The organism is Arthrobacter sp. AG258, from assembly GCF_004364695.1.
Lineage (GTDB): Bacteria > Actinomycetota > Actinomycetes > Actinomycetales > Micrococcaceae > Arthrobacter.
On sequence record NZ_SOBI01000012.1, the window covers coordinates 57,672 to 114,526 of the forward strand.

General features: G+C 60.8%; 55 protein-coding genes and 2 pseudogenes (2 of these 57 cut by a window edge). 22 read left to right on the plus strand and 35 right to left on the minus strand.

Features of this window, described 5'->3' with window-relative positions; all coding sequences use genetic code 11:
* On the minus strand, positions 1–450 hold the 5' portion of the coding sequence (locus DFO47_RS19985) for a hypothetical protein (protein ID WP_133832768.1). It extends 324 nt beyond the left edge of the window; 450 of the gene's 774 nt are visible here — the first part of the coding sequence; it begins with the start codon at positions 448–450; the stop codon falls past the left edge of the window.
* Positions 451–1,258: 808 nt separating this feature from the next.
* Between DFO47_RS19985 and DFO47_RS19990 the strand changes: the two genes are divergently transcribed.
* Both DFO47_RS19990 and DFO47_RS19995 read left to right on the plus strand, forming a co-directional pair.
* Complete coding sequence (locus DFO47_RS19990; protein WP_243835563.1) at positions 1,259–2,383, plus strand: tyrosine-type recombinase/integrase; 1,125 nt, start codon at positions 1,259–1,261, stop codon at positions 2,381–2,383.
* Positions 2,376–2,729: a helix-turn-helix transcriptional regulator gene (locus tag DFO47_RS19995; RefSeq protein WP_133832769.1), complete on the plus strand. Its 354-nt coding sequence runs from the start codon at positions 2,376–2,378 to the stop codon at positions 2,727–2,729. The genes DFO47_RS19990 and DFO47_RS19995 overlap by 8 nt, the downstream gene beginning before the upstream one ends.
* A gap of 496 nt (positions 2,730–3,225) precedes the next feature.
* On the opposite strand, the gene DFO47_RS21380 is transcribed toward DFO47_RS19995, so the two are convergent.
* On the minus strand, positions 3,226–3,780 hold the full coding sequence (locus DFO47_RS21380) for a hypothetical protein (RefSeq protein WP_243835564.1): 555 nt from the start codon (positions 3,778–3,780) through the stop codon (positions 3,226–3,228).
* A gap of 22 nt (positions 3,781–3,802) precedes the next feature.
* Between DFO47_RS21380 and DFO47_RS21385 the strand changes: the two genes are divergently transcribed.
* Together DFO47_RS21385 and DFO47_RS20005 are read left to right on the plus strand one after the other, a co-directional pair.
* Entirely contained in the window at positions 3,803–4,216 is a 414-nt protein-coding gene (locus DFO47_RS21385) for a hypothetical protein (RefSeq protein WP_243835565.1), read from the plus strand.
* A 4-nt stretch (positions 4,217–4,220) separates the two neighbouring features.
* Entirely contained in the window at positions 4,221–4,631 is a 411-nt protein-coding gene (locus DFO47_RS20005) for a DUF6228 family protein (protein WP_133832770.1), read from the plus strand.
* Between the two features lie 244 nt (positions 4,632–4,875).
* Here DFO47_RS20005 and DFO47_RS20010 read toward each other — a convergent pair whose 3' ends face one another.
* From DFO47_RS20010 to DFO47_RS20060, 11 genes are all read right to left on the minus strand, one after another.
* On the minus strand, positions 4,876–5,370 hold the full coding sequence (locus tag DFO47_RS20010) for a ribose-5-phosphate isomerase (RefSeq protein WP_133832771.1): 495 nt from the start codon (positions 5,368–5,370) through the stop codon (positions 4,876–4,878).
* 98 nt (positions 5,371–5,468) lie between these two features.
* Positions 5,469–6,482: a LacI family DNA-binding transcriptional regulator gene (locus DFO47_RS20015; RefSeq protein WP_133832772.1), complete on the minus strand. Its 1,014-nt coding sequence runs from the start codon at positions 6,480–6,482 to the stop codon at positions 5,469–5,471.
* Positions 6,483–6,488: 6 nt separating this feature from the next.
* The gene (gene araA / locus DFO47_RS20020; protein ID WP_133832773.1) at positions 6,489–8,009 is read right to left on the minus strand and encodes an L-arabinose isomerase; all 1,521 of its coding nucleotides are present in this window, start codon (positions 8,007–8,009) and stop codon (positions 6,489–6,491) included.
* A gap of 30 nt (positions 8,010–8,039) precedes the next feature.
* Positions 8,040–8,753, minus strand: a complete 714-nt coding sequence (locus DFO47_RS20025; RefSeq protein ID WP_133832774.1) for an L-ribulose-5-phosphate 4-epimerase — start codon at positions 8,751–8,753, stop codon at positions 8,040–8,042.
* Positions 8,750–10,489: a ribulokinase gene (gene araB, locus DFO47_RS20030; RefSeq protein ID WP_133832775.1), complete on the minus strand. Its 1,740-nt coding sequence runs from the start codon at positions 10,487–10,489 to the stop codon at positions 8,750–8,752. The genes DFO47_RS20025 and araB overlap by 4 nt, the downstream gene beginning before the upstream one ends.
* Before the next feature lie 109 nt (positions 10,490–10,598).
* The gene (locus DFO47_RS20035; protein WP_133832776.1) at positions 10,599–10,946 is read right to left on the minus strand and encodes a DUF202 domain-containing protein; all 348 of its coding nucleotides are present in this window, start codon (positions 10,944–10,946) and stop codon (positions 10,599–10,601) included.
* A gap of 3 nt (positions 10,947–10,949) precedes the next feature.
* Entirely contained in the window at positions 10,950–11,459 is a 510-nt protein-coding gene (locus tag DFO47_RS20040) for a DUF202 domain-containing protein (RefSeq protein ID WP_347876412.1), read from the minus strand.
* Positions 11,386–12,366, minus strand: coding sequence for a formylglycine-generating enzyme family protein (locus tag DFO47_RS20045; protein WP_133832778.1), 981 nt, complete (start codon positions 12,364–12,366; stop codon positions 11,386–11,388). The genes DFO47_RS20040 and DFO47_RS20045 overlap by 74 nt, the downstream gene beginning before the upstream one ends.
* 216 nt (positions 12,367–12,582) lie before the next feature.
* Positions 12,583–13,854: a hypothetical protein gene (locus tag DFO47_RS20050; RefSeq protein WP_133832779.1), complete on the minus strand. Its 1,272-nt coding sequence runs from the start codon at positions 13,852–13,854 to the stop codon at positions 12,583–12,585.
* A 17-nt stretch (positions 13,855–13,871) separates the two neighbouring features.
* The gene (locus tag DFO47_RS20055; RefSeq protein ID WP_133832780.1) at positions 13,872–15,179 is read right to left on the minus strand and encodes a hypothetical protein; all 1,308 of its coding nucleotides are present in this window, start codon (positions 15,177–15,179) and stop codon (positions 13,872–13,874) included.
* Positions 15,180–15,226: 47 nt separating this feature from the next.
* Positions 15,227–16,237 (minus strand): LacI family DNA-binding transcriptional regulator, encoded by a 1,011-nt coding sequence (locus tag DFO47_RS20060; protein WP_133832781.1) that lies wholly within the window; start codon positions 16,235–16,237, stop codon positions 15,227–15,229.
* Between the two features lie 213 nt (positions 16,238–16,450).
* Between DFO47_RS20060 and DFO47_RS20065 the strand changes: the two genes are divergently transcribed.
* The 6 genes from DFO47_RS20065 (at position 16,451) to DFO47_RS20090 (ending at position 24,008) form a co-directional block, all read left to right on the plus strand.
* Positions 16,451–17,743, plus strand: a complete 1,293-nt coding sequence (locus tag DFO47_RS20065) for a sugar ABC transporter substrate-binding protein (RefSeq protein WP_133832782.1) — start codon at positions 16,451–16,453, stop codon at positions 17,741–17,743.
* Positions 17,744–17,749: 6 nt separating this feature from the next.
* Positions 17,750–18,676 carry a sugar ABC transporter permease gene (locus DFO47_RS20070; RefSeq protein WP_133832783.1) on the plus strand — a complete coding sequence of 309 codons (927 nt, stop codon included), beginning with the start codon at positions 17,750–17,752 and terminating at the stop codon, positions 18,674–18,676.
* Entirely contained in the window at positions 18,666–19,550 is an 885-nt protein-coding gene (locus tag DFO47_RS20075; protein WP_243835566.1) for a carbohydrate ABC transporter permease, read from the plus strand. The genes DFO47_RS20070 and DFO47_RS20075 overlap by 11 nt, the downstream gene beginning before the upstream one ends.
* Before the next feature lie 31 nt (positions 19,551–19,581).
* Positions 19,582–21,126 carry a sulfatase-like hydrolase/transferase gene (locus DFO47_RS20080; protein ID WP_133832784.1) on the plus strand — a complete coding sequence of 515 codons (1,545 nt, stop codon included), beginning with the start codon at positions 19,582–19,584 and terminating at the stop codon, positions 21,124–21,126.
* Between the two features lie 37 nt (positions 21,127–21,163).
* A complete protein-coding gene (locus DFO47_RS20085) occupies positions 21,164–22,423 on the plus strand; it encodes a glycoside hydrolase family 27 protein (RefSeq protein ID WP_133832785.1) in 1,260 nt (419 codons plus the stop codon).
* A gap of 937 nt (positions 22,424–23,360) precedes the next feature.
* A complete protein-coding gene (locus DFO47_RS20090) occupies positions 23,361–24,008 on the plus strand; it encodes a GntR family transcriptional regulator (RefSeq protein ID WP_133832786.1) in 648 nt (215 codons plus the stop codon).
* A 55-nt stretch (positions 24,009–24,063) separates the two neighbouring features.
* Here the strand turns inward: DFO47_RS20090 and DFO47_RS20095 are convergent, their stop codons facing one another.
* From DFO47_RS20095 to DFO47_RS20110, 4 genes are all read right to left on the minus strand, one after another.
* Positions 24,064–25,143: an NAD/NADP-dependent octopine/nopaline dehydrogenase family protein gene (locus DFO47_RS20095; RefSeq protein ID WP_133832787.1), complete on the minus strand. Its 1,080-nt coding sequence runs from the start codon at positions 25,141–25,143 to the stop codon at positions 24,064–24,066.
* Positions 25,144–25,162: 19 nt separating this feature from the next.
* Positions 25,163–26,608, minus strand: a complete 1,446-nt coding sequence (locus tag DFO47_RS20100) for an AbgT family transporter (RefSeq protein ID WP_133832788.1) — start codon at positions 26,606–26,608, stop codon at positions 25,163–25,165.
* Positions 26,609–28,095: 1,487 nt separating this feature from the next.
* The gene (locus DFO47_RS20105) at positions 28,096–28,521 is read right to left on the minus strand and encodes a hypothetical protein (protein WP_133832789.1); all 426 of its coding nucleotides are present in this window, start codon (positions 28,519–28,521) and stop codon (positions 28,096–28,098) included.
* Positions 28,522–28,586: 65 nt separating this feature from the next.
* Positions 28,587–28,934, minus strand: coding sequence for a hypothetical protein (locus tag DFO47_RS20110; RefSeq protein WP_133832790.1), 348 nt, complete (start codon positions 28,932–28,934; stop codon positions 28,587–28,589).
* Between the two features lie 223 nt (positions 28,935–29,157).
* On the opposite strand from DFO47_RS20110, the gene DFO47_RS20115 reads away from it, so the two are divergent.
* Entirely contained in the window at positions 29,158–29,421 is a 264-nt protein-coding gene (locus DFO47_RS20115) for a histone-like nucleoid-structuring protein Lsr2 (protein WP_279586716.1), read from the plus strand.
* A gap of 139 nt (positions 29,422–29,560) precedes the next feature.
* On the opposite strand, the gene DFO47_RS20120 is transcribed toward DFO47_RS20115, so the two are convergent.
* The 11 genes from DFO47_RS20120 to DFO47_RS20170 are packed head-to-tail and all read right to left on the minus strand — an operon-like array spanning position 29,561 to position 40,864.
* Positions 29,561–30,001, minus strand: a complete 441-nt coding sequence (locus DFO47_RS20120; protein WP_133832791.1) for a DUF4913 domain-containing protein — start codon at positions 29,999–30,001, stop codon at positions 29,561–29,563.
* 11 nt (positions 30,002–30,012) lie between these two features.
* On the minus strand, positions 30,013–31,782 hold the full coding sequence (locus DFO47_RS20125; RefSeq protein ID WP_133832792.1) for a type IV secretory system conjugative DNA transfer family protein: 1,770 nt from the start codon (positions 31,780–31,782) through the stop codon (positions 30,013–30,015).
* Entirely contained in the window at positions 31,779–33,353 is a 1,575-nt protein-coding gene (locus DFO47_RS20130) for a DUF87 domain-containing protein (protein WP_133832793.1), read from the minus strand. The genes DFO47_RS20125 and DFO47_RS20130 overlap by 4 nt, the downstream gene beginning before the upstream one ends.
* Entirely contained in the window at positions 33,353–34,861 is a 1,509-nt protein-coding gene (locus tag DFO47_RS20135; protein WP_133832794.1) for an SCO6880 family protein, read from the minus strand. Before DFO47_RS20135 ends, DFO47_RS20130 begins: the two co-directional genes overlap by 1 nt.
* Entirely contained in the window at positions 34,848–36,101 is a 1,254-nt protein-coding gene (locus DFO47_RS20140; protein ID WP_133832795.1) for a hypothetical protein, read from the minus strand. The genes DFO47_RS20135 and DFO47_RS20140 overlap by 14 nt, the downstream gene beginning before the upstream one ends.
* Entirely contained in the window at positions 36,098–36,835 is a 738-nt protein-coding gene (locus DFO47_RS20145; protein ID WP_133832796.1) for a hypothetical protein, read from the minus strand. Before DFO47_RS20145 ends, DFO47_RS20140 begins: the two co-directional genes overlap by 4 nt.
* A 27-nt stretch (positions 36,836–36,862) precedes the next feature.
* Positions 36,863–37,132: a hypothetical protein gene (locus DFO47_RS20150; protein ID WP_133832797.1), complete on the minus strand. Its 270-nt coding sequence runs from the start codon at positions 37,130–37,132 to the stop codon at positions 36,863–36,865.
* A gap of 11 nt (positions 37,133–37,143) precedes the next feature.
* Positions 37,144–37,743, minus strand: a complete 600-nt coding sequence (locus tag DFO47_RS20155) for a DUF6668 family protein (protein WP_133832798.1) — start codon at positions 37,741–37,743, stop codon at positions 37,144–37,146.
* Between the two features lie 38 nt (positions 37,744–37,781).
* Complete coding sequence (locus tag DFO47_RS20160; protein ID WP_133832799.1) at positions 37,782–39,236, minus strand: chromosome partitioning protein ParA; 1,455 nt, start codon at positions 39,234–39,236, stop codon at positions 37,782–37,784.
* 45 nt (positions 39,237–39,281) lie between these two features.
* The gene (locus tag DFO47_RS20165) at positions 39,282–39,794 is read right to left on the minus strand and encodes a hypothetical protein (protein ID WP_133832800.1); all 513 of its coding nucleotides are present in this window, start codon (positions 39,792–39,794) and stop codon (positions 39,282–39,284) included.
* Positions 39,791–40,864, minus strand: a complete 1,074-nt coding sequence (locus DFO47_RS20170; protein WP_133832801.1) for a CHAP domain-containing protein — start codon at positions 40,862–40,864, stop codon at positions 39,791–39,793. The genes DFO47_RS20165 and DFO47_RS20170 overlap by 4 nt, the downstream gene beginning before the upstream one ends.
* Before the next feature lie 201 nt (positions 40,865–41,065).
* Between DFO47_RS20170 and DFO47_RS20175 the strand changes: the two genes are divergently transcribed.
* Entirely contained in the window at positions 41,066–42,178 is a 1,113-nt protein-coding gene (locus tag DFO47_RS20175) for an alpha/beta fold hydrolase (RefSeq protein WP_243835567.1), read from the plus strand.
* Between the two features lie 8 nt (positions 42,179–42,186).
* Here DFO47_RS20175 and DFO47_RS20180 read toward each other — a convergent pair whose 3' ends face one another.
* Genes DFO47_RS20180 through DFO47_RS20190 form a run of 3 tightly spaced genes read right to left on the minus strand, consistent with a single transcriptional unit; the run spans position 42,187 to position 44,001 of the window.
* The gene (locus DFO47_RS20180; RefSeq protein WP_133832803.1) at positions 42,187–43,098 is read right to left on the minus strand and encodes a hypothetical protein; all 912 of its coding nucleotides are present in this window, start codon (positions 43,096–43,098) and stop codon (positions 42,187–42,189) included.
* Positions 43,099–43,101: 3 nt separating this feature from the next.
* Positions 43,102–43,548 carry a hypothetical protein gene (locus DFO47_RS20185; protein WP_133832804.1) on the minus strand — a complete coding sequence of 149 codons (447 nt, stop codon included), beginning with the start codon at positions 43,546–43,548 and terminating at the stop codon, positions 43,102–43,104.
* On the minus strand, positions 43,549–44,001 hold the full coding sequence (locus DFO47_RS20190; protein ID WP_109864096.1) for a hypothetical protein: 453 nt from the start codon (positions 43,999–44,001) through the stop codon (positions 43,549–43,551).
* 635 nt (positions 44,002–44,636) lie between these two features.
* Here DFO47_RS20190 and DFO47_RS20195 point away from each other — a divergent pair.
* Positions 44,637–44,867 (plus strand): hypothetical protein, encoded by a 231-nt coding sequence (locus DFO47_RS20195; RefSeq protein WP_243835569.1) that lies wholly within the window; start codon positions 44,637–44,639, stop codon positions 44,865–44,867.
* A gap of 237 nt (positions 44,868–45,104) precedes the next feature.
* Positions 45,105–46,928 carry a MarR family transcriptional regulator gene (locus DFO47_RS20200; RefSeq protein ID WP_133832805.1) on the plus strand — a complete coding sequence of 608 codons (1,824 nt, stop codon included), beginning with the start codon at positions 45,105–45,107 and terminating at the stop codon, positions 46,926–46,928.
* An 80-nt stretch (positions 46,929–47,008) separates the two neighbouring features.
* On the opposite strand, the gene DFO47_RS20205 is transcribed toward DFO47_RS20200, so the two are convergent.
* Both DFO47_RS20205 and DFO47_RS20210 read right to left on the minus strand, forming a co-directional pair.
* A complete protein-coding gene (locus DFO47_RS20205) occupies positions 47,009–47,536 on the minus strand; it encodes a hypothetical protein (protein ID WP_133832806.1) in 528 nt (175 codons plus the stop codon).
* On the minus strand, positions 47,533–48,303 hold the full coding sequence (locus DFO47_RS20210) for a ParA family protein (protein ID WP_109864093.1): 771 nt from the start codon (positions 48,301–48,303) through the stop codon (positions 47,533–47,535). Before DFO47_RS20210 ends, DFO47_RS20205 begins: the two co-directional genes overlap by 4 nt.
* A gap of 1,444 nt (positions 48,304–49,747) precedes the next feature.
* On the opposite strand from DFO47_RS20210, the pseudogene DFO47_RS20215 reads away from it, so the two are divergent.
* The 5 genes and pseudogenes from DFO47_RS20215 to DFO47_RS21460 all read left to right on the plus strand — a co-directional run.
* Positions 49,748–50,296 (plus strand): annotated as a pseudogene (locus DFO47_RS20215) (recombinase family protein); the annotation flags it as partial.
* A 223-nt stretch (positions 50,297–50,519) separates the two neighbouring features.
* Entirely contained in the window at positions 50,520–52,442 is a 1,923-nt protein-coding gene (locus DFO47_RS20220; RefSeq protein WP_166651771.1) for an AAA family ATPase, read from the plus strand.
* Between the two features lie 219 nt (positions 52,443–52,661).
* Positions 52,662–53,171, plus strand: coding sequence for a hypothetical protein (locus DFO47_RS21170; RefSeq protein WP_166651759.1), 510 nt, complete (start codon positions 52,662–52,664; stop codon positions 53,169–53,171).
* 209 nt (positions 53,172–53,380) lie between these two features.
* Positions 53,381–53,602 (plus strand): annotated as a pseudogene (locus DFO47_RS20225) (undecaprenyl diphosphate synthase family protein); the annotation flags it as partial.
* 290 nt (positions 53,603–53,892) lie between these two features.
* The gene (locus tag DFO47_RS21460; protein WP_279586717.1) at positions 53,893–54,021 is read left to right on the plus strand and encodes a hypothetical protein; all 129 of its coding nucleotides are present in this window, start codon (positions 53,893–53,895) and stop codon (positions 54,019–54,021) included.
* A 236-nt stretch (positions 54,022–54,257) separates the two neighbouring features.
* On the opposite strand, the gene DFO47_RS20235 is transcribed toward DFO47_RS21460, so the two are convergent.
* Both DFO47_RS20235 and DFO47_RS20240 read right to left on the minus strand, forming a co-directional pair.
* Positions 54,258–54,584 (minus strand): hypothetical protein, encoded by a 327-nt coding sequence (locus DFO47_RS20235; RefSeq protein WP_243835570.1) that lies wholly within the window; start codon positions 54,582–54,584, stop codon positions 54,258–54,260.
* Positions 54,565–54,897, minus strand: a complete 333-nt coding sequence (locus tag DFO47_RS20240) for a hypothetical protein (RefSeq protein WP_133832808.1) — start codon at positions 54,895–54,897, stop codon at positions 54,565–54,567. Before DFO47_RS20240 ends, DFO47_RS20235 begins: the two co-directional genes overlap by 20 nt.
* Positions 54,898–55,373: 476 nt before the next feature.
* On the opposite strand from DFO47_RS20240, the gene DFO47_RS21175 reads away from it, so the two are divergent.
* From DFO47_RS21175 to DFO47_RS20250, 3 genes are all read left to right on the plus strand, one after another.
* Positions 55,374–55,523 (plus strand): hypothetical protein, encoded by a 150-nt coding sequence (locus tag DFO47_RS21175; protein ID WP_166651772.1) that lies wholly within the window; start codon positions 55,374–55,376, stop codon positions 55,521–55,523.
* Positions 55,524–56,213: 690 nt separating this feature from the next.
* Entirely contained in the window at positions 56,214–56,645 is a 432-nt protein-coding gene (locus DFO47_RS20245; protein WP_133832809.1) for a hypothetical protein, read from the plus strand.
* Positions 56,646–56,721: 76 nt separating this feature from the next.
* A protein-coding gene (locus DFO47_RS20250; protein ID WP_133832810.1) for a hypothetical protein crosses the window boundary here: on the plus strand, positions 56,722–56,855 show its 5' portion. The gene runs 217 nt beyond the window's last position; only the first 134 of its 351 coding nucleotides appear in the window; it begins with the start codon at positions 56,722–56,724; its stop codon lies beyond the right edge, outside the window.

Sequence of the window (56,855 nt, forward strand, 5' to 3'; positions counted from 1 at the left end):
AAGGTCTAGCAGATCGGTCTCCATCCAGTACCTCCTGAGAAATGTCTCTGCTCCGGGATATTCCATGCCTTGTGCCATGATTAGCGCGTGGCCGGCTTCTACTAGCAGCTGTAGTCTGGCCAATTCTCGGTCGGCAGGGACAGCTGTCCTGCCGTAGACATCGGCCACGGCACTCCACGTGTTGAGCAGTGCGTCGAGAAGATATTCGTCCTTCAGCGTTTGGCGCACCTTTGAGCTGCTGAGCTCCAGAATGTCCAGGACCAACCCGTTGGGCATCGTGGCGGAGTGCTCGCGGCTAAGTCTCAGGAAGGCGTCGACTCTTGCGGCTGTAATGCCATAAGCCCTCAGCCAGGTGAGAGTCGCTTGGGACTGCCCGGCACGCTGCCGACGCTCCTTGATGAAAGTCGCCGCGGTCCAGTTGATGAAGAGTGCATATGGGTGTGACTTCATGATTACCTCCAGTGTTTGAAGGCGTTTGCGACGCCTGGATGTTCGAAAAGCGCGAAAGAAAAAGGACCGTCCAGAGGACGGTCCTTCGAGGGGGGATTATTTTGATGCTGGCTTGGGGCGAAGAGGCCGCCTCCTTTCTGTACTTAAAAAGAAGAACCCCTGCGGTTGCAGAGGTTCAAAGGTTATTCAGGCAGTAGGCCGGTCCGCCCTTACATATTCAACGGCCGCGATGGCGCGGTCTGCAGCCTAGCTCCTTGGAATGCCGATAAGAATCACGATAGCTGGTCGTGTCAAAAGTTTCGGTTACGCGGAGCAGCGTACGTTCCTACCTTTTACCGAGGTTAGCAGTCGGTCCAAACCTAACCGACGACGCATGCCACCAGCAGTGCTGTTACCCGCACCCGAAAAGAAAAGACCCCTGCCGCAAGCAGAGGTCCCTCTTGAGCTATCTCCATATTCATACGACTTCCGTGACAGTCGCAAAAGGGAAGGCCTGTTCGTATCTCTCTAGATTACCAAGCACACCAAATTACGTGGTCACGCATACCCCAAGGGCCGGTTCATCACAACACACTCAAACGTCACCCACTCCCCCAGCTTTACGGAATATCCATTATCGGCTATTAAAGTACGGGAGTAGAAGTAGCTGCGACAACTCCCGTCCGTCAACGAATTCAACGTTTCCGCAGGTCAACCGGCCTTTGCTGGAGTCGCTTGTCCCTGGCGCCATTGCCGAGTTTGCCATCCGATCGCTTAGGGCTGTAGGTTTCCTGCATCTAATGCATGTTTCCATGGTTTAGGGGTCGTTGTGCGTGGTGCCGTTCCGGGTTTCGTCCCGCGGATGCTGGTGGATCCGGACATTGGGCTGTTCCGGGCTGATGAGCGGGTTTTCACGGCCATGCTTGATGGCTGGCGGGCGCAGATGCTGGCACGCGGCCTCACGACACAGACGATCGAGCAGCGCTGCCAGCTGCTGGAACGCTTTCAGCGGTTTACGGGTGACTTTCCGTGGCAATGGCGCCCGGCTGACATTGATGACTTCCTGGCCGATCTGCGCTCCGGCGAGAAACCGATCAGCCTGAAGACGTTGCGCTCGTACAGCAACGCCGTGGCAATGTTCTGCTCTTACCTGACGCATCCTGGCTACGGGTGGGGCGAGTTCTGCGAACGGACATTTGGCGATATTCCGAGCCAGATCTGCTTCGAGTGGAACATGCCCAGGCATACCACCGATGATGCCGTCCCGACGAAGAAACGGTCCTTCACCAAGGCGGAACTGCAGCGGCTGTTCGACTACATCGATGACCTTGTCGACAGGGAATATGCCGCCGGCAGCAAACGCTGGCTGCCACTGTTCCGGGACTCGGTGGCATTCAAGGTCTGTTATGCCTACGGGCTTCGCCGACGCGAAATGACCATGCTGGACTTGGAAGACTTCGGCCCGAACCCGCACGTTAGCGACTACGGCCGGTTCGGAGCAGTCCAGGTTCGATTCGCCAAAGGCACGGCAGGCTCAGGACCCAGACGACGCACCGTCTTGACCGTGCCGGAGTTCGACTGGGTCGTGGACCAGCTCAAGACTTGGACAATCGGCGGGATGCGCCAGCAGTTCCCGACGGCTGAACGGTCCTCGGCTCTTTGGCCGAGCGAGCGTGGGGCCCGAATGTCGCTGGGCTCCTTCGGGGATGCGTTCGCCGCTGCACGGGATGCCGTCGGCCTGCCACAGGAGCTGGGCCTGCATTGCCTCAGACATTCCTACGTGACCCACCTGATCGAAGCCGGTTACGACGCCGCCTTCGTGCAGACTCAGGTTGGCCACTCCTATGCTTCGACGACCGGGCTCTACACCTCGGTATCGTCGGACTTCAAGCAGAAAACCGTGCAGCAGATGATTGCACGTCGCATCGCGAACTTGGAGGACCCAGATGTCTGAACAGCGCCGGATCGGCTACCGCTGGAACTTGCGAGCCCTGATGGCAAAGCAGAACCTGTGGAAGACCACCGAACTGATGCCGCTCCTGAAATCCCGTGGCATCAACCTCTCCGAAAGCCAGGTTTATAGGTTGGTCACGTCCACGCCGGAGCGCATTCCGGCCAGGACCTTCGCGGCGCTCTGCGACATTCTGGACTGCACACCAAACGACCTGTTCGAACCATTCGTTGAGATGCGCGCCGCAGCGACAGCCAACGCCCCGAAACGCAGCGAAGACCTAGGCATTCAACCAGGCAACCCGATCGCTCGACGGGTCCGACTCGTCGCTTCCGAGGACGGTGAGTAGGCCGCGCAAAGCAGAGGACCCGATCCGGTGGCCGGTCCCCTGCGGCCGCTGCGGCCAGCACCACCAAACCGTCGCCCGGTGGCCGGACGGTGGAGTCTGCGGCTATTGCTATCAGCAGGCAAAACGCACCCGGGGAGTCTGCGAATGCGGACACGAAGGTGTCCTGCCGGGAATTATCGATGAGCAGCCGGCATGCCGCAGCTGCTCGGGCGTTCGGCTCAACGTCGACTGCGAGGGCTGCGGCGCCGAAGACGAACTCTATACCGGTGGACGCTGCTGGACCTGCGTCCTCGGCGACGTCGTAGACAACCTGCTTACCAACCCGGACACGGGGTCCATGGCCACGGAATTGATCCCACTGGCAGCTGCACTGAAGTCGATGAAGCGGGCCAACAGCGGCATGACCTGGATCCGACAAAAGCACGTCACGGCCTTCCTGCGAACCCTCGCGGCCGCACCCGCAATCAGCCACGAAATCTTCGACGAACTACCCGACTCACGCACCCGCGAATACGTCCGAGGACTCCTCATCGAACACGGGGTACTCCCCCAACGTGATGCTTTCCTGTTGCGATACGACAGCTGGGCCGCGCAAGCCTTGGAACGCGTCAGTGACCCGCAGAACCTTGACGTGGCCCGCCGCTACATCCGATGGCATCACCAACGACGCATGAATCTCATGGATGAAGTCACCCGCGGCACCTACCTTCGTGCCAAGCAGGAAGTCACCGTCGCCATCGACCTCCTGAACTGGCTCACCAGTCATGACGTCAAACTTTCGGAACTGCAGCAGTCCCACCTTGATGTTTGGCAAGCCGAGGGGCCGACGACCAGACGCATCGCTGGGCGCTTCCTCAAATGGGCCATCAATACCAAGGCCGCCCCACTTGGGCTCACCATCGTCCCGCACCGCCGCGGCACCAGCCCAAGACTCGCCAAGCCCGGACAAGACCAAGCGCTCAAACAAGTCATCCACGACAACGGTCTGGAGACGCGTGACAGGGCCGCCGCGATCCTCATCCTTTTCTTCGGACAACAGGCTGAAAAACATCGCACGGCTAACCTGGGACGACGTGACCATCACCGAAGAACTGGTCACCATCCAGCTCGGGACAATCCAGATCGGACTGCCGGATCCACTGGACAAGCCGTGGCGCGAACTCTCTGCGAACCCAGGTCACGACCTGACCGCCTCGCACCCCAACACCAGATGGGTGTTCCGCGGAGCCTCTCCCGGACGACACATCCATCCCGGACACCTCACGACCCGTCTCGGCAAGTTGTTCAGCACACGGGCGGCGAGGCTCGGTACTCTCCACGAACTCACCAAGCTCGCACCCGTGGCCATCATTGCCGAGACCTTGGGATATTCCCCCACGACCATCGAGCGCCACGCCATAGACTCGGCCGCCGCTTACGCCCAATACATGGCGGCGGCCCACCAACAGCGAACGAGTCAGACCGTTCGAGCTTCTGATGGAGAATGAGGTCATGAATGAGGTGGCAATCGGACATCAGGGCGCGCTCAACTTCCGCGTTGAAGGGACACTTCGCAGCCCGGACGGCACTATAGATAACCTGACGGTCACCGCGGAACTGCAAGGACTTCGAGCCAGCAAAAATGTCTACGATTTCGACGGCTGGTCGGGGCTGCTGTCCTTTTTCGAGGAGCTCGCACTCAATTGGCGAGGCTGGGACGGGAACAAAAACTTCGACTCTCTGGAGGGAGATTTTCGGCTGTCCGCGAAGCACGACGGACACGTCCGGCTCTCCCTCGAGCTCGGGGAGCTCGACCGCCCGACTCCATGGGCGGCCAAGGGAGAACTCACATTAGATCCCGGCGAAGAACTGACTGAAGCAGTGGAGGCACTCCGGGAATTGCTGGCCGCCCCAAAACCGTGAGCTTCTGGAATTACTCCTCAGCCCTGGGACAGATTCTCATCACCTTCTCGGACAGGGCAGGTACTCCCGGCTCACGAATACCCGCCTCTGCCAGTTTCCTATGACTGTCGTGTATATGAGCCAGAACGACGTCTTGTGGCACGCCTTGAAGAGTTGGTGGGGTGCGGTGACGTAGGCGTACGACGGGAAGGACTCTTGGCGTAGATCGCGAAACAAGGTGACTACGCGTGTCACGGTGTGCCATTTACTCGACGATCTCACCAGAGTTTTCGTAAGCGGCGATCTTGTTGATCCTGCGCTTGTGGCGTTCGTCGTTGCTGAATGGCTCTTCCAAGAAAGCCTCGACCAACGCGGTTGCCTCAGCTACCGAATGCTGTCGACCGCCGAGCGCTAAGACGTTAGCCTCGTTGTGCTGCCGGGCCAGGACTGCTGTTGAGTGATTCCATGCGAGTGCCGCTCGGATGCCCTTGACCTTGTTGGCAGCGATTTGCTCGCCATTGCCTGAGCCGCCAAGGACTATTCCCAGGGCATGTTTCCCGGACTCCTGGTCGGCAACTACGGCGAGGGCGGCACGGATGCAGAACGCCGGGTAGTCATCCTGAGGGTCATACTGCAGCGGGCCATGGTCAACAACGTCATGGCCTTTAGCCGTCAAATGATTTACGAGATGCGCGCTCAGCTGCATTCCCGCATGGTCAGTGGCTATATGGATACGAGGAAAGCTTGCTGTGGCTGCCACGCCGTACACTCCAATTGTCTGTTCGCGGTTAATTTCTGTTCTCTGGATAGCACCTTGGATCTGCCGCCAGAGTAAGTGGCGAAATCCATTTCCTACTTTCACGTGGACATGGGCAGCGCGGGGGTGGTAGTGCTGTTGCGCTGAATAATCTTTGGTTCCATCTCCAGCGTCCGCGGTCCTTCCGTACCGCCCAGTGCCCTGAGCATCATGTCCATGCACCGCCGGCCGAGTTCTTCGAAGTCCTGCCCGATGGTGGTCAGCGGGGGGCTGAAGTAGGCGGCTTCGGGCTGGTCGTCGAAGCCCACCACGGAAACGTCCCGTGGCACTTTGATCCGGGCCTCATTCAGGGCACGCAGCACCCCGAGGGCCATCTGGTCGTTGCCCACAAAAAGGGCCGTGGCCCGGCGGGTGACCGCCACCCGCCGGCCGATCTCATACCCGCTGCCGGCACTCCAGTCCCCCTCGATCATGAGATCGGCGTCCAGTCCGGCCGCAGCCAGGGCGCACCGCCAGCCGTCCGCGCGCGCGACCGCGTCAATCCAGTCCTGCGGCCCTGCCACATGTCCGATCCTGGTGTGCCCCAACTGGATCAGATGCTGCACGGCCAGCTCGGCTCCACGGCGCTGGTCCACCTTAACCCCGCAAACCGCATCGTTTCCGACAGGTCCCACTGCCACCACAGGCACCCCGACAGGCAGTGCGGCCAGCGCTGCCGGCGTCTCCAGGTGCGGAACAATCACCACGATCCCGTCCACCGACTGGTCCATGAAGTGCCGGACGGCAGCCAGGATCGCGTCCCGGTTGACCTCCCGAAGGGCAGCTACGCTGACGAAATAGCCGGCGTCCCTTGCAGCACGTTCCACCCCCAGCAGCGTGTTGGCTGGCCCATACTGCGAGAACTCGCTGGCCAGGACCCCGATGGTCTGCGAGCACCGGGTGACCAGGCTCCGGGCAGCTGTGTTGCGGCGGTACCCTAGCTGCGCAATCGCCGCCTCCACCCTCTCCCTGGTACCCGCACTAACATTCGGGTGTTTATTGACCACCCGTGACACCGTCTGGTGCGACACCCCGGCCAGCTCCGCTACATCCTCAAGCCTCGGCCGCCGCACCATCTCTGGTCAGATCCCCCCGGCCAGCTTGTAGTAGGCCGCGTTCCAGTTCAGGTCTTTCTTGAACTGGCGGATGGTGGTGCCTTCGTCGATGGTGAGCAGTTCGGTCTTAGCGATCTCCGCGAAGTCCTCGAACACATCCATCCCCACCTGGGTGGAGAGCACGGTGTGGTGCGCGGCGCCGGCGGTGAGCCAGGCGGCGGCGGACGTGGCGAAGTCCGGCTTCGGCTCCCACAAGGCGCGGGCCACGGGCAGGTTGGGCAGCGGCTGGTCCAGGGGAACCACGTCGACGGCGTTGGCCACCAGGCGGAAGCGGTCCCGCATGTCGGACAGGGCGACGACGACACCCGGGGAGGCATCGGCGTCGAACACCAGGCGGACCGGGTCTTCCTTGCCGCCGATGCCCAGCGGGTGGATTTCCAGGCGCGGCTTGGAGGCGGTGAGGGAGGGGCAGACCTCGAGCATGTGGGCGCCCAGGATCTTCTCGGACCCCGGTTCCAGGTGGTACGTGTAGTCCTCCATCAGGGAGGCGCCGCCGGGCAGGCCGGCACCCATCACCTTCGCGGCGCGCACCAGGATGGCGGTCTTCCAGTCGCCCTCAGCGCCGAAGCCGTACCCGGCGGCCATGAGCCGCTGCACGGCCAGGCCGGGAAGCTGGCGGAGCGCACCCAGGTCCTCGAAGGAGGTGGTGAAAGCGGCGGAGCCGTTGGCTTCGAGGAAGCTGCGCAGGCCCAGTTCGATCCGGGCGCCGTACCGCAGCGATTCATGCCTGGCCGCGCCTGCGCGGAGCTCCGGCACCACGTCGTACAGGTCCGTATATTCCGCCACCAGGGCGTCGACGTCGGCCTCCGCCGCGCCGTGCACGGCGTCCGCGAGCTCGTTGACGGACCACGTGTTGACCGCGACGCCGAAGCGCAGCTCAGCCTCGGTCTTGTCGCCTTCGGTCACGGCGACGTTGCGCATGTTGTCACCGAAGCGGGTCAGCTTCAGGGTGCGAACGGCGGCCCAGCCGGCGGCGGCGCGCTGCCAGGAACCCACCTGGCGTGCCACCTCGGGATTGGAGACATGCCCGACGACGGTCTTCCGGGCGATGCCCAGGCGGGACTGGATGTACCCGAACTCGCGGTCGCCGTGCGCGGCTTGGTTCAGGTTCATGAAGTCGAAGTCGATGTCCGCCCAGGGCAGGTCGCGGTTGGCCTGGGTGTGCAGGTGCAGCAGTGGCTTGCGCAGCAGGTCCAGGCCGGAGATCCACATCTTGGCAGGGCTGAAGGTGTGCATCCAGGCCGTCACGCCGATGACCGAGTCATCCGAGTTTGCCTCCAGGGCGGTGCGGCGGATGGCATCGGAATCGGTCAGGACCGGCTTCCACACGATCCGCACGGGGACTGTGGAGGAGGCGTTCAGCTGGTTCGCGATCTCCTGCGACTGGGCGGCCACCTGCTTGAGGACTTCCTCGCCGTAGAGGTGCTGGCTGCCGGTAAGGAACCATACCTCGTAGCCGTCAAGGGAGGTGTTTGCTGCGGTGCTCATGGATTCTCCTGGAAAAAGTTCTCGGGCCTGTTATTGGCCGTAGACGTTCTGGTAACGGGCGTAGAGGGAGTCGATGTGGTCCTGGTTGATGGGCAGGGGCTCACCGAGCTGCCGGGCGACGTGCACGGTGCGGGCCACTTCCTCGCACATCACGGCCGCCTTCACGGCGGACCGGGCATCTTTGCCGATGGTAAACGGGCCGTGGTTCTGCATCAGGACCGCCGGTGAGTTCGAGTTTTTCAGTGTCTCCACGATGCCGTGGCCGATCGAGTCATCCCCGATCAACGCGAACGGGCCCACCGGAATGGAACCGCCGAACTCGTCCCCCATCATGGTCAGCACGCACGGGATGGCCTCACCGCGGGCTGCCCAGGCGGTGGCGTAGGTGGAATGCGTGTGCACCACACCACCCACCTCGGGCATATGCCGGTACACGTAGGCATGCGCTGCAGTGTCCGAGGACGGCGACAGGGCCGGGTTGCCCCAGTCGCCGTGGTTGTTTCCCGACACCGGGACGCCGTGGAGGTCGGTGACAATCATCTGCTCCGGGGTCAGGTCCTGGTAGGAGACTCCGGAGGGCTTGATCACCATCAGGTCGGTACCTGGCACCCGCGCCGAAATGTTCCCTGCCGTCCACACCACCAGCCCGTACCGGGTCAGCTCGGCGTGCAGGGCGCACACTTCCTCACGGATCCGGGCAATGGTCTGCAGGATCGCCGGGGTTACACCGGTTCCGGCGGTCATGCGGACACCTCCACGCCACTTGCGGTCCGTGAACCGGACGTTTGGACAACCGTGCCGGCGGCCTTGCGCTGGATGGCCTTCAGCCGGTGCATCACGTCATTGCTGCCGCGGCCGAAGTAGTCGTGCAGCGTCTTGTACTCCTGGAACAGTTCGTCGTAAGCGGCCACGTTGTCCGGGATCGGGGTGTACACCTCGCCGGGTTCGGCCCCCATGGCGGCGGCGGCTTCGCGGATGTCCGCGTAGGCGCCCGAGGCTACGGCGGCGTGGATCGCCGAGCCCAGGGCCGGGCCCTGCTCGGAGCCGATGGTGGATAGCTGCAGGGCGGTAGCGTCCGCATAGATCTGCATGAGGAGCTTGTTCTTGAGCAGGCCGCCGGCGACGATGAATTCCTTAACCGGGACACCGGCGTCACGGAACGCATCCACGATGGTGCGGGTACCGAACGCTGTGGCTTCGAGCAGCGCCCGGTAGGTGTCCTCCGGCTTGGTGGCCAGTGTCTGGCCCACCACGATGCCGGAGAGCTCGTGGTCCACCAGGACCGAGCGGTTGCCCGAGTGCCAGTCCAGTGCAATGAGGCCGTGCTCCCCGATGGCCTGCCGCGAGGCCAGTTCGGTGAGGTACTCGTGGATTCCCAGGCCCGCATCCTTGGCGGCCTGGTGGTATTCGGGCGGGACGCCGTTCTTGGTGAACCAGCCGAAGATGTCGCCGACGCCGGACTGGCCGGCCTCGTAGCCCCACAGCCCGGGCACGATGCCTCCGTCTACTGCCCCACACATGCCGGGTACCTCGCGCAGTTCGGTACCGTTCATGACGTGGCAGGTGGAGGTTCCCATGATGGCAACCAGTTGGCCGGAGTCCACTGCCTTTGCTGCCGGGGCGGTGACGTGCGCGTCAACGTTTCCCACGGCGACGGCGATTCCCTCCGGCAGGCCGGTCCATGCAGCAGCCTCCGCGGTGAGAGTGCCCGCTGCGTCACCCAGCCGACCGATGGTGTGCTCCAGCTTGGAGCTGACGAAGTCCTTGAAGTCCGGATTCAGGGCCGCGAGGAAATCCTCCGACGGGTACCGGCCGTCCTGGTAAATGCCCTTATACCCGGCGGTGCAGGCGTTGCGGACGTAGCGGCCGCACAGCTGCCAGACGATCCAGTCGGCCGCCTCCACCCAATGGTCCATGGCGGCGTAGGCCTCCGGATCCTCTTCCAGCAGCTGCAGGCCCTTGGCGAACTCCCATTCCGAGGAGATCAGTCCTCCGTAGCGCGGCAGCCAGTCCTCACCCCGCTCGGCAGCGAGCCGGTTGATCCGGTCAGCCTGCCCCTGCGCAGCATGGTGGCGCCAGAGCTTTACATAGGCGTGCGGGCGGTTGGCGAAGGCGGGCAGTTCGTTCAAGGGAGTCCCGTCAGCCTTCACCGGCACCATGGTGCAGGCAGTGAAATCCGTGGCAATCCCGACGACGGCAGCGGGATCGATCCCCGCATCAACAACTGCCGCGGGGACAGCCTTGCGCAGGACATCCCGGTAATCGTTGGGCACCTGAAGTGCCCATTCGCCGGGAAGCCGGGCGCCGTCGTCGCCCGCTGTGTCCTGGGGCAGGGCATCGGTGACCACCGCGTGTGGATAGTCGTGGACCGCACTCCCAAGTTCCTTGCCATCGCGGACCCGCACCACCACGGCACGGCCCGAAAGGGTTCCATAGTCCACCCCGACAACGCAGTAGTCGGCGCTTTCGATTGCGTCCATAAGAAGTTTCTCCGTTCGATTAGAGGAAGTTATTTGTTATCGCTAACACCAAGTGTGGGAATCATCGAGCCCATGCGGCTGCTGTGGGCCGGGGAAGTTCGGGTGGGCGTCAGGTTCCGGGAGGCCGGAACACCACACAGAAAAGGGCGAGTGCGGAAAGGAGTGCAGTGCCAGCGGCCAACATTGAGGTCGCTTCCGTGTTTGGCGGCATCTCTTCCGTATTGATGCCTCGAACAGCGCTACGAAAACGGCCCTTTCGCGTCGCGCTGATTACTGCCGCCAGTGCAACTGCCGCTCCGGTGAGGATGCCAATGTACCAATAGTGGAGTGGAAGCCAGCGCAGAAAAGCACACGCGATGACGAATAGGGACAGCGCAGTGCGCCTCCAGGCGAGGTCTGTGCGTTCTGGCTGGAGACCGCTGTCCTGATGGGCGGGGTGATGTTTGACCGGGGCCATGATCTAGGTCCACCTGGCAAGGAAGACAGAAATTAGGGTTGCGGTCACAACGGCGGCTCCCCCGGCAAGGAGTGGGGCGATCCAAGGTAACGGTAGTGGTGTTCCCCGCCGCATTGCACGCTCTATGTTGAGCCATCGAAAGAATGAGCCGCCTCCAAGGAGCAGGGCCAGGGCGAAAAGAAGCAGGGCGATCGTCTTGTGGATTGCAGGACTAAGGAAGCCAGCCAAGAAGGCGTCGACTGCGACCCCTCCTGCGAGAAGGGCGAGTGAAGTGCGTATCCATGCAAGGAAGGTTCGTTCATTTGCCAAACTGAAACGCGGGTCCGGTTCGCTGCCACCGGACAGCAGCAGGGTTGAAAGCCTGCCTCGGGCTGGCCTTGGCAGGGTTGAGTTGTTGTTGGGCAAGGTGGAAAGGCTTTCTCGGGCAAGCGGCGGGCGGTCAATTACAAGCGACGGTGCGGAATCCGCAGTTTCCGGTCGATGAATCAGGTGTGTTCGCGGTCCTGGCAGCAACCCGGTACCGGTTGCAATAAGAGTCGTGGCAGAGGTATGAGCCGCCGCGCATGACGCGGCCAGCTCCTATTGTTGGTCCTTGCGGGTTAACCCGCGGCGAATTGCGGTAGTACTTGGGGAGAAACCAGTCGCTGCACCACTCCCACACGTTTCCGGCGACTTCGTATAGGCCAAAGCCGTTCGGCGGGAATGAGCGGACGGGGGCAGTACCAAGGTAGCCGTCGTCAAGGGTGTTGTTCGTAGGGAAGGTTCCCTGCCAAATATTGCAGCGGTGGTCGCCGTCGGGAGCAAGATCGTTTCCCCAGGCGTAGCGTTTGCCCGCGAGTCCACCCCTGGCAGCGTATTCCCATTCCGCTTCTGTGGGTAAGCGACGGCCCGCCCAGCCGCAGTAAGCCAGCGCATCGTTGTGTGAGATGTGGACTGCCGGGTGATCCGGAATTGTCTTCCAGCTTGAGCCTGGTCCTGTTGGTTGGGCCCAGTACGCCCCGCGAATATTCAGCCACCAGGGAGCCGCGGGAGCGGCCGCAAGGACGTCGTCTCTGCTGGCGGTTGACAGCGTGTGAAAGACGGCGGAGCACCCGAATTGTTCCGCCTCCGTTCGGTAACCGGTAGCTAGGACGAACACGGAGAACATCCGATTTGTCACTGTTGTGGCATCGATTCTGAAGTCGTTCAAACTCACTTCATGGACCGGGGTTTCACCGTCGGCCACATAGCCTTCTCCAAAGGCATCGCCCATCATAAATGTGCCGCCGGGGATCGCTAAGTCCACATGAGCCGGCAACTCTGGCTTGCTCTTGAGGCTAGGCAGTGCGAGCCTTTCCGACGTGCGGTCGGTGGATCTGGAAGGCGTGCAGCACCCTGAGTGCGATGGCGAACAGGCGCCGGCGTCGGCACTGATGTTCATTGACGTGCGCTGGACCCGAATGGGTTCGGGCATATGACTCAGCCTTTCAGGTCTCAACGTTTGGGCTACTTCCGGCAGGAAGGTCTTTGATGCCGGTCACCTACGCGGGAATTTACACACGCTTTAGACAGCGAATGCTTCGTAGGCGTCGCCGACGTGTAGGCCAGGTGAAGGGCAACTTGCCGCTTTCGCCTCCACCTGGCCTACAAGGGGGTGTTAGGGATTTGCGAGTGTGACTGTTGATGGAACGGTGAAGTACTGACCGTACGTTGGGCTTGTTGGTGTTACGGCGTCCTCCCCTGTTGCGGTCGTCTTGGTTACCGCCAGATGCACGGTCTGTTGTGCCACGCCGGTGGGCCGAATGAAGTCGAAGCTGTGAGTGGCGCCGGTGCCTGTGACATTGGTCAGCGACGTGTTCGAGGACAAGTCCATTCCAATTTGGACTGTAGGAACGGCGGAGGCGTCGGGGAACTGTAAGCGGACGATATTCGGGAACGTCTTTCCAGTGTCGGGGTGGACGTGGATTCCGGTCGCCGAGTAGTTGTCCGTGTTGCCGCCAATGACTCCGCTCACCACTGATTCACCGGCACCGGGGCGGTCATCCCCGGATGTCTGCCGTATGTAACCGTTGACGTTGATATTGCTGACAGTGACGTTGCCTTGTGATTGCCCAGGCGACCATCCAAATTGGACAGCGGCGCCGCTGTTTTGAAGATCGACGCGGATATTTGAGGCCGATGCTCCGCTTAGTTTGGGCTTGATGGCGTCGTCAGCGACCTTGAGGTAGGACTTGGTGAGGCTTCCATTCGCGCCAATTTCAAACGCCCCGCCCCCACTGCCTCCAGGGCGGCTGGAGGAGACGCCAAATCCCGGGTTGACCACGATCATGTTTGTCATGACACCGCTCATGTTGCCCTGCAGGGGGCGCACAGCATTTTGCCCATCGCCGAAGATCGTGAAGTTGTGAAGGTTGATGGTGGCGTTGTTCGCCGACGATGCCTGAATTACCGAGTCGGGGTTTGAGGGCTGGCTGGTGTTGGGGACAAAGACGCCGACCAGTGCACTGGTGGTGTATCCGGGGGCGTTAACCGTGCCGCTGGCTCCGACGCTTACGGTGCCGTTGTCTCCGCCGGCCCGATTGTTGAAAAATGCGGCTCGCTTCGTCTGGGTGTTGACGTCGAGGTCGTCGTAGTCCTTGTTGGTTCCGTAGATATTGACGGTGCCGGCACTCGCGCTCACTCGGATGTTGGCTGCGACGATACCGTCGATGCGGTAGTCGCCAGGCTTGGCCAGAACCAGCGTCCGGATGCTGCTTAGCCATTGGACGCCGTCGGCGTCGCCGGAAGCGTTGTCGTTGTTGAACGCAGAGAGGCCGCCGGCTTGGATGATGGTCGGGGTGAGCGCAGAAGCCGGTGTCGCAGCGCTGAGACCTGACGCTGCAAGGAGGACGAGTCCTGCTGTGATGCTGGCTGTTCGTTTATTTCCCATGAGTTCTGAATTCCTGTTCAGTTGGCTGCGACGGTCACGCGCGGAGAAACGGAGAAGTATGGTGCGTAAGTTGGGTCGGTCGGGGTGATTTGAACGGTTCCGGTTGGGGTCTGCTGGGTTGCATTCAGCTGAACGGTCTGTTGGGTGAGTCCGTCGGGGCGGATGAACACGAAGCTGTGGGTTGCCCCTTTTCCGTTGACATTGGTGAATGTCGTGTTGGCGGCCAAGTCGAGTTGAAGCTGGATGTTGGGGATTGCTGGGTCCTGGGGGAATTGCAGGCGCACGATATTCGGGAAGGTTTTTCCTTCGTCCGGTTGTACGTGAATCCCCGTAGCCGTGTAGTTGTCTTCATTTCCGCCGATGACTCCACCGATGACACTTTCGCCCGCGCCGGGGCGTGTGTCGCCGTTGGCGGTTTGTTTCAGCCAGCCGTTCACGGTGACGTCGGTGACGGTAGCGTTTCCTTCGGCTTGAATGGGTGACCATCCGAACTGCACGGCTGCTCCGCTTTCCTGGAGCTGTACCCTGATGGCTTTGGCCTGGGATCCTGTCATTTTGGGTTTGATGGCGTCGTCGCCGACTTTGAGGAAGCTGTTCTGCAGAAGCCCATTGGTTCCGATCTCGACTCCGCCGCCTCCACTTCCACGTGGACGGCTGCTGGAAACTCCAAACGGGGGTGTGATGACGACCAAGTCCGACATGACTCCGTCAACGTTTCCGTAGAGGGGGCGCACTGCGTTTTGGCCGTCGCCAAGAATGGTGAAATTGTGCAGATTGATCGTGGCCTGATTGGTTTGGGAGGCCTGGATTACTGAGTCGGGGTTGGTCGGGTCGATGGGATTGTTGATGAAGACGCCCGTTAAAACACTTGACCGGTAACCGGGAGCATCGACGTCCCCATCAGGTCCTACTGCGACGTTTCCTTGATCGCCGCCTTTGCGCATGTTGAAGAACGAAGCCCGCTCGGTCTCGGTGTCGAAGTCCTGATCGGAGACGTTTTTGTTGACACCGTAGATGTTCACGGTTCCCGGAGCCGAATCGATACGAATGTTCGCTGCGACGACGCCGGCGATCTTGTAGTTTCCAGGCTGGTTGATCACCAGCGTATGAAGGTCAGGAAGCCATTGAACTCCATCCTGGTCCCCGGCTTCGTTATCCCGGTTGAAGGAGGCAAGGTTTCCTTGGGTGAAGGTAGTGTGCACTCCCGTTTCGGATGAGTGAGGCGGAGGATCAGTGAGCGCAACGGCTGCGGTGGCTGTACCAAATGGAATTACGGAGGTTAGAGAAAAAGCGGTGATGCAGGCAAATCGTCTGGTTTTGCGCATGGCAAACGCCTCTCTGCGTCTTCGACGCGATTCCCGTTAGGTGATTCCTAAACGTGGTCTTTGGGTGCCGGGCCCGTGCTTCCCCGGACAATGAGCTTGGCTTTGGGTGCGGCGGATTCGCCTGGAGCGCCGACGAGTGCACGGACGGCCGCGGAACCCAGGTTGACGAAATCCTGGTCGATGGTCGTTAGACCCGGTTCCCAGAACTCCGCGTGCGGGTGGTTATCAAAACCGATGACGCTGATGTCTTCAGGCACCCGCTTCCCGGAGGTCTGAAATGCACGGATGACGCCGAAGGCGATTTCATCATTGCCGCAAAGGACGGCGGTGGCAGTGGGATCTCGGACGAGGTCCAGCCCAGCGTCAAAACCAGAACGGATGGTCCACGCGGCTGTGATAATTCCGGGAATCGGCGCGCCGGCATCTTCAAGAGCTTCCTGCCAGCCGGAGGTACGGCCAATAAGTTCAGGAGTTGGGTGTGTGGCAACGTAGTGAACAGTGCGATGCCCGAGAGCAAGAAGGTATTCAGTGGCCTTTCGGCCGCCCTCATAGTCGTCTAAACGAACCTGCGGGTGCTCCTGATCCAAGTGGGATGTCACGGCAAGTGAGTTGATGTCATTCCTGATCAAGCCAAGGGCACGGCGGGCAGTGGGGTCGAAGTCAATCACCAGCACACCTGCCGTTGGCTGGCTGGTTGCCAGATCTATGGTGCGCTCAAGATCACCGCTGGCAGCCCCATCCAGCACCGTTATCGCAACCATGTACCCCAAATCGCGGCCCGCCTGCTCAATCCCCTGCAGAGTATTGGCATAGCCCAGGCGGGTCGTGTTTGTGGTCAGGACAGAAATTAGGGACTTCTTCCCTCCACCGAGTTGTCGTGCGGCGCCGTTGGGCCGGTAATCCAGCTCATGGATCGCCCTTTCGACGGCCTCGCGTTTAGCAGCGCTGACTGGCGTGGACCCGGTCAAATATCTCGAGACCGTCGGGATGGACACTCCAGCCAAGGCCGCGACATCGCTGATGGTCGCCCTCCGCGCAACCTGCGCCGATACCGTCATGTCTGCTCCCTTTGTTAGCGCCACTGCCTCCGACAGCCACTCTACGGGACGAAAACCGGTTTTGAAAGCAATTTCATGAAATTGCTTTCAAAGCCCTTACGCCTGTGCTAGCTTGGGCTTCAGTTGCTCACTGGTGTGATCTAGCAGACATTGGTGAAAGTGCTTTCAGGTTGATCCATTCCCCAGACCAAACTCGAAACAGAAGGAATAACGATGAAGTTATCGAGGCTTATAGCTGCGGCTGCCGCCGGCGTTATTGCGTTGACCGGTATGACTGCGTGCTCGAATTCGGCGTCCGCCCCCGCCTCTGACGAGGAGGTGACTCTTACCTACAGCATGTGGCAGCAGGACCAGGTGGCTACCTTCGAGAAGATGTTCGATGAGTTCCACAAGGAGAACCCGAAGATCAACGTCAAGATCCAGTTGACGGGCTTCGCGCAGTATTTCTCCAAACTGCAAAATGAGGCTAGTAACGACACGCTTCCCGACGTCTTCTGGCTCAACCCCTACAACTTCCCGTTGTATGCATCGCAGGGAGTGATTGCACCGATCGACGAGAAGGTTAAAGCCTCCGGCTTTGACGCCAGCCAGATCCCGGAGAACATGCGGGACATCTACACCTGGGATCAGAAGCTGTACTCGCTGCCGAACAACCGCGACGCCATCACTGTCTGGTACAACAAGAAGCTGTTCGATGCCGCCGGCATTGCCTACCCTGATCCCTCCTGGACGTGGGACGACTTTCGTTCCATCGCCAAGAAGCTGACGAATAAGTCAGCTGGAGTATGGGGAACGGCATCCTCTCTGGACCAGGGGCACGTGTCGGTGCAGACGACCGTTCCTCAGGCCGGCGGCTATGTGCTCTCAGAGGATAAGACCAAAACAGGGTTTGGCGAAAAGGAAGCACAGCAGGGAATTCAGTTCTGGACAGACCTCGTCGCGGACGGTTCCTCCCCAACGCTGTCCGACCTCGCGCAAACAGACATGAACAGTCTGTTCCTCTCCGGCAAGATGGGCATGCTGTACCAGGGCTCATGGTTTGCTAGCCAGTACGGTCAGACGCAGTTGGCAAAGGACGGATCCATCGGTGTCGTCACCGTCCCGCACGGACCCAAGAGCAACGGAACGCCCAGTTCTTCACTCGGCAACGTTATGCCGGCCAAAGCCAAACACCCGGAAGAGTCCTACAAACTCATCCAGTTCCTGGGCTCTAAGACCGCCGCCGAAATCTACTCCAAGGACGGTATCGGACTCACTGCTTACCCCTCGACCGACAGCAACTACGTCGGCAAATTCAATGGCCTCTTTGATCTCAAGCCCGTCACGGCAGCCGTGGAGGAAGCCTTCCCCCTGCCCGCCTCACTGAATTCATCAGCGTGGCTTAAATCCATCGTGGATGACCTCACGCCGGCTTTCGAACAGAAGGCATCAGTCGCAGACGCGTCAGCAAAGCTCGCGAAGGACATGCAGGGCCAGCTGGATCAAGAAAAGAACCTCAAGAAGTAGAAGACTATGACGTCTACCCCATTACTAGAACCAAGGCGACGAAATCCGCGAAAGGCCCGGCGTCAGGAAGCCATAGCAGGCCTGCTGTTCATCGCCCCGCTTTTCGCCGGCGTGACCGTCCTGAACTTCTACCCGATCGTGCGCAACACCTACCTGTCGCTGACAAAGACAGGCGTCTTTACGGGCGAGACTTTTATCTGGTTAGACCAGTACATAAAGCTCTTCCAAGATCCACAGATGTGGCAAGCAGTCCTCAACACGCTCCTGTACGGTGTTATCGGGCTGCTTGGAATCCCCATCTCTGTGGTCATCGCGGGGCTGTTGAATCGACCGGGACTGCGCTTCCAAAGCGGATACCGCGTCCTGTACTTCCTTCCCGTTGTGACGATGCCTGTTGCCATCGCGATGATCTGGAAGCTCCTCTACAACGGCGACTACGGCCTGATTAATCAGTTTCTCGGTATCTTCGGTGCGCCTAACATCCAGTGGCTGACAGATCCCCGGTTTGTCATCGCGGCCATCGGCCTGGTGGGGGTCTGGGCCTCAATCGGTCACCACGTTGTTCTGATCCTTGCCGGGCTGCAGGGCGTACCGGATGAATTGCTCGAGGCCGCCACCCTTGATGGCGCAAGTCCCATGCGACGGTTTTTCTCCATCAGCGTCCCGATAACCAGCCCCACGATTTTCCTGGTATCGGTACTGACGGTCATCGGCTCCCTGCAGACGTTTGACCTGGTATTCATCATGATGGGACCGGCAAACCCCGCCATCGAATCCGCGCAAACCATTGTCTACTACTTCTACGAACACGGTGTGATCCTCCATGACCGCGGCTACGCCGCAGCAATCGTCACTATCCTGCTGCTGCTGACCATGAGTCTGACTGCCGTCCAGTTCGCCCTGCAGAAACGGTGGGTCCACTATGAGTCTTGATCTCCCAACCAGGCGTTCTACTGTCTTGCCAAGCGCAGAGAATGCTGCGCAGCGTACAAGGCGCCGTAACGGCATGTTTTGGACCCATGCCGCGTTGATTCTCGGCGCTGTGGTGATGTGTTTTCCGTTCCTGTGGCAGGTACTTACGTCGTTCAAGACCATTGACGAAGCGCTTCTTGTGCCTCCTCAGTTGCTCCCCGCGCAGTGGAATTTCACCAATTACGAGAAGGCACTTACCGCGCTTCCATTCGGGGCGCTGGTCGCCAACTCGGTGGCCTCTGTCCTCGTGCGGACCGCGTTCCAGGTAGCGTTCTGTTCAATGGCTGGCTATGCGTTTGCGCGGCTGCGGTTCCCCTTCCGGAACACGCTCTTCCTGGCATTGCTGGCCATCATGATGGTGCCGCGGGAACTGTATATGCTCCCGCAAACGGAGATCATGAAGGGCCTCGGACTGCTCAACACCGTTCCTGGACTTATAGCTCCCGGACTGTTTAGCGCCTTCGGAACGTTCCTAATGCGCCAATTTTTCCGGAGCCTCCCGCCGTCGCTGGAAGAGGCGGCAAAGCTGGACGGTGCAGGGTTCTTCCGCACCTTTTTCTCCATCATGATGCCGCTGGCCCGGCCCGGAATGATCGCACTCGCCATTTTCACGGCCCTGTTTTCCTGGAATGAACTGCTCTGGCCACTGGTCGTCAACTCCGGAACGGACAAACTGAACCTTTCGGCGGGGCTTTCGACCCTCATCGGCCAAGGCATTACCGATTACCCGATGCTCATGGCCGGATCGTTCATTGCAGAGCTGCCAATGGTTATCTTGTTCCTGGTCCTGCAGCGGCGTTTCATCTCCGGCATTGCCTTCACGGGAACACGTTAGTGGCACTCCCCCATGCTCCCGAAAGGAACAAATGAACACGAACGTCCTGATCTTCATGACAGATCAACAGCGCGGAGCAACCGTACTGCCCGAACATCGCCTTAAAGCAAGGACTCCCTTTCTAGACGCATTCCGGCAACGCGCGGCAACGTTTGCCCGGTCATACACTCCGTCGCCGCATTGCTGTCCCTCACGAGCCAGCTTCTTCACCGGCCTCTACCCGTCAGAACACGGTGTATGGAACAACGTCAACCTCACGAATGCGTTCAGCAGAGGGCCTCGGGAAGGGACAGCCTATTGGTCCAGCTCCTTCATTCGCGCGGGATATGAGCTCGCAATCAGCGGCAAGTGGCATGTCAGCAATGCCCAACGGCCGTCTGAACTCGGGTGGCGGGAACTTATGGTCTCCCCGCCCATGCCGCCAAAGCCCTGCACCCTGGAGGGCCAGCGGGATCTCGCCCGCGCCCAGGAAATCCGCAACGACTGGAAAGGCCCCAGCCCTAGCAGCCCGCAGGACCGGATCGACGGCGAAATTATCCGCCCCGGATTTCCCCAGTACATCCACTACGGAGTCAAGGAACATCCCTGGCAGGACGATGCCGTCGTGGACCAGGCAGAAGCCTACATTCGGGGTGAAGCCGGCACCGGCGACAAGCCCTGGCTGCTCTACGTCGGCACCATGGGACCGCACGACCCGTACACTCCCCCACAACGGTTCCTGGACATGTACAACCTTGACGACATCGAGCTGCCTGAAAACTTCGCCGATCCCATGGCGGACAAGCCAACCATGTACCGGCGGACACGTGACCGCTTTGACCAACTCTCCGAAAGGGAGCAGCGGGAGACCATCCGTCACTACCTGGCCTTCTGCAGTTACGAAGACTACCTGTTCGGGCGTCTGCTCGACGCCCTGGACGAAAGCGGAGCCAGCGATAACACCGCAGTCCTGTACCTCTCCGACCACGGCGACTACACCGGGGATCACGGACTGTGGTGCAAAGGACTGCCATCTTTCGAATCCGCCTACCACATCCCTACAGTCATCAGCTGGCCGGGAATGCCGACGGAAGTGCAGGGCACCATCTGCAATTCAAAAATTTCGCTAGTAGACATGGGGCCGACACTGCTCGACATGTCCGGCCTCGAACCAACGACACCTATGTCCGGGATATCGCTCGCCCCCCTGCTTACCGGCAAGCACCAAGGGGAGATCCGCGACGAGCTGTTCTTCCAATCCAACGGAAATGAAGCGTACGGCATCCAACGAATCGTTGTGACCGACCGATGGAAGCTCGTATGCAACCTGTTTGACGACGATGAGCTTTACGACCTGGGAACAGATCCCGACGAAATGAACAACCTGCTGCACACCCGCACCGACGCCAGGAGGACCGAGGTCGGCCCCCTCGACGTCATCCCCGAAAACCTCCACGCCGTCGTCAAAGAGCTTTATCAGCGGGTATGGAACAACGCTCTCCGCTACAACGACGAAATTTTCAACCAATACATTTTCACGGCGCTTTCCTCCTACGGGCCCACGATCGTGGACCAGGCCCAAGCCCATAACGCCTGACATGAACGCAGAACAGAAAGACTCAAGGAACGAAACAATGACCCTCGCACAAACACCGCCACGGGGATGGAACAGCTGGGACTCCTACGGAGCGAGCATAAATGAGGACGAGTTCCTCGCGAACGCCCACGTCCTCGCCACGGAACTCCTTCCCTTCGGATGGGACACAGCCGTAGTAGACATTCAGTGGTACGAACCCCACGCCAAGGACTCCTTTTACCGCCCGTTCGTTCCTCTGGAAATGGACGAGTACTCCCGGCTCATCCCTGCCGGGGTTCGCTTTCCCTCCGCTTCTGGGACTGAGGGTTTCGCGCCTCTGGCACGTAAAACCCATGAACTTGGCCTGAAATTCGGGATCCACATTATGCGCGGGATCCCCCGCCAGGCGGTACATCAGGGAACTGCCATCGAAGGGACAGACGTCACCGCACGCGATATCGCAGCCCGAGCCGACATCTGCACCTGGAACACCGACATGTACGGGATCGACGCCAGCAAGCCCGGTGCCCAGGAATACTACGACTCGCTCTTCCGTCTCTACGCCTCTTGGGGAGTTGACTTCGTCAAAGTCGATGACATCCTCCTTCCCTACCACCAGGGAGAAATCACCCTGATACGCCGGGCAATCGAACGCTGCGGCAGACCGATGGTCCTCAGCCTCTCCTGCGGACCCACCGAGGTGGAGCAAGCCGGGCATCTGATTGCCAACGCCGAGATGTGGCGCACCACAGCTGATTTCTGGGACCGGTGGGCAGACCTTCACGAGGCATTCGATACCTGTGCACGATGGGCTCCCCATGCAGGACCGGGGCACTGGCCGGACGCTGATATGCTCCCCCTTGGCTACATCGGACTTCGGTCGGGAGACGGCGGAATCAGGGACCGCCACACACGCTTTACACGCGCTGAACAAAGAACCCTCATGAGTCTTTGGGCCATTGCCGGCTCACCCCTCATGCTGGGCTCGGACTTGACCCGTCTCGATGACTGGACAAAATCTCTGCTGACCAATGAAGCAGTTCTAGATGTAAACGCACGCGGACGCAACGCACGAGAAGTGACACGTGAGAACAACGTCGTGATCTGGGCCGCCAACCTGGACGACAACCAGGTTGTCGGCGTGTTCAACCTCGACAAAGAAGACCGCACTATCGCCCTCGACCCAGCAATCTTCGATATCAAAGACCTCACCTCTGCGGAAGACCTCTGGAACGGGAAGAGCGCCCTCACCAACGCTGCCGCAGCGATTCAAGTAGATGTTCCCGCCCATGGCGGAACACTGATTCGCATCTCCTGAGTCAAGGCCGGGGGCGGCGACCCCTGCCGACCGTCCCCGGCATCTGACATCAACAGAGCTCCGACTCAGCTATGCGCTTCCCACGGAAACCGGCCGCGGGTCGTGGTGAGGAAAGAATCTATGAAAAACGCCAACAGCGCTCCAGACCGACGCAGCACGATGAAGCCAAGGACATCATCAACTAGTTCTAAAAGCGGGAACCAGAGCGCGGAACAACCCGATCTAGTCATAACTATCAAGGCGATCGATCGGGCCACCAGAGACCGTGATCTTGAAGCGGCCGAACGCGTCGCAATAGCCCATGCCGTTGCCCATAAAACGAGGGGAGTTCTGATCCTCCGTCACAGTCCAGAGCTGTTCACCGTGCAGCTCAGCGATGAGGTTCCCTACGGACAAACACGGGAGCGGAACCTCCAGTCACAGTCCTGACCAAGTGTCAGTACCACTAATCAAAAGCCAAGGCAACTGGAGTTAAGCCGCTGCTGCACCCTTGAACTCGATCAGATGCGCCTCTGCTCAGGGCGGATTCCGGGTGATTGATCACCTGTTGAAAAGACTGGCATCCGAACCCATTCAAGGTTGAGTGCGCTTCCGGTGCCTATGGCTAGGGCCAACATGGCGAATATCTCAGCATTGACCCAGAGTTCAAATCCCTCAGCGGCATTCAAAAGCACCCGACCTTCCACTCCTTCAGCGGCCAGCCATACGGCAGAGTTATCAGGCATGGCCTGTTGGACACGTGCCAGTCGTATCGGCTGGCCCCCTCTTCGCACCTCAACCGTCACCCCCACCAGCTGGCTCCATTCTGAGTACCGAAACACGCACTTATCCTTTTCTGAGAACAAAAAGAGGACGAAGTTGGCTGACAGTACGACTGTCTGACAGGCTGTCTAACATTGGTATCGTCCTGGTTTTTGGTGGGAAGGGGACACGGATTATGAGCGTCAAGCGGATAACGGTCACGGAGCAGCTGATTAATGAGGTACGGGCGCAGATCCTCCGCCGGGAAATGCTTCCGGGCCAGCCCGTAACCGAGGATGCGATTGCGGCAAAGATGGGTGTTTCGCGGCCGACCATGCGCCACGCGTTGGTGGCTTTGGAGAGTGAAGGCCTGCTGAGCAGAAGCGCCACCAACCGGGTTCTTCGGGTCACTCAGCTCTCGGCAGCAGACATCCGCCAGGCCTATCGTGCGCGCCGTGTGTTGGAGCTGTCAGGTATAGATGCCGTGGCCGATGCACCTCAAGCGAGACTTGACGACTTCTGGCGGGTTATCTCCGAGATAGAGCAGGCTGTGGCAGGTGAAACGGCAGACATCCAAGTGACCTCAGATTTCAAGATGCATGAATCGATTGTGGACCTGCTCGACTCTCCCGATTTGTCAGCGCTGGAGCTTCAGTTGCTGACCAGGCTCCGCCTCACCGCCATCGATTTGGCCTACGAAGATGAGTGGCAGTCTCTGATTACCGCGAACAGGCGTCTGTGTGAACTGATTACAACACGACAAGTGGCAGAGGCAAGGAAAGAACTGGGTCGGCGGCTGGCTGAATCGGAAAGGCTTGCTCTTCAATCTGTTCGCCAGCCGTAGTCTTGACATGAGTGAGCGGCCGGCGCCCATCGCATGGATGCGGGCCGGCCACTATTCATGCAACGTAGGACGTTATTTCGGCTACATCCAATCCTGCGAGTTCGAGTTTCTCTAGCGTGCGTCCCTCTTTTCGGAAGTCAACCCTGATGAGGGATGAAGCTAGTTCGATAACGGCGTCCATCAGGGGTGTCTGCACGTTGACGGCCCTGCCGAATTCCGACAGCGGGACGAGTCCTGTCGCTACGTCTTCGGTCAGGTAGCGGGTTTGCAGGTTGGTGGGTCCGGAGATGCCACGGTATGCGTTGTTTCCGTGCACGGCCTCATACAGGTTCTCGGAGTCCCGCCCGTAGCTGTCTTTGTACCACTGGGCTAATGACTGGACGGTGACTCCGAAGGCTTTTGCTATCTCCAGGCGCTCGTTGTCCAGTTGCTCCACGAGGGTTGCCACTGCTGGGGTGATGCCCTCCAAGTAGTACTGGAACGGGGAGCCGGCGTCGCAGCGTGCGGCGTTCAAGACGGTGGGCAGCGGGTGCATCATGGCGTTGATGTTCGTCAGGCTGGTGCAGAGGACGTTATCCACGGCGCTAAATTGGGGCAGGGCGAAGCTGATCTGTTCTTGTGCCCAGCTGGTCATTGACGCGGGAACACAGGCGAAGTCCATTGTTTCCTTGATGGCATTGACAGTCACATCGCCGGGGGCATCGCTGCGGCAGGTGAAAAGCATATTGCTGGTCTCACCCACGGTTGCCTCGGCTCCTCCGTGCCTGCGGAGGATACTCCGGAACTCCAGCGCCCCTCCGGTGGCACCTGGGTTGAGGATGACCAGCTGACCCTTTGTGAGGTGGGCAGACATTTTCTCCGCCAGGGATGCGTGATACATGGCGGGGATCACGACCAGGATCACGTCAGCGCCTCGAATAGCGGCACCTAAATCTGGTGTCAGCAGGTCAATGACGGCAGTTCCGCACAGTCCGTCACCGTGCGCGGTGATGCTGCCCCTCGTCTTGATCTGTTCGATGCGTTGGGGATCGACGTCCCATGCCTGGACGCTTTGTCCTTTCAGGCTGAGGTAAGCGGCGAACGCGTGGCCTCCGTTGCCGAGGCCGAGCACTGCGTATGTCTTTTGATCAGTCATTGGTCTTTGTTCCTTGAAGTTAGAAGGGGCCGACGCGAAGCATCTCGGCGATCATTGCCAGCACGATCACGGTGCCGAGCAGGATCACGGTCAGTGGCCAGATGAACCGGAACCATTTGCCGAAGGGGACGCGGGCGAGACCGAGCGCGGCCATCAGAACGGAGTAGCTCGGTAGGATCAGGTTCGTAATGCCGTCCCCGAATTGGTAGGCAATCACGGCGGTTTGCCGCTGGACCTCAAGCAGGTCGGCCAGCGGGGTCATGATGGGCATCGTGACGACCGCCATGGCGGAGGAACTGGGGATTACGAGGTTGATCAGGCTCTGGACCACGACCATGAGTCCCGGCACAAGGATTCCGGGAACGGCCGCCAGGGGCTGAACCAGTGCATTAATTAGGGAGTCAATAACCTGACCCTGCTCAAGGATGATCTGTACCGCTCGAGCGAATCCGACCAGGAGGGCTGCGAACAGTAGCTGCCGCGAGCCGTCAATGAATCCATCGGCGATTTCGCTGGCTTTGAGCCTGGAAGCAAGACCGATCAGGAGTCCCACGAGGATGAAGTAGCCGGTCAGCTGGGGAAGGCCCCATTTCCAAACGAGCATGGATACAACCATGAAGACAATTGCCAGGCCAAAGATGATGAGAGAGGCCTTCTGCCGGCCGGTCATGACGATGCTCTGGGGATCTTCGGGCATCTCGACGTCGCTGAAGTCGAGATGGGAAACAAGACTCTTGGAAGGGTCCTTCTTGATCTTTGATGCGTAACGGAAGATGTATACCGCCGTAATGCAGAACAGAACCACAGCAGCTATGATCCGGAACCAACTGCCTGAGTACAGGGGCAGCTCGGCAATGTTCTGAGCGATGGCTACGTTGAAGGGGCCTGTGACCGAACCGGCGTATCCAATGGCCGTAGCGCATACTACGACAGCGACAGCCAAAAGGGCGTCGTAACCCATGGCAATCGCTAGCATCACCATGAACGGCACGAAGATGATTCCCTGCTCGGCGAAACCGAAGGAAGCCGAGCAAGCAAACAAAACGGCGAAGATGAAGATGAACGACCACTTTTCGTACGCCTTCCCATGGAACCGGGTGATGACTTTCGCCATCAAAGCCGTCACACCTCCACCTTGACTCAACAACCCGAAGCAGCCGCCGACGGCAAGGATGAAGAAGATGATCGAACTGGCCGAGACCAGCCCGCTCTGGATGTGAAGGAAAACGTCCCACGGTCCAACAGGGGTCTGTTCCACAGCGTGATACGTGCCCGGTACCACCGCTTTGACGTTAGTCGATGGATTGATCTGACGGTCGAAAACTCCGGCAGGAATCAGCCACGTCGCGATTGCGGCCAAGACGATGATCACGGCTACAACGACGTAGGCGTTCAAATCTCCGCGCGGCTGTTGTTGCTCCCGATCTGTTTGCACGACTTCGCTCGTGAAACTTTCTGTGCTCATTGGGTCTGCCTTTTCAAAGCGTATTGGGTTCAGTTGGCAGTCGTGAGCCACGTCACGTCCTAGCCAGTCCTGAGTATACTGTCAGACAGTTTTACAGGTGTCAATGACGCCTTGGAGGGAGAGCTGAATGCTGCAGTCTGCGGGCACGAGCACACTCAAATGCCCATCCATGCACACCCCAACCTGACGTCAGATTCCCCTAGATTTCTGTCGGGTTAAGATCCAAATCCGCCTTTCAGCACACGCTCGGAAGATGGTCTTCGACCCCAACCGGACCTTTGGTTCAGCTAACATCACTGCCTGAAGCAAGTCTGGACCAGGGGGTGTTTATGACGTTGGCGGCTGCTCCAAGGTGACCGCCAACCAGCGATCGTGCCCCGGTTCTACCAACTTGTAGCCAGCCTTCCGGAACGCATCGTCGAAGAACGTCAGGTCTAGTTCGACGTCATGCTGTACGGGAGTTCCACCGTCCCGAGAACGCGTCCAAGGGCGCACGGGACAATCAGAGCAAGGTTCAGGGCCGCACTCCCGGCAGTACGCCACGCCACGAATTCAGCGGCCGCACGCATTTTCCAAATTGCGTCCTCGGAAGAATTGCGCTCAAAATGCAATAATCGGAGGGACGTAGCATGTCGGTGGGAACACCGATTACTGACTTAATCTGCTGAAATTGGGGGACTACCATGAACGTTGGATCGGAAGGTTTGATCCAGTTGGGCGTATGGGAGGTGCATCCTCAAACACTCAAGGCTACTGGCGTCGCTTGGGAGGACGTAGTGGCTGGACGCATCCCAAAAGAAATCAACGGCCACCTTCCGCCCAAGGCTGGAAAGGATTTCCCGTCGATGGGCTGGCGGGTGGTTGATACCCGGATAGAGCCCTGGTCCGATGAGGTCCTTATCCTAGGTGCTCCATCCACAGCGGAGCTCGGACGATGGGTGCTGACCCAACTTGCCCGGGGCGATGACGGCTGGTACTTCGCCTCACCGATGAACTGTCTTCCGGTTCCAAGTCGAGAACATCGCCGCCAAGGGCTGCGATTGCAGTGGGCGCAAGAGCGCTTTACTCGGTCGCGGCAACACCCACGGCCCCTAGACGTGGTTCTATCCAATGATTCAGACACTCCGTGGTTTCCCACAGAGCTGGACACCGAGCACGTACAAGGGGTGGTCTTTAACAATGCTGGCCAGCGACTCGGGACGGGATGGTTTGCGCATGGACAGGCAGAGCGGCTACCAGAGCTTCACCCGGGTCAGCGGCTGACCCTCCCCGTAGTTTGGGAAAACGAAGTCTTCGAGAAGCTTGCAATCGGCCAATACCAGATAGCCGCTCACTTGGTAGCTCTAAACTTACGTACTGGTGCAGAAGCCGGTTTGACCATATCATGAAGGTCAACAATCAAACCGACCTCGGCTTATCCAGCCTTACCTCTACTGGGTTTCCTGCGAGCTAATTGAATCGAGTTACGTCAAGAAACGGCTTCCATTTCAGGACCACGAAGTCGTACCGTTGCTGGCAATCGAATACTCTCGACCGCTCCACTGTTTTTGGAATGTGGCCGCGAAGTTTTTGAATGCAAAAACGTACGTGGGGTGATAGACCTCCCCCATAGTTCCACCGGACCAATTTTCGCCCAAAATCGTGCGGTACATGACTTCGTTGGTGGTTGTGGCATTCGCACAATTCTGCCAGCTGTGGATATTGTCATCAATATTGAATAGCCCATCATGGGTCGTATAGCAGTTTGAAGACGAGATCAGGATTGGCGAACCGGAAGTAACAGTGAAATCCCCACTAAGAGCGAATTCTAGGTTGCCGACGATTGTCATCCTCCACTCGACGTCCACTGTTCCTGCGGGGCGGCACATGCCAGTACTGCTACTGCAATACTCGTATGTAATGGTGTCCTTCACGTCAAGAGTAGGACCCACAACCGTCCCAACCCCACCAGCATTCATTAGAACGGGCTTCTGAGCCTTCAGAACGTCTTTTTAGCTTCCTTTGACGGCGCGTTTCGAAATTTCTGTACAATCTCCTGTATTTTTTTCTGTGAATTATCAGACCTGTGCGTTCCTCGCCGTTGAACGAATTCTTCGACGGAATCAACGGGAACTCCCATTTGCAACTGCTGGATGACTCCGTTGACAACCGGGTCCTCCCCCGCTGAAACCACAGCGGTTATGCATTCGCCATCATTGACTTCCGTAACGCTGCAAGAATCTTCGAACGGGCTTGTGCTAGAAGCATTTGCAGGAAGAGCTGCACTTGCAAAGAGCAAGAACGCAGCGGCAGCGCTAGATAGAGAACGCAGCGCAAAGTGTTTCATTAATCATTCCCCCAATAGTGATCAATCATTTCTTGAAACTCTCGGAGCATAGCTATTTAATAACGCAAGCTCAAGTCAAGTGGAAGTCCAAGGCGTTGCATTCGCGTAAAGAATGACCGGTCGTTAGAAGCGCTATCGAACCCTCACGGGGAGCTCATGTAGGCTGCCTCTGCAGAGGGAGATCGCGTGCATCAATTGTTGAATACGCTGCGAGCCTTATTCCATGGCAAAAGAGACAGTCGTTCTGCTGGAAGATGATATCGACGGCTCGGAAGCCAACGAAACGATATCGTTCGCCCTCGACGGCAGCAAATACGAGGTTGACCTCAATGAGGGGCACGCCAACGAATTGCGTGAAGTCCTTTCCCGCTTTACCAGTGCCGGCCGCCAGGTGTCTGGCGGCCGTGGGCGAGGCCGTAGTAGGTCGTCGCAGGGCGGCACTGACGTAAAGGCTGTGCGGATGTGGCTGAGAACGGCATCCAGGTGAACACCCGGGGACGTATCCAAGCGGAAGTCGTAGAGCAGTACGAAGCCGCAGACTAGAAGCTAAGCAGAACCAATCGGGGCCGGAATCTATGACTGATTTCGGCCCCGATTTCTTTTGGGCCCTATCTTTCCTGTGGCCGTTAGACCGGAATGGTTCGTACGTCCGGGAACCAGCCGGCTGGGGCTTTCTTTGGTTCGAGGTGTTCGGGGTCGCGGTGCTTTTGCATGTCGCATTTGTAGAAGGGGCCGCGCGGGTCGAGGAGGACGCTCATGTGGTGGTCAGCATGGTCCCGCCACCAGACGCTCATGCCGGTGGCTCCGTCGAGTCTCAGGTGCTCCCAAGCCCGCCATAGCCCTTCGACACGGGAGACGACTTCCGGGTGGAAATACCATTCGGTGCACCATTTCGCAGCGCGGCCGTCCACGTCACGGACGTAGGTGGGCAGCAGCTGCTCGTGCAGGAATTCCTCGGCCGATCCGTAAACCAGCTGCGGGGGTTTCTGCTGCTCGCCATCATCAGCGCCAGCTTCCTGTGCGTCCGAGCTGAGAGGTTCACTGAACCGGCCGATCTCGATAGTCATGGCCTACTCCCCTACCCTGTAACCCATGGATTTGCGGCCGCCACGGCTGCCATGGGTACTGGTTCGTCCTCCGGCTGCGGGCTGTACTTCGTGATGGATGCTTCCACGGCCTCCTTGTGCGGCCCCGTGTACCAGGGCATGGTGCGGACCAGGGTGGCTGGGGCGCCGGATGCCAGGATGACGGCGCGGCCGCGGTCCAGCTCGGCGAGGTTGGAGACGTCGAAGATCCGTTCCTTGCTTTCCTGCCGGGAGCGGCTGGACCCGGACTTCCCTGATGAGACGGAGATGTTGATGTAGCTGTAGTCGCCGATCAGGTCTGAGAGGGCGCGGAGGAAGCCTTCTTCGGCGACGCCGCCGCCGTAGACCTTGACGTTCGCGGCGGACCAGATCTTCCGCATGTTCGCCTCGCCCCAGAGCTCGACACCCTGGGACCAGGACTGCAGGATGCCCATGACGATCAGGCCTTTGGAGCCGTAGTGGCTGAACTGGTCCGGTAGGCCGGCCCAGCGGACGACGTTGGCCAGCTCGTCCAGGGCGAACAGGGCAGGCTTGGGCAGGCGGCCGCCGCTGCGCTCGGCTCGCTCTTCCATTGCCTCAGCGATTGCCACCGTCAGCGCGGTGGTCAATGGAGCGGCAGAGCCGGCCCCTTCCTTGGAGAGGATGTAGATGGTCTCCTGGGACGCTGCGAAGGCGTCTGGGTTGAACTGCCGGCGCGCATCACTGGCCACAGTCGCGCCGCCTGTCGGGGCGACCCAGCGGAGGGTGTTGCGGCTCTTGAGGCACTGGATCATCTTTTCGGCGGTGCCGAAGATGCCGTCGCGCTGCTTGTCGGCGAGTTTCAGTGTGGACTCCAGGCCTTTGTACTGCAGTTCGTAGTCATGTTCCCGGAGGATTTCGATGGGTTCTTGGCTGACCTGCTCGGTCACCCACAGGTATACCTGCGTGATCGGTAGGCAGCCCAGTGCTGCAGCCAGGAAGTACGAGCAAAGGATGTCTTCTGCTTTGGGGTCGAAGTAGGCATCGGGCTTTGACCCGGGGACCCGGGAGCCGACTGCGAAGTGCTGGGTGAGCTTGTACGCCTTCTCTTCGTCGGTGACGTAGGACAGGGGGTTCCACCACCAGTCCGGTTCTTCCTGGGCGATCTTCTGCGGGTCGAAAACCCACACCGGGGCGATGGCTTCCCGGACGCCGCGGGTGCCGTCCACCACGTCACGCTTGTTGGACGTTGAGACCACTGCGCCGGGAGCGTCCAGGATCGCGGGCATCACTCGGGAGGTCGACTTGCCGGTCCGGGGTCCCCAGATGTCGAGGCTGAGGTCTTCCCAGGACTGGATGAATTTCTGGCCGGTGGAGACCACCTTGCCGACGACGATGCCGGGGTTGTCCTTGATTCCCAGCCGTTCGGCTTTGGCTTGGGCGCCCTTGTCGGAGAACGCGGCGAGGGACTTTCCTCGGCCGAGGTAGCGGGCGGCTTTGTCTACGCGGGCGCGCTTGGACGCACCCTGCCGCCAAGCCACCAGGACGACGACGGCCAGCGCCAGGACCAACCCGGCCATGACGCAGACGACGACGGTCGCCAGGGTCGGCCAAGGCACTTTGCCCTTGATGAGCCCGGCTATCAGGTCAATGGGGTGGGCCGGCGGCGCGTCGATGCCGGCCATCCAGGACCCGATGTGTGCGGCGGCGTAGGTGCCGCCGCCGAAGACGACGATGAAGCCGATGGCCAACCAGACGAGGGTGGCGTCGCCGAGGCCCATTCCTTTGCGGTTTGGTGCGCTCACAGTACGCCTCCTTCAGCCGGCACGATGGGCGCGGCCAGATACATGATCGGTTCCGGGGAACCGTGCCACTTGGCATCGGTGTCGTTGACCCCGTCTGGGCCGTGCTCCACGGAGGTCAGACCGACCTGGACCGGGATACCCGGGCGGCCGCCGACCTTGATGAGGAACTTCCCGCGCCCGGGCGGTTCGACGTCGACACCGCGGGAGTCCCATGCGGGCGGGTCCTGCCAGGAGATGAGTTTCTGTTGTTCCTGCCGGGACAGCGGGATTGCGGAGGTCAGTAGCGGCATTTCGGAGGCGGGGAGGCCGCCGCAGATGACCATGCCGGAGCGTTCGACGAAGCCGCGGGCCTTCATGCGGTCCTCTTCTGCCGGCAGGGCCAGCAGGTCGGACATGGTGTGGGAGATCATGATCTGCCCGACGCCGACGGACCGGTTGAGACGGGTGAGGGCGTCCACACGGTCGACCATGCCTTTCCCGGCGCGCAGGGCCCGCCACAGCTCATCCAGGACCACGAAATAGTTCCTTCGCGGTTCCAGGCCCGCATCGGCGAGGGCGTTGGCGACGTTTACGGTCCCGAAGCCGTAGGACCAACAAGCCAGCAGCACCGCTGCCTGCAGGTCCGTCTCGGTCTCGTCAATGCTGGAGACATCGAAGACCACGGCCCGGTCATGCTTCATCGGGTTCGTGGTTTGGCGGGAGAAGATTTCGCCGAGCTTCCCGCCCCCGGTCAGGCCCAAGAGGGTTGCTTCCAGCGCCCGGGTTTCCTGGAGGTAGACGTTCATGTCGCCGCGGTCCAGCGCGACCTGGCGCAGTTCGTCCGGGGCGGAGACGATGACGTCCAGCAGGTCCTTCAGGACCGGGACACCGTCGAAGCGTTCATCGAGGACGCGCAGCGCCCGGTCCATGATGGTTTGTTCCTGGTCGGTGGGTGGGTTGTTCCGGCTGATGGTGATGAGGGAGACGACCATGGTCAGGCGCCTGCCGTGGGCGTCGGCGCGGACCCTGGCGGCGTCTTCGTGGTGGCCGCTGTCTTCGAGCAGCTGGGCCGCTTCGACGGCCTGGCCCGGGTCGAGGATGTTCATGTAGCCGACGCCGCGGCCAAGCTTGATGACCTGCCCTCCGAGGGCTTTCACGGCTTTGACGTGCTCGCCTTTGAGGTCGCCCAGGATCAGCGGGTGCACCCCTTGGGCGGAGAGGCCGATGAACATCCGCCGGACCACCGTGGACTTTCCGAGGCCGGGTTTGCCGAGGATGAACGCGGACGGGTTGGAAATCAGGCGTGCGCGCTGGAACCAGCTGATCGGGTCACAGCACACCGTTGCCTGGGTTTCCTCATGCCGGCCCAGGGGGACACCTATCATGGGTGACGATGCGCCCGAAGAGAACGGCCACAGCCCGCAGACCTGAACGGTCGTTCCCCGATACTCCCGCACGGAGGGTAGGAGTTGAGCCATGCCGCCGCCCCGTCCGGTCCAGCCCCGCGAGCCCGGCCCAGCTTCTTTTGACGGGGCTTTTGCTGTCTTTACTGTCTTTGCCTTCTTTGCTGTCAACAGCTTCATGCGGGCCATTAGAGGGCGTCCTTTATCTCGGTGGGCACCATGCTGTGCTTGGGCAGGACCAGCCCCAGGGGCAGTGAGGCTGCGAAGGCGGTGTCCTGGGAGCCGTAGGCGCGGCGTAGCAGCACTCGGGCGGTACCGGAGGTCTGTTCGATGGCGGCAATGGCGTCCGGGAGGCGTTCCTTGTCGGTGACGGTGGCGGTGACGACCATGCCGAAGTTCACCAGGCCTGCACCTTGGGCTTCTTCCTGGGCGGTCTGGGCAGCAGAGCGGGCATCGATCAGTGCCCGGGCTGTTGGGCGGGTGCCGGAGGTGACGCGGACGTTGGCGTTGTTCTGGTCCCGCTCAACGACCGTTGCGGCGCGGGCGGAGTCCATCGGGCGGTACAGCAGGGAGACGCGCTTGCGGTCAATGTCCCCATGCGGGGCCAGCAGCCGGGACAGGACGGAGGAATTTACCGAACCACGGGGAGCGCCGGTCATGGTCCAGGACGCCGAGAAGGCAGAGTCGTGACGGTAGTCGTCCCAGCTTGCCTGGGTCGCGGTCGGACCGACCTCGCCCCAGCTCAGGGACACCGGGGTGCCGGCCGCGTGGGCCTCGTCAATGATCAACGCTGCGGGCGGGTCGTAGGCGATCCGCACGACCTCGCAGAGTTCCTGCGCGGACATGGGCCGGGCGATCCCGGCCCCGGTGGACTGCAGCCGTGCCGAGAGGCCGGGGATCCGGGAGGCCAGGTCGCGGGCGACGTCTTCCGGGGTCCGCTTCTTGGAGCCTGCGCGCAGGGAGGCGTTGAAGGTCAGGGACACCCAGGCGCGGACCGTGGCCGAGCCTTCCGGGTAGGTGTCGACGACCTCATGGAGCATGTCCCTGGCGAACTGCGGAGCGTCCGGGTCGATGTTCATCAAGACCTCATTCCGCAGCCGGTACCCGGAGTCCGGTGCGGTCTCAACAGTCACGGCCGCGGCGTCCAGGCCGGCCTCGTCGGCGAGCCCGGCGAGCCAGCCGCCCCAGTTAGCCACCCAGGCATCGACCTGCTCCGGGTCAACGAGCGAGGCCCCATCGGGTTCGGTGGAGAAAATCACGGTGAAGTGGCTGGTGGCCGGGACGTGCAGCATGGCGAAGGGCCGCTTGTACGAGTCGGTGAACTCGTAGAGGGTCGACTTCGCTGCCAGCCCGGGCAGCTGGTACATGCCCCACTTGGTCACACCAAGGGGGCCGGAACGGTACAGGTTGGTGCCGGAGGACTTGGAGACCTTGAAAGCCAGACGGGTACCGAAACGGTCTACAACGGACTGGCCGTGTTTGTCTTTCACGGTCAGCAGCAGCACGCAGGCACCGGCGACGGCAAGGACGCCCAGGCCGACGAACAGGCCCCAGATGGCGAAGCTGACGATGCCCAGCAGGAGTCCGACCATGACAATGCCGGTGCCGATAGCGCCGAGGTCGCCCAAGCCGGCTGAGCGCGGGACGCGCCAGTTACCGTAGGACGGTTCCCTGTATTCGGTGTTAATTGCTGCCACTGGGGCCCTCCCCGGTTGAATCCTGCGCGGTCGTCTTGATTGCCTCTGATGTTCTGGACGCCACCTGGACGCCTGTGGCTACGGCCATGCCGGCCGGGCCCGTAGCTGCGGCACCGGTCGTGGCTGCAGCGCTTCCGGCCGATGCTGCCGCTCCAGCTGTGCCTGCCTTCCCGGCTGCCCCGCCCGGGCCCGTGGTGCTTGGAGTGGGCTGTCCTCCCCCGCCCCGAGGACCGGAGGATCCAGGGCTTCCTTTGGGAGAGCTGCCTGCGTTCGGGCTGGGTGTATTGCTGGTGCTTGCTGGGATCGGTGCTGCATTTCCCCGCCCGCTGCCGGTGCGGCCCATGGAGACCGCTCCGGTGGCAACAGCACCCACAGCCGCTCCGGCCGCTGCGCCGCTCCCAGAGGCAACGGCTCCGACCATTGGGGTGACGAACCGCATCAGGGCTGGAAGCGCGAACAAGGCCACGATCATGAGGGTGAACCCGCTGATGGAGCCTACGAGGGCATCACGGCCGCTCGTCTTGCCCATCAGCAGAAATGCGACTGAGTACACGATGGCTGCCGCAGGCTTGTAGAGGATGAAGGCGATGGTCCAGCCGACGGCCTTTTGGAACCATTGCCTGCCCATCTCGGTGTTCGTGAAAGCGGCGGTGGTGGGCAGGATGCCGGCCAGGATCACCAGCATGCCGCTGCGCACCACCATCAGCACGATCTGGACCAGGGATGCGATCAATCCGACGAGGCCCAGAACGATCAGAATGAAGGCCCCGACACCGGTCTGACCCGTTACAACGAGGAGGTGCATCGATTCCGCGAAACCCTTCCCGTCGGTGGACCGCTGGATGATCGCGGCCGCGAAGGTGTCTGCCGCGATGATCAAGATGGAGATGACGCCCACACCAAGACTGGACACCACCGTGAGGGTGATGAGGGAGCGCAAGAGATCTTTCAACGGTGCGCCCCTCTGCTCCCAAATCATGCGGATTCCTCCGATGATGACTGCCAGGACGGCAAAGGTGAGCGTCCAGGGCCACAGCTGGCTGTTCACGGTGGTGACCACCGGGCTCGCTCCGGTGCGGTCCTCACTGATGAGGTTCACGGTTGGCATGGAGACCCAGAAGGTAGAGAGGGTTGTCACCATCTGGCTCATTCCCTCCATGATGGATTTCGCCAAGTTGCTGATCGCATCGTCGGCGAGGCCCTGAACCCAGTCCCCAACGGGGTTCCATGTGGGTTTCATGCCCCACTCCACGGGATAAAGCCGGACAGGTCCCGGACCTGTCGCGGTTCTTCCAGCGGTGCGCCGTTATCGGCGACGACGCCTTTCCAATCACCGTCCTGCCAAAGCAACGTTGTGCGAACGGAGGCAAGCGCACCGTTGTCTGCCTTGAATGCCAAGTCGACGACGGCTTGGTTGGCCGTATAGGAGACGTTGAATCCGGCGATCTGGATTTTCACGGCTGATGCGGGAGCCTGAGTCTGGGGCGCTTTCATGCCTGCCTCGCGCCCAGGTCCCTCTGCCGCGAGCTGTTTGGCGATGGCACGTTCTTTTGAAGGGTCGCTGCCCAGAGCCCAAAGGTTCACAGCCGCGTAAAGCGCGCCCTTTGGCGTGTGGGCGAAGCAAGACCTGATCCCCTGGGCATCTGTCTTTCCCGGACCGATTTGTGGGTCGGTGGGAGCAGCCATCGTTCCTACCAGCTCCCATTTGGTTTCGGGTGCGGCGCCGAGGGACGTTTCCGGTGCGGTCGGAAGACCGCAAACGCTGCTGTCAGCGGCAGAGGCGCTGGGGCTGGCAGCAGGCGTGCTCCCGTTTCCCGGAGTTGGTGGTGCCGGCTGTGCATCACTCTGTCCTTTGGGGAGCAGGAAGATGACAATTCCTGCTGCCAGCAGCGTGACCACCAGCGCGGCCGCGATGATGAAGCCGGGTTTGGTAAACGGATTGCTTTCGGTGCTGGTCTCTGTTGACTGGCTCATACGGAACCTCCCGTTGGTGGTGCTGGTTTAGACGAAGGCGCGGACGATGCCTGCGGCGCCGGTGATGATGATGCAGCCCATGAGGACCCAGCCGAGCTTGCCGATGGCCTGTGCGCCTTCACCGCGCTGGAGCTGGATGACCATGCCGATGCCGACGATGATGACGCCCAGGACGCCCAGGACCAGGCCGATGCCGGAGGCCCAGTTCAGGATGGTCAGCAGGCCGCCGGCCTGCGCGGGGACGACGGGGGTTGGGTTGGGAATGACGCTGGTGGTGAGTGCGGTGAACGTGTTCATGGTGAGACCTTTCAGTGGGTGGTTGTCGTGGCCAGGGCGGTCACGTCGGTAATAAAGCGCTGGTATTCGCGGACAGCTGGCAGCTCCGTGGCGTCTGTGTGTCGCCAGGCGTCCACCCAAGGCAAGGACCAGAATCGGGGCGCTCCGCCGCCTACGAGGGCGGCGAAGTCCCGGAGGGCTTTGGGTGTCTTTCCCGGGGCGTCTGCAAGGACGGCGAGGCCGAGGAGATCGACCTGCGGGGCAGCGCCTGACACCCACTGGGAGAGCGCGTTCCTGGCAGTTGTCAGGCCCCGCATGTCTGCGCGGCAGACCAGCAGCACCCGCGGCTTGGCGCCGCTGGGGAGGACAGGCCAGCGATGGTCTGTGGAGCGGGCAGATTCGATGAGGTCAGCGATCCGGCTTTCACCCGCTCCCCCGTGGGTACCGACAACCCAGAGACGGGCTGTACCAGCCATGCTGCGGGACCCCAGCCGATCCGCCGCGTCAGGCTCGACCATGCCCCGCAGCGGTGCGCTGATGACCGCCGCCGGCGGGACAGCCGCAGCCCGGGTTTCCACATCCGGTTCATCAGCCGCGGGGCGCGTAACCCAGGGGTTCAGGGTCTGTTGCATGGTTCCTCCTCTCAACTCTCAAGTTCCGTAGGGATGTTTTAGAAGCCTTTGGCGACGGCGGCGGCCGCGGCGAGCCACGCCCGCTGAGTCGCGGGCTGGAGCGTTTCGTAGCGGATCGGCCCGTTGACCAGGGCGGGGTCGTACGGGATGCGGACGACAGCGCGCACGAACGGCTCGAAGCCGTCAGCGATCCGCTGCGCCTCGGCTTTCGCGCGCTTCAGGGCATCCCCTGTCATGCTGCGCTTGGCGTCGGTGGACTCTGAGACGATCACGACGGCGTTGCGGGCCAGCTCGGCGTCGTGTCCGCCGCGGGATTCCAGGGTCTGCAGGGTCAGCCGTGCTGCTTCTGCGCGGTCCTCGATGGCGGTGACGGGGACGACGAGCTGGTTGGTGTGGTCGATCATCCGCCGCCAGTTCGCGGCCCTAGCGGTGTTGCCGGAGTCCATGATGACCAGCCGGTAGTAGCGGGTGAGGACCTGGTGGGCGATGTCCACTTCCTCGGCGGTGACTTCGTGGTCGCCTTCTTCGTTTTCGTCCGAGCGCAGCACATCGAACTTGTCGGCGGTCTGGTGGTGGACGAACTTGGCGATCTCGGCCGCGTTCGTGGAAGGGGACAGCAGCTCGGTGGAGGAATCGATCAGGTCCAGGACGCTGCGGCCGTGGGCGCCTTTCTCGGTCCGCCAGCCCAGTGTGCCTTGAGATTCGTTGTTGTCCCAGGCCACCGTTGCCGCGCCGCTGTAGCGTGCGAGGATCGCCGAGAGCATCACCACGGTGGGGGTCTTGTTGGCCCCGCCCTTGCGGTTGACCACGGCGATAGTCCGCGGGCCGGGCCAGTGCTGGCTGACCGTGCGGATATCTTCACGTTCGGACACTTCCTCCGCTGAGGGGTCCATTCGGAAGCCCAGCCGGGTCAGGGTACCGCGCCAGCCCTGCGTTGCTGGCTCCAGCACCGGGGCGCTGACCAGGAAGGAGGTCTCCTTCAAACTACGCCGGGTCACCGGAGCATCAGCTGCAGCAGCCCGCTCGGGTGCCCCGGAGGTCGGAGCAACGTCCTCGACCAAGGCGGTCTCCGCGGCAAGGGGTGGCCACGGCTGGCGTTCCACCGTTCGCTGGGCGGGTTCAGGCTTCACGGCAGGCGTTGCCGCTGGCTTGGTGTCGGTGACTTCGGCGGCCGCAGCGGGCGTGCTGGCCGGCGCGGCAGTTCTGCGGCGGGCGGGCCGAGGCTCATAGGAGACGGATTCGACGTTGCCGCCGGGGTGAACGATCAGTTCGCCGTAGCCCTCGGGATCCTCGATGCGGACCCGGACGGGGCGCTGCAGCGTCCTGGCTTCGGCCACGACGAGGGCCAGGGCGTTGTCGCGCAGGTCCTGCAGGGTATCCCCTGCCGCGACGACGCGCGAGTTGCCTGCCACGACGACCTCGGCGGTGCCGTTGTCACTGATGATGGCCTTGATGTTCGGGAAGGCCAGGACCTCCGTTGGAGTGGTGCTCATGAAACCTGTTTCCTTTACGTTGACGGGGTTAGTGAGGTGCGGCGTTCAGGATGTGGCTGGGGTGAGCCGGTTAACCTTCCACGGGGCCTCCGGGCCGGTGCGGAGCAGCTGCACGGTGTAGGTCCCGGCATCGGTCGGCACGGCTGCCATGACGCCATAGCCGTTGGCCTCATCGACCGTCAGCGTCGCATGGCCGGTGACCCGGGTGGCGGGAATATTGGCGGGATCCACGGCGGAGTAATCAGCAGTAGCCTGCGGCGTGAGCCAACGGGCAAGGTCATTGGCCCACTGCTTGTCCTCCACACCCGGGCGGGCGAAATCCTCCATGGCCGTCTGGGCGGTGTCTACGGCCGAGTCCTTGCTGGCCTGATCCCAGCTGATGCCGATAATGGCCGGGACGGTCCCGTCAGGGGCCTGCGGGCCGCTGCTCGCGCTCAGGGAGACCGGTGCCGAGGCCGTGGCCGCCGTGCTGGGCGCTGGAGCCGGCGCGGTGTCCACTGCCGGTGCGCAGGCCGTGCACAGCAGGACCACCGCGGTCAGTGCCAGGGATTTTTTCACTTCTTCTCCTCTTCGATGGGCAGGTACAGGAAGGCTGACGGGACCGTGTTGCTGACCGTCCGGGTGTAGTAGTTGTGGTCATCCGGTGGCGGATTGCCGTTGTAGCCCTCTTCGACGTAGGTCCCGTTGTCCTTGACTTCCTTGACGACGGCGACGTGTCCGTAGGTCGGGTCCGCTCCCCCGGCGGCGGGGGCGTACCAAACGACCGAACCGACCCGTGGCGTCTTGCCTGTGGCCCAGCCCTTGGCATCCCAGCCGGCCTTCCAAGTCAACGCAGAACCCAGCTTCTGACCGTCCGGGCGGAAGGTGCCGTTGAGGAACTTGAACGGGGCACTGGCGGATCCCATTTGCTGATTCACCCGCCACAGGGCAAAGTCCACGCATTCGCGATGGAACATGCCCAGCGGTGAAGCCGCCGCCTCTCCGGCCTGCATCCAAGTGGGCGAGTTCTTCCACGGATAGTCATCTCCGGCGCCGGACTGCCCAGGGATCGCGCAGCCGCTGCCTTCCAGCGAGAACTTGCCGTCGGAGAGTGCCTGGACGAGCTTCACGGCCTCGGGCCAGTACCGCTGGTAGTGGTACGGGTCAGCGTTTCGCTGGACCTTATTGCCGGCAAGGGTCGGCTCCAACAGCTCCCAGCCGTCCACCTTCTGCAGCGCCTTGATGAAGTTCGTCGCGCTAATGGTCGGGTCCATTCGATCCGAGTACGAACCCCACGCACCGTTGCCGCGCTGCTGAAACAACCCCCGGGAATCCGGCCCGTCGACGTCGCCGCGGTCCAGAACACGCAGCCCCGACTCCCCCAGCGCGACCATGACGCTGATCATCTGGCCCTTCACGGGAAGATTCAGCGTTTTCCCGGCACCCAGAATCGCCGCGGCGCTCTTCAACTGTTCCTGGGAGTAACCCTCCACCTTAGTGTCGCCGTTGATGGCCACCGATACGGTTGGCCCGCAGTCGGCGGCAGCGGGCCCCGCTGGGGTGAGGAGTAAGAGGATGGAAAAGACCACGCCCATCAAGATGCCGGGGACGACGATCAGAGCCACGAGACCAAGTGACTTCCGCTGCAATGTAAATCCCCCTTTGAGCCCCTGGCTAGCCCTCACTAAGGGTATCCGCCTGTAGCGCACATGTGCAATGCTTGTAGTGCACATGCATCATACATATCCAAAATTGGAGGAACGTTTACGATAATTGGACTTGGATACACTTCCCGGATCGGTGCTGGAGGGTGGGACCTGATGCTGACGACACGGCGTGGCCTGGCCTGCGTGGCGTTCCTTGCACCGCCGACCGCACTATTCGGATTCGCGGTGGTCATGGCCCGCAAGATCGTGAAACGGGGTCCAAAGGACTACCGTCGCGCCGAGCTGACCGATGATGGCCTCAAAGTTCGCATCGACCTGGATGACTACACCAAAGCACCCGGCGAATTTGGAGTGTTCGACCCTGTAGCGGAGCGGTACACCGGAGTCGGCGAGATCACTCTGATCGACCATGATCAAAAGTTTGTTGAGCGGCTAATCCATCCGGCCGGATCGGGGCCGGCGGCTCTGGGACCCGTGGTCGACTGGACCCCCGATGTGTTCTTCGAGCCGTCTGCGGTGTCCGGACGGTTTGAAGAGGTCCGTATCCCCACCGCCTACGGTGAGGCGCCCGCATGGCTTTTCGAAGGTCGGAACGCGGACACATGGGTTATCCATATCCATGGCAGCTGGACCGATCGCACGATCATGTTCCGGGATGTCCATGCCTTCAGTCCCTTGGGGTTCACTTCCTTGGTGCCCTCATTCCGCAGTGACTTGGAGGTTAGTCCGCCGCAGGCCGAGGCGAGTCACCTTGGTCAAACGGAATGGCGAGACGTAGACAGCGCTGTGGGCTATGCCGTGGCTCATGGAGCGCAGCGAATCATCCTTTCGGGCTGGTCAATGGGCGGCACCATTGCCCTACTCACTGCGGAGCTCAGCCCTTACCGGGACCGGATCGTTGGATTGGTCCTAGTAGGACCCGTCACGAGCTGGCGGAAGGCCATCGCGGCAGGAGCGGCCGCGGCCTGCGTGCCGGCTGTGGGGGCCGGCCTTGTCATGTCCCTGCTGCAGGCTCCCCCATTCGCGAGGATGATCGGGCTGGAGGAACCGATCAACTTCAATGCCCTTGAATGGGTCGACAATCCTAATCGGGTAGCAGTTCCAACGCTGGTCCTGCACTCCAGCGCGGATCAGGAGGTTCCCTGGGAGATCTCGGCTGCGTTCCAACGCGCGAATCCTGACACCGTCACCCTGATACCCCTACCCGAGGCGCACCATACTCAGGAATGGAATGCCTCGCCTGATACTTTCACCAATGAACTCACGAGTTGGATCAGCAAAACGATCTTGAATTGAGCAAGGGGCTAGGTCTGCGCGTCAAGCTTGGCCTCAATGTGGCTGATTCTGCCCTGAACAGGGTCCGGGAACGTCGTCATGCTCGCCCGTTGGTAGTTGTGCAGCACAATGAGGCTTTTGTAGACCCCATTCTCCAGCGTTTCATTGAACAGGTCCCACGCCGGACTGACGCGGGACTGATCGGCATGTACCCGGATCCGCAGCGCAGTAAGCCAAAACGCATCGACCATCCAGAGCCGCAACTTCGGCAACTGCTTGGACAGAAATAGAATCAGCCACCCCGCAGCGGTCACCGAGAGGCCGGCATAGAAAAGCCGGTCAAACCAGGCTCCGATCGCCTCTGCGAACGCATGCCAGGGCGTGAAGTGGAACAGCAGCACGTAGGCAATGTGGCACGAGACAGCCGCTGCAACCACCAGCAGGCCCGCTGAAAATGTTGCGTACAGGCCCCGGGCCTTGTGCCGGAGCATGTAGATGATCCGGAGAACCGTGAAGAGCAACGCGAGCATGTACGTGCCGCTGTACGTGGCAGTTGCGAGTTGGTCCATGCGGTAATCAATGAAGTCCGCAGAAGTTGGACCCTTGTCCTTGATGAGGGCGAAGCTGACAATCATGACGGGAATGCTCAGTAGCGGAGCATAGTAGGTCCATCTGACGGGTACGTTTGCTAACCGCCGAACGCTGTCGTTGAAGAAGAAGATCGCCAGTAGCGCGAAGACGGCTTGAAAAAGGTTGGTCACGTTGACGCCACCCAGATAGCTGTCGATGGACGCCAACGGTGTAACCGTCCCCAGGACATAGAGCGCCGCGAGGCCGAACATCGATGCCACCCACGATGCCCGGGCTTCCGACGCCTTGACCACTGAGGGGATCCGCAGGAGGCATAGGGCAGTCAGCAGCACAAAGAGCAGCAGTTTCATGGTTTAGAGGAAAGGCTCAGGCTCGAGCGAGCTCCGCGTCCGGGTCTTTTTCGACATTTCGAAGGCGAACTCCTCTACCCAGCGTTCGACAGGATGATTCGGAACAGACCGGCAGGTGATACTGATTGCATCCGCGGTTTCCCGCAGCATCTCTTCCGAGAGATTCGGCAGGGCCAGAGAAATCCGAAAGCTCTCCAAATAGATGTGCCCAAGCTCGTGATAGATGCAATGAAGTTTGTACTGCTGCGACTTCTGCGGTGGGAAGTAGACGTTGATGCGATCTTCAAACTCGGCTTTGAAGGCTGTCAACGCACCCCAAGACTCCTTGTACTCGATCAGGTTGATCGGCTTCTCACAGATGACGGTCAAGCGGTCGACAACGTCCTCCAGCGACGTCGTACCGTCCCCACATAGCTCCTCGACCTTTTCTGCGACCGACGGGAGGCTCATTTAGTCCTCCTCTTCGCCGTTCATCGATCCATCGATGATCCTGGTGATCGTCTTCAGCATCTCGGGCGAGGTGGCCCCCAGGTTTCTCGCGGCAAAGTTTTTCACCTTCAGCTTGCGCATCTGTACCAGGAACTCCATGCGCGCTTCCACTTCGGGGGGAGTCTCACTGTTGAGATCACACAAATAACTGGCAGGTACCGCAAAAACATACTCTGCCATGCCCCTTAGCAGTTCCTGATCCGTCACAAGGCTCCCAGTGCCATTGATCAGGTACGACCATCGGGTTCGTGACAGGTGGATTCCGTGAGAAGAAAGTGCTTCTTCCACATGAGGGTAAGTGAGCGCAATGTTGTTATCGGACTCCCAGATATCCACCAGGATGCCCATGCGATCCGCCAGCCGCTCCTTCTTCTGTTGCTGCGTGAGAAACACGCTGCGGCCCCCATTTGCCATCCAGGTAGCTCCTTAGCCAAGCTCAGCCTCTTGTGTAGACCGCCACACAAAGCAGGCGGGCAGCTGACACGAAATGTTACCCGATGACTCCCTGCGGGTATAGGCAACGAGTTGTACATGTGCGAAGCATGTATGTAGTCTGTCGCTGCGCGCGATTTTGAAAAAACGACCAGAGCACTCATTGACAGCATGGAGAGTGCGGAAAGGGTATTGAGGAGACGGGGCCACCCTGAGCGGGCGCGGACCGAATCCGCAGCTGATGGCAACGGCCGGGGGTAGCCCTACTATGGGGCAGGTTCGCAGCAACCGCAGGCGAAATAGCCCAGTCAACGGCGGCCATCACATCACGGGACGTTAAGGCTTGTTCGCGCAACGGTCGCGTTGAGGATGCCACCAAGGTGTACCGTCCCGGTTCCGCGGTTGGGACAAGCGCCGGAGCGCAAGGGGCTGTTTCCGTTTCAACACGCCGGGAACTGTTTCTGTTTCAATGCCGACGCGTGGAAGTTCTCGGTGGTAGTTTCAGTTTCAGAGGAGCTGGAGGCCCAGCGTTCGCTCCTTTAGGGCCACAAAGAATGCGGCTCGATCACTCTATTGAAGTAAAGGCAGCCACGGTTGCCGTAGTTCAAAGGACAGGGATGATGGCTCCAACTACTCGCACGGGCAGGCGCTCTAAGGGCGACCGCAAATTTGTCGGATTCCGCATCGCTACTCCGAAGGCCGATGCAATGGAGGAAATTGCAAAAGCGGAGGGGTACCAGTACGTCAGTGACTGGCTGTCCGATGTGGTCGAAGAACGCCTAGCCAACACCAAACTTCGCGCAATCGTTCAGCAGGAGGAGTTGCCACTTGGCCGCTTAGCTTCTTAAAAGTTGAAGGCCCGCACGAGGCGGGCCTTCGAAGCTTCTGATTCACGAACTGGGATGCTTGCCGGCGAACAGTCCGCGAATCGTTTGGAAGTCCTTGACAGGGCTTCATTTTTGTAACAAAACCGATCCGCCAAGATCGGTCCCTTTTCATTGCCTCTCACAGCAACTCTCCCCGAAAGGATTGTTCCCATCGTACATGGACACCCATGGGCGTCGCCAGCCATACCTGTCACGGGCGTGTCGCGCAACCCCACTTCATCATGCTCGCCTGCAGAGGCGTGGGCTGCCCTCGCGCCCGTCCTCGCAGGTCAGCCCCGGGTCCGACTTTCCAAGGATGCGGGCAGGTCCTATCCGCAAAAACATGAACGAAATCTCACCGATGTACTTCCTTCGGTTCCCGCCGCAGTTCGGATCTTTGGCAAGGACGGCACCTGCGCTGCGATCTTCCTGGACTTCGACTCAGGGGTAGCCGGGCAGGATTGGGTCCAGGCCGATGTCCGGGCTGTCCAGACCTGGCTGCACTCAGTTGGGGCGCGCTGGATCGAGGACTACTCTCCCAACGGCGGCCGCCATGTCTACATCCCGCTGGCGCAGCGGGTCACCTTCTCCGAAGCGCGTGATCTTGTCGAGGCGCTGGGCACCCGGTACCGGACCCTCGACAAGACCCCGCACCAAAACCTGCTCCACGGCTGCATGCGAACCCCCGGCTCAGCGCACAAGCGCGGCGGCCATCAGCAGCTGGCGATGAGCCTTTCGATGGCCTACGACATCGCACGCCGGCCCAATAGCTCCGCAGTCTGGACCGCCATGACCAAAGACCTAGCCGCAGAGATCAGGGCTGCCCGGGCCCTCAGGCAGGAAGAATCCTTCACCCCCTCAATCCCGAACGCCCCGGCCATCGACCAGCCCGCCGGACGCATGTCCCGAGCAATGCAGGTGCTCGCCCAGACCGGACTCTACGACATAAATCAGTACGCCTCGGACTCCAACGCACGCCAGGCCGTCATCCTGTCCGCGGCGGCCGCCGGCCTCGAGTTGATCGATGTTGAACGCCGCATGCTCCAGGGAACCTGGCCCGGGCTCGCCTCCTTCTACGCCCGGTACGCAGCCCGTCACAGACTTCCGTCGCTGCGCCGGGACTGGATGAACGCCCTCAGCTACCTCAGCAAAAACAAGACCGATAACGACCCGAATAACAGTGTTCGCAGATCCCCCACAAGCCAGCCCCCTACACAGGCGGCAGCGGTAAAGGGCTCCTCCTCAAATTCCAACCCCGATGCAGAGCATCGGTTTATCAGGACCTGGCGGAACGCGCTCAGGATTAGAGAGGTGAACTACCAGGAATCCAGGACGGGAATGGCACGACGAATGGTGCTACGAGCACTGGGCGAGGCAGCCCACATGACAGCTTCCCGGTTCATCGAATTCGGCGTCCGGTCCATCGCGGTTGCCACCGGCCTTGACCACACCACCGTCGGCCTCCACTTGAGGGAGTTGCGTGTAGAGAAGGATCCCCTAGTGACGCTGGTGGAAGAAGCTCGTGGAACCAAAGGCGATCTGTACATGCTAACCGTGCCTGAAGAGCTCAGGGCCGCCGCCGAAGATGTGAGGTGGCAGAAGGGAAAGCTTCACGCCTTGCGTCCGGTGTTCCGGGAGTTGGGGCTGCCGGCGGCCTTCGTCTACGAGGCCCTGGAGCAATCTCCCGCGATGCCGACATCGGAAATTGTCCGTTTTACGCGCCTCTCCAGGTCCGCGGTGCACGAGGCGCTAGAAGTCCTTACGGCATGGAACCTGGTCGCTCGTGACGCCGGAAGGGCCTGGTCGGTGGTAACCGCGACGTCTTTGAGACAGCTCGCTGAACAGTTCGGAGTTCTGGAGGCAGTGGCGGCGCAGGTGCAGAGGTACCGTCAAGACCGGATCATCTGGCGGGAATGGCTGGCCAAGAACGTTACTACCGTAGCTGAGCTTCTCTCGCCCGGTGAGGATTACCCGTGGGAGCTGTTCGACGCACCTCCCGATGAGTGGTCATTATCCGACATGGCTTTCAGACAACCGGCCTGACCCATCCTCCGGCGGCAAGGGGAAAGCCATGCTTTCATGCATGAATGAATGCACGAAAGCATGGCTCGAGAGGATGCGGGTTAGCGGGCGGAACCCCAGCGCATCCGGACACCCTGCTCGATTGCGTCTCGCAGGGTAACGCCTTCGTTTTCCTGGGCGTCGTAGAGCAGATCCAGGATCTCCTGGGAGACGCGGGTGCTCAGCGGGAACGTTACCTCGCGGCGCTGGGACTTCTTGTTCGTGGTGGCCTTGGCCTTTGACGCTCTGGACGCTTGGCGCGCAGGAGCGGGAGCCTGCGGCTCGAAAGGAACCGCGACTGCCGCAGGTGCAGCCTGGACTGCAGTCTCCACTGCAGTCTCTGGCTCTGGCACAGAGACGGGCTCAGCCGTGGTAGCAGGAAGTGTCGCAGGCGCTGCCTCCACGGCAGGCCCCTGCTCCCCTCCCGCACTGGCCGGGTCGGGCTCAGGCTGGACCGGGGCGGCGGCCGGTGCTGCCTGGGTATGGGTTGCCGGGTTGTAGTCGACAGGGTCCACCGTCTCATCCGGGGCGGGCCGGGGCCTGCGGCGCAGCTGTGCCGGTCGGTCTTTGATTACGCTTGCCTCGGTCATCGGACGATCTCTTTCATCAGCTTGGTGTAGGCCTCTACTACCGGCAGGCCTTTTCGGTACTCCCCGTACCACTCTTGGGTCATGCGCATCTCTTGGACGATGGTACGGTGCGGGACCAGCGGGGTGAGCAGCATTCCGGTTTCACGCAGTTCCTCAATGCTGGCGACCGCAATTCTGGACATGACTGTGGAGGCAACGGCGCCGACGATGATGCCGGCTTCATGGAGGTTGTCGGGCGCACCGATGCGTTTGCGTGAGGTGCGGAACTGTTCAACGCTGCGGCGGGCACCCGCTACCCCATCCACACCGTCCACCGTGGCGCCGGCGGCGTACACGATGGTGTCCGCTGCGTTGAGGGCGGAGAGAGTGAGCGGCCCACCCTGACGGTTCGGGCAGTCGATGATGACGACGTCGGCGTCAATTCCCATTAGGGATGTCTTGAGACGGAGCTCTGCGTGATCGGCCCGGTCTGCTTCACGGTTGGAGACGCTGCGGGCAGACGGAACGACGCGGAGGTTGGGGAACCAGCTAGACCCCACGGCTAGGTCTTCAGCCCAACCCTCCGGGTCCGGGTCGCCCAGGATGGCACCGACGTGGAGGCCAGACTCCTTCGGCTCCACCCCGATCCACTTGGTTGCGGCGGCACGCGGGTCGAGATCAACGAGGACGACCTTGCGTCCCGAGGCGGCAGTTACAGCGGCGAGAGAGACAGCTGACGTCGTCTTGGTGGCGCCACCTGACTCGCTGTAAACCATGATTGTTTGCATGGCTCAAGCTTCCCGGGCGCATTTGTGCGTTACAAGGAGCCACGCCGTCTACTCCCCAGCTGTGATCAAACTGGCATGACAGAGTTCTTTCATTCATGCATGAAAGAAAGTAAGCACGCAGGCATGCTTCGTTCACAATTTTCGGTCGGCGTCGGTGCAACGGTACGCCGACCACTCCCCTCCCCCGCCCCAAGGCCATGCCCCGATTCCCTTGCTAATTCGGGGTGTTCTCTTATCCTGCCGCTGGTCCTTCCTGCGTGCATTCATGCATGAACGAATGCAAGGTGTATGCATCTTGGGAAGGATAAGTGGGAAGAGGCGTAACCCCCGAGTGTGGCATCCGACCGGGTGGGGAGCCGGACCCGACCCACATCCTGAGTACGTGCTGTAATGCAACGATGCTTTCATGCATGAATGCTTGCATGCGGGAAGGCTGTCAAGGATGCCTGAAGGAACGCACACTGGCATGCCATCTTGCAAGCCTGCTTTTCGGATGTCCGGCCTGGCTTACGTAAGCGGCACTGTCCGGCATTTACTCGGGCTTCATTGCTCGCACGTCCTTCATGCATGAATGAATGCATTCCTTCCCGTCGCTTGGCGCGCGTGAACTTCGACGGCGGGGTTCATTTAACCCAGCAGGGTCACGAACTGGTGGATCCTAAACGTTCCCGCATGAATGCATGCAAGTGCCCTGCTGGAGCTTTGGAACTTCGTCAATTGTTCAAGCATGAGTGAATGCCTGAACGCAATGCCGGAACCGGCCGGTCTCTCATTCTTTCATTCATGCATGAAAGAAAACTCGCGCGTCGAAAGCCGGTATGCCGGGCGGAGCTTATGCTCCTGACCAAGCGGAGTGCATGCATTCAGGTATGAATGAAGGAATGCTTGCTCGCCGGCCCGGAAGGCCCCTTGCCCCTTGCCGCCCACCACACCTTCCCCCGCCTGTGTTCGGTCGGCATTGCCCCCCGGGCCCCTGGCAGATTCTTGCGATCGGCGTCTCGTCACCTTCTGCTGTCGTCCATGCTGGCAGGGGGAGGGTGGGCTGCGCCGCCCAGCAGGCCTGCATGTTCGTGCGCACACTTGTGTGCACCGGTCTTGCTTGCTTTCTGCATGCCCGCCAGCAAGCGCGCATGCATGCGTACATTCATTCATGCATGAACGCATGGCGTATGGCAGGAAGGCTTGCCGGGTTGGGTTACCACTGTCCTTCGTCGGAGGTCTCGCCAATGGCGATGTTGACTTTCGTCTCGCTCTCGATCAGATTTCAGGGGCGGCGTGATGTTCCCGGCAGGGCACAGCGATAACGACCGTTTCTGACCTCCCGGCGGCAAGTCTGCAAAAAAGTCGAAAAACCGCTCCTACTCTTAGTCAAAACTGGTTGCCGAAAAGAAAGCTGGTCAAAAGGGCGATGGGAGGGTTTTTGACGTGTCCGGGAACATAGTGGGGCTATGCGAGGGTCAGTACTCGCGGTCAATCGCTCGATTCCCAGGTGGATGCGTTGGTGGCGGCTGGAGCGGTCCGTGTCTTTCAGGAGTACGCGTCCGGTGCTACGCAAGCAAGAGCTCGGTGGAAGGACTGATTGGATTACCTGCAGCCGGGCAACGTGTTGTTGGTCGCGGACCTGACCAGGCTAGGCCGTAGTACCTCCGATCTTGCGGACATCGTTACAGTGCTGGGTCAGCGGGGGATAGGCTTCCGTTCCCTGGCTGAACCATGGCTGGATACGACTAGTGCCCACGGCAAGCTCATTTTTGACATGTTCGCTTCCCTCGCGGATTACGAACGATCACGGTTGTCGGAGAGAACTAAAGCTGGGCTGGCCGCAGCGAAAGTGCGAGGCCGGCTCGGCGGCCGCCCGCGGTCGATGACGGCAGGGAAGCTGGAAACGGCCCGGCAGCTGCGCAACGAAGGAAAGTCCTTGAAGGAAACGGCTGAGCGGCTTAGCGTCAGCGTTTCATCCTTGACGCGCGCTCTGACACGCCAAGACAGCTAGTTCCTGGCGCCTTCGCCAACAGGCCACCCGTCCGTGTTCTAGTTCTCGCGCTGCTCGACCTCTAAGATCCGGTGGGGGAGCGAGCCCACTGACAGCGTCCAACAAGGAGACCTCCGAACCACACAGCGGCACGGCTAAATGTCGGCCATCGGCTGTCGCAGGTCGCCGGTACTATCTCACCAGGGGGCAGTGCGTCCCGTGGACTTAGGGGAAGGGCCGCTCAGTGAAACTCATCAAGACGCAGTTGCGACGGTACAGGAGCATCGAAGATGGGGGAGACTTCGACGTCGAGCCGGACGTGACCTGTCTTGTCGGCAAGAACGAGTCCGGCAAAACTGCAGTGTTGCAAGCCATGTACAAGTCCCATGCCGTGGACAAGGCGAAGTTCGACATCGGTTTGGATTATCCGAGCCGGCTTACTCGCGAGAAAAGGGGATCTGACGAGATCTCCGTCAGCATCCTCACCTATGAGCTGGACGATAACGATGTGCATGCTGTCGAAGAAGAACTGGGAAAAGACATACTCCGCAGCCGCCGGTTCTCTGTAACAGCGGGATACCGCTTCAAAGGAACCACTTGGAAGATAGATGTCGACGAGTCTGCGGTTGTTAGCCACCTGCGGGAAGGGCTGGATCTGCCTAGCGCGACCCAGCAACTTGTAGACAAATCAGACTCAGTCGAGGCCCTGGTCGATGCGCTGCAGTCCATGGAGGCCCCTACCTCAAGTGTTACCGCTGTAATTTCAAAGGTCTCTTCGTGGAGAAAGCAGGACTTGGATCTTGCCGTTATCGACTTATTGAGCGCTCGTCGGCCAAAATTCGTTTACTTCGGCGACTACGATTCGATGCCGGGCAAGGTCTCGATCCCGCACCTGATCAATGCACGGGATGAGGGGGAACTTACACGCGGCGAAGAAGCCGTACTGGCCCTCCTCAGCATGGCTGGCGTTGCTCCGGAAGACTTCCACGAACCGGAATCTCACGAGCACCTGATACGCGACCTGGAGAACGCGTCCAACAGCATCAGTGATGAGGTGTTCGAGTACTGGACACAAAACAAGGGTCTATCCGTACGTCTCCAGATCATCCCAACCCCCGAACCTGACGCAGTCGCTCCCTTTGACAAAGCACCTTTGCTCCAGATCCGCGTCGTCAACCAGCGCCACAACGTCAGCGTCCCGTTCGACGAGCGGTCAAGGGGCTTCGTTTGGTTCTTCTCCTTCCTTGCCTACTTCACCCACCTAGAAGAAAATGAGCAACAGCAGTTGATCCTTCTCCTGGATGAACCGGGGCTGAACCTGCACGCCACAGCGCAGGCAGACCTGCTTCGTTTTGTCGATGAAAGGCTTGCTCCACGGCATCAGGTCATCTTCTCTACGCACTCGCCCTTCATGATCGATGCCCACAAGTTCGGACGGGTCCGGACTGTAGTTGACGATGAGAAAAAAGGCACGGTCGTTTCGGCTGATGTGCTTCGAGCAGACGCCGAAACTGCATTCCCCCTGCACGCCACCCTAGGCATCGAGCTCAGTCAAACTCTTTTTGTCGCACCAAATGTCTTGCTCGTTGAAGGGCCGGGTGACGTCCTCTATCTTGAGGTCCTGTCGGAAGCTCTTAAATCGCAGAAGCGTCATGGACTGGACGACAGATTGGTCATCACGCCGGCAGGGGGAATTGCTAAACTCCCAGCTTTTATCGCCCTTCTAGGATCAAACAAACTCAACACCATTGCGCTCATCGACTCTGCCAGCAATGACGGTGCGGCCGTAAGACGCCTGAAGGAGGCAGGCCGCCTCGGCAGCGGAGGGATTGTCGAAATCGGGACTGTCGTCGGCAGAGCTGACGCCGACATCGAGGACCTATTCGAGCCCGGCTTCTACGTAGAACTGATCAATGATGCATACCAAGGCTTGCTTGCCGGAAAGAAGCTCACGCTTAAAGAATTGCCCGAAGATCCGAGACTCGTCAGACGGGTTGAACGGGCATTTGAAGCGAGGGGGATCAACAATGGACGCATTAACCACTTCTCTCCGGCCTCTACCTTGAGCAGAAATCAGGCCACGCTCCTGCCTAAAATCAGCGCCGCTACCTTGGATCGTGCTGAGAAGCTCTTCACGGAAGTCAACGCGTTCCTCCCGCAAGAGTAGCTAAGGAGGTTCCGTTGTAGGTGTCCCATTTCTAAGGAAGCGGGACACCTGCACACCTTGATGGATCATCTCCTCGGACCTACCATCCGCGACATGGCAACAGTATGCGGAGGCTGCGGATCAGAAGTGGCAAGTGAATCGGCGGAATGTTCCACCTGTGAAATAACGTCAGTGGAGGGAAGGCCGGCCATCGCTGGTGTAGAGGAGCAGGAGGAGTTTGTGGCTGCGGGATTCTTCTACGGAGAGCATCAGTCTTGGTTTAGCAAGTGGGATGACGTCACACGGGACTATACGGCTGTTGACGAGGTCTTCACAGGACACGGCACTAAGATTCACGTCATCCGGCATCGCTTCCTGAGATTTTTTGAAGACTGCTGGCACCTTGTCGAATGGATGAAGAGGGACACTGAGCTTCCGTCCTCAGTCAGGGAACGAGTTGTAAAAGCGGCGTGGGGCGCAGATCCGATGGTGCTTTGTGAAGCTGTAGCGAGCACCTCCAAGCACCACACGCGCGAGGGACGTAATGGGCGGCCGTCAAAGGCGTCGGCGCGGGTGAGCGCAGTAATGCTGCAGCAGGGCGACTGGTCGCCCAGGGTGAGTATCACCGTCCGGCAGCCCGAAACCAGCGAATCCCGGGATTACGACGCGCGGACTCTCGCCGCCGACTGTATGTCTTGGTGGCACAGTTTCGCCGAACAAAACAAGCTACCCTTCCCATGGGAAGGTTAGGGGTAGCGATTCAGAAGTCGAGGTGTCCCGATTCAGGGAAGTGGGACGTTGGTATTCGTCCGGCTAGCGCGCCGCAGCAGCGCACCGCCAAGGCAGACCGGCCTTCCGGGCTGTGTGGGGGAAGGCGCGGGTCGGTTCTTTCCTTCTTGTTTGGTGTTGGGGCCGGCCTTTGCGTTCCCTGCCACTCCTGGCGCTGCCGCCGTTCCTTCCTGGCCGACGACCTGTGCGTCGATGACATCTCGCGCTTCCTCTACGCCCGCGGCGAGCCTGACCCGGATCTGGTGATCAGGACTTCAGGGGAGCAGCCGCTCTCTGGATTCCTGATGTGGCAGAGCGCCTACAGCGAGTTCTACTTCTGCGAGGCCCTGTGGCCGGCCTTCCGCAAGGTCGATTTCCTCCGCGCCCTGCGGGACTACCGCAGTCGGCAGCGGTGCCTGACACCCACGGTTCAGAACGAGTTAGTTGACGCGCAACGGGAATCGCCGCGTATTGGTTGCGGAAAATTGCCCGGGTGGATTTACGTTGTAGATGTGCCTCCACGGCAGCTGTCTTTAAATGCCTGGAGCCCGCGGGAACGGGCTCCAGCTTTCCTGGGACAGCCCGGTTGAACCGTTCTGTGGGGCCAGGCGTGTACGGCTATACACCACATACGCTAGGCCCTCACAAGCTCCGACGCGAGTCCGAAGCGCCCAACGGTTCCTGATTTTTAGGAAGGAACCTAATGAAAAAGGCTAAGAAGCCCGTTCCGCCGTGGCCGATGCTGGGCTTCGCGGTGAACATTGCCCGCCTTGGCGTGGCGATCTACTTCGCGATCGTCCACCCTTTGGGTCCGTTTGATGATCCGTCGTAGGTGATCTGGGAGCAGTGCAGTTGCCGGGCTACCAGCCCGGCAACTGCACGTTCTCCGGCCGGATCCAGCTCCGGCCGCGGGCGAACATATCTGATGGAGTGGCGGAAGGCGTTGCCCGCAGCCTCGGCCGGGACCGAATCAACGGCCTTAGCCAGGGCCAGCGATACGGGCGGATGCAGGGCCGGGGGCACGTCCTCTGTCATAGCGCCACGCTACCGCCGCCAGCCCTGCGTGGCTCAGGCGGCGGCGGATCCTGCGTCCGTGATGCCAGCCAGTAACCACTGTTCCGATAGTGGGTCGCGGCGCAGCTCGAACGTGCGCAGCGCCGAGGTAGAGGTTAGCCGGACCTGTACCTGCCAGTGTTCGACGCTGACCAGGTCCCCGCACCCGACAGGTGGCCGCTTGGCGGTGTTCCACCAGTCGGAGCGGGTGAACCAGCGCACCGGTTCGGCGGCTACGGCCCAGATCCGGTCGTCGTATCTGACGGCCAGGGGAATACCTTTGGCAGTAAACCGGACCTGCACCGGCACGTCCAGGGGTTTGTCAGTTGTTGTTCTTGCCACGGGTCCGCTCTCCCAAATTCCTGTTCATCATTTCCTCCCGGCGGGTGACCGCCGAGCTCCAAACCCAGGTCCGGTACGTGACCGGCCCGTCCTTCCACGTCACTTCGGCTGCTTTCGCTGTCCAGGCAAAGACTTCGCCGTCCACCAGCTCGGCGCAGTTCGGGAACCGGATCCATGCCTTCACCGGGATGCCTGGATACCCGTTCTTGACCGGGAAGTGCTCGAAATCGAGCTCTTCCACGGTCAACCCGATTGGGCCGGCCCGCCGTGCGTACTGCGCCTGCAGCGCGGCCGCAAAACTCTCGGAGGACATACCACAACCTTAGAACATATATTCGAATAGACACGCCAAAGAATGGCGGCCATGGTCCTGGCCGCCGGCTCCCATCATGAGGGAGGGGTACGACAACGAGGTCCCCGGGTTATACCCAGTGGGGACAGCTTTGAGCTGTGCGGAGGGCTCCACCTGCCCCCCAATGGGCATAACCCGGAGGTCAAGAGCTCTGGTCTCCGCTGCGCTGCGCCCAGGGCATGGTCCTTCGCTGCGCTCCGGCCTGTAAATGCTTGTTTTTCCCTTACATCTGGCTGGGTTGTTCTCCGTTCAAGGCCGCTCATCGTAGCCGGCCGGGGGCCCGACCCATCAACCCACGTACACGGACAATCCCACGCGGTCGCCAGGGCTCCCTTATTTCGCGGGATTCCCCGCGCACTCTTCGGGGTTGACGGCCCACCCTCGACCGGCTGCGACAGCGGGGGCCTCGCACGGCGGGGCAGGAAGGAGGTGGCTACATGAGCATCCACGAAGCGATCAAGCTCGCGACAGCGGTCATGAGCCTGATGACAGCTGTCATCGCTCTGCTCTCCACGCGGAACGTGCTCTTAACGAGCAAACGCTCCCGAGCGGCAACTCGGAAGCGTAAGCGTAAAGCAAGGAAGTAGGTGTAGCTACGAACCCGGTGGTCGTAACCGCAAGGCTGCGGCCACCGGCTCCTTCCCAGACTAAGTCCTGTTCAACGATAAGGAAACCATCATGGAGCCTCTGACCATCATCAACTTCGTGCTCTCCCTGGCGGCACTTGGCGCTTCCATCACCGCCTACCGCGCCACCGCGAAGACCCGGAAGGACCAGGAAACGTAATACGGGCGAGAGGCGGGCCGCAGTCCGTGGGTCCGCCTTTCGGCACTGCCCGCCTGAATCCAGGCGCGGGGAGCAAAGCGCCCTATTGGGGACGCCCTGGTTTCCGCTGCGCTTCAACCAGTTTGTTGGGCGTCCGCTGGCGCGGCCGGCTGTTGGGTCCAGGGCGCGCCGTCGCAGAGCTCCGGACCCCTGCACCTGTGTGTCTACGACGTTTTTGGCTGCTGTCCTTCGGATTGTACGTGCCCGTTCCGGCCCCTCTAGCCCCTGTCGTTCCTCCCGGGGCCTGCGGCCCTGGAAAGTCTTCTCCGGCGCTCCTTCGTCGCTTATTTCCTTTCGAAGATTTCCCGGGTCTTGCCCTGCGGGTAGACGGGCCTGCACGGGCACAGCTCCGCAAGCTTCGCCAGCAGCCAAAAACAACGGGGGGAGAGGGGAGCTGGCCGGTCACCATTGGTCGCCCCACCCAACTTCTCGGCAAGAAGGAGCAACACCACATGAATGCAGTAAGCAAAAAGACCGTGACCCTCGCGGACACGGAGGAAACCATCGACGGCGTGACCGTGCTGGGCGATTACCACATGAACGGTGGCTACGACTGGATGGAATTGATCGAAGAGCACGGCTGGGCCGTGCTCTCCAGCTGGGGCCGTGACGGCTGGGACCTTGGCCAGTGGCCCTATGTCATGGTCGCCGTCACCCGCACCGCTGACAGCATCGGCAACCTGTTTGGCATCGCCACCTATTGCGAGGGTGACGTGACCTGCACCTACTACCGGACCAAAGCCCGCCTGTGGGACGCGATCACCGAGCAGGCGTTCTACCACTGGAAGAACGGGCAGGCCCAAGGCCCGGCAGACCTGCCCGAGGCCGCCGCAGAACTGCCCAGCCGCTACCGGATGCCCTACGCCGTCCGGGACGCCGCCTAACCAGCCCTGAGAACCGCTGTACTGCCCGGCCGCGAGCCGGGCAGTACAGCCCCCACGACTTCAAAGGAGCCAGCACATGAGCAACGACACCGCCGCCCCCAAAGGCATCACCGCCCTGGTCTACCGCGACGCCCTGGGCACGGACTTCTCGAACCGGGGCATCTCCGCCCGCGTCATGGAAGTAACCGTCATTGGCGAGGGCATCGACCC

Excerpts from the sequence above, each read along its gene's own strand:
- DFO47_RS19995 (WP_133832769.1), top strand. The coding sequence starts at position 2,376 with ATGTCTGAACAGCGCCGGATCGGCTACCGCTGGAACTTGCGAGCCCTG.
- DFO47_RS21380 (WP_243835564.1), bottom strand. The coding sequence starts at position 3,780 with ATGTTTTTCAGCCTGTTGTCCGAAGAAAAGGATGAGGATCGCGGCGGC.
- DFO47_RS20005 (WP_133832770.1), top strand. The coding sequence starts at position 4,221 with ATGAATGAGGTGGCAATCGGACATCAGGGCGCGCTCAACTTCCGCGTT.
- DFO47_RS20015 (WP_133832772.1), bottom strand. The coding sequence starts at position 6,482 with ATGGTGCGGCGGCCGAGGCTTGAGGATGTAGCGGAGCTGGCCGGGGTG.
- araA (WP_133832773.1), bottom strand. The coding sequence starts at position 8,009 with ATGAGCACCGCAGCAAACACCTCCCTTGACGGCTACGAGGTATGGTTC.
- DFO47_RS20025 (WP_133832774.1), bottom strand. The coding sequence starts at position 8,753 with ATGACCGCCGGAACCGGTGTAACCCCGGCGATCCTGCAGACCATTGCC.
- araB (WP_133832775.1), bottom strand. The coding sequence starts at position 10,489 with ATGGACGCAATCGAAAGCGCCGACTACTGCGTTGTCGGGGTGGACTAT.
- DFO47_RS20035 (WP_133832776.1), bottom strand. The coding sequence starts at position 10,946 with ATGGCCCCGGTCAAACATCACCCCGCCCATCAGGACAGCGGTCTCCAG.
- DFO47_RS20045 (WP_133832778.1), bottom strand. The coding sequence starts at position 12,366 with ATGAACATCAGTGCCGACGCCGGCGCCTGTTCGCCATCGCACTCAGGG.
- DFO47_RS20050 (WP_133832779.1), bottom strand. The coding sequence starts at position 13,854 with ATGGGAAATAAACGAACAGCCAGCATCACAGCAGGACTCGTCCTCCTT.
- DFO47_RS20055 (WP_133832780.1), bottom strand. The coding sequence starts at position 15,179 with ATGCGCAAAACCAGACGATTTGCCTGCATCACCGCTTTTTCTCTAACC.
- DFO47_RS20060 (WP_133832781.1), bottom strand. The coding sequence starts at position 16,237 with ATGACGGTATCGGCGCAGGTTGCGCGGAGGGCGACCATCAGCGATGTC.
- DFO47_RS20065 (WP_133832782.1), top strand. The coding sequence starts at position 16,451 with ATGAAGTTATCGAGGCTTATAGCTGCGGCTGCCGCCGGCGTTATTGCG.
- DFO47_RS20070 (WP_133832783.1), top strand. The coding sequence starts at position 17,750 with ATGACGTCTACCCCATTACTAGAACCAAGGCGACGAAATCCGCGAAAG.
- DFO47_RS20075 (WP_243835566.1), top strand. The coding sequence starts at position 18,666 with ATGAGTCTTGATCTCCCAACCAGGCGTTCTACTGTCTTGCCAAGCGCA.
- DFO47_RS20080 (WP_133832784.1), top strand. The coding sequence starts at position 19,582 with ATGAACACGAACGTCCTGATCTTCATGACAGATCAACAGCGCGGAGCA.
- DFO47_RS20085 (WP_133832785.1), top strand. The coding sequence starts at position 21,164 with ATGACCCTCGCACAAACACCGCCACGGGGATGGAACAGCTGGGACTCC.
- DFO47_RS20090 (WP_133832786.1), top strand. The coding sequence starts at position 23,361 with ATGAGCGTCAAGCGGATAACGGTCACGGAGCAGCTGATTAATGAGGTA.
- DFO47_RS20095 (WP_133832787.1), bottom strand. The coding sequence starts at position 25,143 with ATGACTGATCAAAAGACATACGCAGTGCTCGGCCTCGGCAACGGAGGC.
- DFO47_RS20100 (WP_133832788.1), bottom strand. The coding sequence starts at position 26,608 with ATGAGCACAGAAAGTTTCACGAGCGAAGTCGTGCAAACAGATCGGGAG.
- DFO47_RS20110 (WP_133832790.1), bottom strand. The coding sequence starts at position 28,934 with ATGAAACACTTTGCGCTGCGTTCTCTATCTAGCGCTGCCGCTGCGTTC.
- DFO47_RS20115 (WP_279586716.1), top strand. The coding sequence starts at position 29,158 with ATGGCAAAAGAGACAGTCGTTCTGCTGGAAGATGATATCGACGGCTCG.
- DFO47_RS20120 (WP_133832791.1), bottom strand. The coding sequence starts at position 30,001 with ATGACTATCGAGATCGGCCGGTTCAGTGAACCTCTCAGCTCGGACGCA.
- DFO47_RS20130 (WP_133832793.1), bottom strand. The coding sequence starts at position 33,353 with ATGGCCCGCATGAAGCTGTTGACAGCAAAGAAGGCAAAGACAGTAAAG.
- DFO47_RS20140 (WP_133832795.1), bottom strand. The coding sequence starts at position 36,101 with ATGAAACCCACATGGAACCCCGTTGGGGACTGGGTTCAGGGCCTCGCC.
- DFO47_RS20145 (WP_133832796.1), bottom strand. The coding sequence starts at position 36,835 with ATGAGCCAGTCAACAGAGACCAGCACCGAAAGCAATCCGTTTACCAAA.
- DFO47_RS20150 (WP_133832797.1), bottom strand. The coding sequence starts at position 37,132 with ATGAACACGTTCACCGCACTCACCACCAGCGTCATTCCCAACCCAACC.
- DFO47_RS20155 (WP_133832798.1), bottom strand. The coding sequence starts at position 37,743 with ATGCAACAGACCCTGAACCCCTGGGTTACGCGCCCCGCGGCTGATGAA.
- DFO47_RS20160 (WP_133832799.1), bottom strand. The coding sequence starts at position 39,236 with ATGAGCACCACTCCAACGGAGGTCCTGGCCTTCCCGAACATCAAGGCC.
- DFO47_RS20180 (WP_133832803.1), bottom strand. The coding sequence starts at position 43,098 with ATGAAACTGCTGCTCTTTGTGCTGCTGACTGCCCTATGCCTCCTGCGG.
- DFO47_RS20185 (WP_133832804.1), bottom strand. The coding sequence starts at position 43,548 with ATGAGCCTCCCGTCGGTCGCAGAAAAGGTCGAGGAGCTATGTGGGGAC.
- DFO47_RS20190 (WP_109864096.1), bottom strand. The coding sequence starts at position 44,001 with ATGGCAAATGGGGGCCGCAGCGTGTTTCTCACGCAGCAACAGAAGAAG.
- DFO47_RS20195 (WP_243835569.1), top strand. The coding sequence starts at position 44,637 with ATGATGGCTCCAACTACTCGCACGGGCAGGCGCTCTAAGGGCGACCGC.
- DFO47_RS20205 (WP_133832806.1), bottom strand. The coding sequence starts at position 47,536 with ATGACCGAGGCAAGCGTAATCAAAGACCGACCGGCACAGCTGCGCCGC.
- DFO47_RS20210 (WP_109864093.1), bottom strand. The coding sequence starts at position 48,303 with ATGCAAACAATCATGGTTTACAGCGAGTCAGGTGGCGCCACCAAGACG.
- DFO47_RS21460 (WP_279586717.1), top strand. The coding sequence starts at position 53,893 with ATGAAAAAGGCTAAGAAGCCCGTTCCGCCGTGGCCGATGCTGGGCTTC.
- DFO47_RS20240 (WP_133832808.1), bottom strand. The coding sequence starts at position 54,897 with ATGTCCTCCGAGAGTTTTGCGGCCGCGCTGCAGGCGCAGTACGCACGG.
- DFO47_RS21175 (WP_166651772.1), top strand. The coding sequence starts at position 55,374 with ATGAGCATCCACGAAGCGATCAAGCTCGCGACAGCGGTCATGAGCCTG.
- DFO47_RS20245 (WP_133832809.1), top strand. The coding sequence starts at position 56,214 with ATGAATGCAGTAAGCAAAAAGACCGTGACCCTCGCGGACACGGAGGAA.